At 69.3% G+C, this 54,577-nt stretch carries 54 protein-coding genes and 13 pseudogenes (1 of these 67 cut by a window edge); 37 read left to right on the top strand and 30 right to left on the bottom strand.

What is annotated here, in order from left to right; all coding sequences use genetic code 11:
* Positions 1-136: 136 nt before the first annotated feature.
* The gene (locus ACZ3X1_RS31640) at positions 137-319 is read right to left on the bottom strand and encodes a hypothetical protein (protein ID WP_467282204.1); all 183 of its coding nucleotides are present in this window, start codon (positions 317-319) and stop codon (positions 137-139) included.
* 202 nt (positions 320-521) lie between these two features.
* Positions 522-1,288, bottom strand: a pseudogene (locus ACZ3X1_RS31635) (transposase).
* A 168-nt stretch (positions 1,289-1,456) separates the two neighbouring features.
* Between ACZ3X1_RS31635 and ACZ3X1_RS31630 the strand changes: the two are divergent.
* From ACZ3X1_RS31630 to ACZ3X1_RS31620, 3 genes are read left to right on the top strand one after another with little or no spacing between them, the layout of a single operon-like run.
* Positions 1,457-1,636: a DUF1622 domain-containing protein gene (locus tag ACZ3X1_RS31630; protein WP_467282203.1), complete on the top strand. Its 180-nt coding sequence runs from the start codon at positions 1,457-1,459 to the stop codon at positions 1,634-1,636.
* On the top strand, positions 1,626-1,835 hold the full coding sequence (locus ACZ3X1_RS31625; RefSeq protein WP_467282250.1) for a DUF1622 domain-containing protein: 210 nt from the start codon (positions 1,626-1,628) through the stop codon (positions 1,833-1,835). Before ACZ3X1_RS31630 ends, ACZ3X1_RS31625 begins: the two co-directional genes overlap by 11 nt.
* Positions 1,836-1,876: 41 nt before the next feature.
* Positions 1,877-3,028: an FUSC family protein gene (locus tag ACZ3X1_RS31620; protein WP_467282201.1), complete on the top strand. Its 1,152-nt coding sequence runs from the start codon at positions 1,877-1,879 to the stop codon at positions 3,026-3,028.
* A gap of 830 nt (positions 3,029-3,858) precedes the next feature.
* Here the strand turns inward: ACZ3X1_RS31620 and ACZ3X1_RS31615 are convergent.
* Complete coding sequence (locus tag ACZ3X1_RS31615) at positions 3,859-4,041, bottom strand: hypothetical protein (protein ID WP_467282199.1); 183 nt, start codon at positions 4,039-4,041, stop codon at positions 3,859-3,861.
* A gap of 451 nt (positions 4,042-4,492) precedes the next feature.
* On the opposite strand from ACZ3X1_RS31615, the gene ACZ3X1_RS31610 reads away from it, so the two are divergent.
* From ACZ3X1_RS31610 to ACZ3X1_RS31585, 6 genes and pseudogenes are all read left to right on the top strand, one after another.
* Complete coding sequence (locus tag ACZ3X1_RS31610; RefSeq protein WP_057233722.1) at positions 4,493-4,696, top strand: cold-shock protein; 204 nt, start codon at positions 4,493-4,495, stop codon at positions 4,694-4,696.
* 188 nt (positions 4,697-4,884) lie between these two features.
* Positions 4,885-5,166, top strand: coding sequence for a hypothetical protein (locus ACZ3X1_RS31605; protein ID WP_467282197.1), 282 nt, complete (start codon positions 4,885-4,887; stop codon positions 5,164-5,166).
* Positions 5,167-5,497: 331 nt separating this feature from the next.
* Complete coding sequence (locus ACZ3X1_RS31600; protein WP_467282248.1) at positions 5,498-6,226, top strand: MerR family transcriptional regulator; 729 nt, start codon at positions 5,498-5,500, stop codon at positions 6,224-6,226.
* Positions 6,223-7,062: a hypothetical protein gene (locus ACZ3X1_RS31595; protein ID WP_467282195.1), complete on the top strand. Its 840-nt coding sequence runs from the start codon at positions 6,223-6,225 to the stop codon at positions 7,060-7,062. Before ACZ3X1_RS31600 ends, ACZ3X1_RS31595 begins: the two co-directional genes overlap by 4 nt.
* Before the next feature lie 69 nt (positions 7,063-7,131).
* Positions 7,132-7,428, top strand: a pseudogene (locus tag ACZ3X1_RS31590) (zinc finger domain-containing protein); the annotation flags it as partial.
* Between the two features lie 147 nt (positions 7,429-7,575).
* On the top strand, positions 7,576-8,022 hold the full coding sequence (locus ACZ3X1_RS31585) for a ferredoxin (protein WP_467282246.1): 447 nt from the start codon (positions 7,576-7,578) through the stop codon (positions 8,020-8,022).
* Positions 8,023-8,089: 67 nt separating this feature from the next.
* Here ACZ3X1_RS31585 and ACZ3X1_RS31580 read toward each other — a convergent pair whose 3' ends face one another.
* Positions 8,090-8,977, bottom strand: a complete 888-nt coding sequence (locus ACZ3X1_RS31580) for a LysR family transcriptional regulator (protein WP_467282193.1) — start codon at positions 8,975-8,977, stop codon at positions 8,090-8,092.
* Positions 8,978-9,056: 79 nt separating this feature from the next.
* Between ACZ3X1_RS31580 and ACZ3X1_RS31575 the strand changes: the two genes are divergently transcribed.
* Positions 9,057-9,977, top strand: a complete 921-nt coding sequence (locus ACZ3X1_RS31575; RefSeq protein ID WP_467282191.1) for an EamA family transporter — start codon at positions 9,057-9,059, stop codon at positions 9,975-9,977.
* Between the two features lie 22 nt (positions 9,978-9,999).
* Positions 10,000-10,182: pseudogene (locus ACZ3X1_RS31570) on the top strand (NmrA family NAD(P)-binding protein); the annotation flags it as partial.
* Between the two features lie 76 nt (positions 10,183-10,258).
* On the opposite strand, the gene ACZ3X1_RS31565 reads toward ACZ3X1_RS31570, so the two are convergent.
* Positions 10,259-10,591, bottom strand: coding sequence for a resolvase (locus ACZ3X1_RS31565; RefSeq protein WP_467282260.1), 333 nt, complete (start codon positions 10,589-10,591; stop codon positions 10,259-10,261).
* A gap of 215 nt (positions 10,592-10,806) precedes the next feature.
* Positions 10,807-11,190 (bottom strand): annotated as a pseudogene (locus ACZ3X1_RS31560) (recombinase family protein); the annotation flags it as partial.
* A 120-nt stretch (positions 11,191-11,310) separates the two neighbouring features.
* Here ACZ3X1_RS31560 and ACZ3X1_RS31555 point away from each other — a divergent pair.
* Positions 11,311-12,042 carry a serine hydrolase domain-containing protein gene (locus tag ACZ3X1_RS31555; protein WP_467282189.1) on the top strand — a complete coding sequence of 244 codons (732 nt, stop codon included), beginning with the start codon at positions 11,311-11,313 and terminating at the stop codon, positions 12,040-12,042.
* Positions 12,043-12,397: 355 nt separating this feature from the next.
* Here the strand turns inward: ACZ3X1_RS31555 and ACZ3X1_RS31550 are convergent, their stop codons facing one another.
* On the bottom strand, positions 12,398-12,676 hold the full coding sequence (locus ACZ3X1_RS31550) for a hypothetical protein (RefSeq protein ID WP_467282188.1): 279 nt from the start codon (positions 12,674-12,676) through the stop codon (positions 12,398-12,400).
* Positions 12,677-12,809: 133 nt separating this feature from the next.
* Here ACZ3X1_RS31550 and ACZ3X1_RS31545 point away from each other — a divergent pair, with 133 nt between their 5' ends.
* Positions 12,810-13,847, top strand: coding sequence for a winged helix-turn-helix domain-containing protein (locus ACZ3X1_RS31545; protein WP_362633897.1), 1,038 nt, complete (start codon positions 12,810-12,812; stop codon positions 13,845-13,847).
* Positions 13,848-13,935: 88 nt separating this feature from the next.
* Here ACZ3X1_RS31545 and ACZ3X1_RS31540 read toward each other — a convergent pair whose 3' ends face one another.
* Together ACZ3X1_RS31540 and ACZ3X1_RS31535 are read right to left on the bottom strand one after the other, a co-directional pair.
* Positions 13,936-14,370, bottom strand: coding sequence for a hypothetical protein (locus tag ACZ3X1_RS31540; RefSeq protein ID WP_467282185.1), 435 nt, complete (start codon positions 14,368-14,370; stop codon positions 13,936-13,938).
* A gap of 163 nt (positions 14,371-14,533) precedes the next feature.
* On the bottom strand, positions 14,534-15,154 hold the full coding sequence (locus ACZ3X1_RS31535) for a TetR/AcrR family transcriptional regulator (protein ID WP_356812204.1): 621 nt from the start codon (positions 15,152-15,154) through the stop codon (positions 14,534-14,536).
* A gap of 119 nt (positions 15,155-15,273) precedes the next feature.
* On the opposite strand from ACZ3X1_RS31535, the gene ACZ3X1_RS31530 reads away from it, so the two are divergent.
* Positions 15,274-16,224 (top strand): alpha/beta fold hydrolase, encoded by a 951-nt coding sequence (locus ACZ3X1_RS31530; RefSeq protein ID WP_467282178.1) that lies wholly within the window; start codon positions 15,274-15,276, stop codon positions 16,222-16,224.
* Between the two features lie 440 nt (positions 16,225-16,664).
* Here ACZ3X1_RS31530 and ACZ3X1_RS31525 read toward each other — a convergent pair whose 3' ends face one another.
* Positions 16,665-17,135 (bottom strand): hypothetical protein, encoded by a 471-nt coding sequence (locus ACZ3X1_RS31525; protein ID WP_467282174.1) that lies wholly within the window; start codon positions 17,133-17,135, stop codon positions 16,665-16,667.
* An 814-nt stretch (positions 17,136-17,949) separates the two neighbouring features.
* Positions 17,950-19,521: an alpha/beta hydrolase gene (locus ACZ3X1_RS31520; RefSeq protein ID WP_467282170.1), complete on the bottom strand. Its 1,572-nt coding sequence runs from the start codon at positions 19,519-19,521 to the stop codon at positions 17,950-17,952.
* Between the two features lie 792 nt (positions 19,522-20,313).
* Here ACZ3X1_RS31520 and ACZ3X1_RS31515 point away from each other — a divergent pair.
* Complete coding sequence (locus tag ACZ3X1_RS31515) at positions 20,314-20,439, top strand: hypothetical protein (protein ID WP_467282166.1); 126 nt, start codon at positions 20,314-20,316, stop codon at positions 20,437-20,439.
* A gap of 199 nt (positions 20,440-20,638) precedes the next feature.
* Here ACZ3X1_RS31515 and ACZ3X1_RS31510 read toward each other — a convergent pair whose 3' ends face one another.
* Positions 20,639-21,088 carry an NUDIX hydrolase gene (locus tag ACZ3X1_RS31510; RefSeq protein ID WP_467282161.1) on the bottom strand — a complete coding sequence of 150 codons (450 nt, stop codon included), beginning with the start codon at positions 21,086-21,088 and terminating at the stop codon, positions 20,639-20,641.
* Between the two features lie 81 nt (positions 21,089-21,169).
* Between ACZ3X1_RS31510 and ACZ3X1_RS31505 the strand changes: the two are divergent.
* Positions 21,170-21,361, top strand: a pseudogene (locus ACZ3X1_RS31505) (IS630 family transposase); the annotation flags it as partial.
* A 4-nt stretch (positions 21,362-21,365) separates the two neighbouring features.
* Here the strand turns inward: ACZ3X1_RS31505 and ACZ3X1_RS31500 are convergent.
* Entirely contained in the window at positions 21,366-21,833 is a 468-nt protein-coding gene (locus ACZ3X1_RS31500) for a hypothetical protein (RefSeq protein WP_467282159.1), read from the bottom strand.
* A 69-nt stretch (positions 21,834-21,902) separates the two neighbouring features.
* Positions 21,903-22,550 carry a hypothetical protein gene (locus tag ACZ3X1_RS31495; protein ID WP_467282155.1) on the bottom strand — a complete coding sequence of 216 codons (648 nt, stop codon included), beginning with the start codon at positions 22,548-22,550 and terminating at the stop codon, positions 21,903-21,905.
* A 107-nt stretch (positions 22,551-22,657) separates the two neighbouring features.
* Between ACZ3X1_RS31495 and ACZ3X1_RS31490 the strand changes: the two genes are divergently transcribed.
* The 3 genes and pseudogenes from ACZ3X1_RS31490 to ACZ3X1_RS31480 all read left to right on the top strand — a co-directional run.
* Positions 22,658-23,008 (top strand): DNA cytosine methyltransferase, encoded by a 351-nt coding sequence (locus ACZ3X1_RS31490; protein WP_467282151.1) that lies wholly within the window; start codon positions 22,658-22,660, stop codon positions 23,006-23,008.
* 146 nt (positions 23,009-23,154) lie between these two features.
* Positions 23,155-23,952 carry an inositol monophosphatase family protein gene (locus tag ACZ3X1_RS31485; protein ID WP_467282147.1) on the top strand — a complete coding sequence of 266 codons (798 nt, stop codon included), beginning with the start codon at positions 23,155-23,157 and terminating at the stop codon, positions 23,950-23,952.
* Between the two features lie 446 nt (positions 23,953-24,398).
* Positions 24,399-24,618 (top strand): annotated as a pseudogene (locus tag ACZ3X1_RS31480) (IS21-like element helper ATPase IstB); the annotation flags it as partial.
* Positions 24,619-24,636: 18 nt separating this feature from the next.
* Here the strand turns inward: ACZ3X1_RS31480 and ACZ3X1_RS31475 are convergent.
* On the bottom strand, positions 24,637-25,008 hold the full coding sequence (locus tag ACZ3X1_RS31475) for a hypothetical protein (RefSeq protein WP_467282143.1): 372 nt from the start codon (positions 25,006-25,008) through the stop codon (positions 24,637-24,639).
* Positions 25,009-25,467: 459 nt separating this feature from the next.
* On the opposite strand from ACZ3X1_RS31475, the pseudogene ACZ3X1_RS31470 reads away from it, so the two are divergent.
* Positions 25,468-25,764 (top strand): annotated as a pseudogene (locus ACZ3X1_RS31470) (IS110 family transposase); the annotation flags it as partial.
* A gap of 313 nt (positions 25,765-26,077) precedes the next feature.
* Here ACZ3X1_RS31470 and ACZ3X1_RS31465 read toward each other — a convergent pair.
* Entirely contained in the window at positions 26,078-26,623 is a 546-nt protein-coding gene (locus tag ACZ3X1_RS31465; protein ID WP_467282139.1) for a hypothetical protein, read from the bottom strand.
* 79 nt (positions 26,624-26,702) lie between these two features.
* Between ACZ3X1_RS31465 and ACZ3X1_RS31460 the strand changes: the two are divergent.
* The 5 genes and pseudogenes from ACZ3X1_RS31460 to ACZ3X1_RS31440 all read left to right on the top strand — a co-directional run.
* Positions 26,703-26,845: pseudogene (locus ACZ3X1_RS31460) on the top strand (NAD(P)-dependent dehydrogenase); the annotation flags it as partial.
* 785 nt (positions 26,846-27,630) lie between these two features.
* Positions 27,631-27,996, top strand: a pseudogene (locus ACZ3X1_RS31455) (transposase); the annotation flags it as partial.
* A 221-nt stretch (positions 27,997-28,217) separates the two neighbouring features.
* A complete protein-coding gene (locus ACZ3X1_RS31450) occupies positions 28,218-28,625 on the top strand; it encodes a DUF3224 domain-containing protein (protein WP_362633838.1) in 408 nt (135 codons plus the stop codon).
* A gap of 482 nt (positions 28,626-29,107) precedes the next feature.
* Complete coding sequence (locus ACZ3X1_RS31445) at positions 29,108-29,506, top strand: DUF5958 family protein (protein WP_467282136.1); 399 nt, start codon at positions 29,108-29,110, stop codon at positions 29,504-29,506.
* Positions 29,507-29,626: 120 nt separating this feature from the next.
* A pseudogene (locus ACZ3X1_RS31440) lies at positions 29,627-29,832 on the top strand (IS5/IS1182 family transposase); the annotation flags it as partial.
* Here ACZ3X1_RS31440 and ACZ3X1_RS31435 read toward each other — a convergent pair.
* From ACZ3X1_RS31435 to ACZ3X1_RS31420, 4 genes and pseudogenes are all read right to left on the bottom strand, one after another.
* The gene (locus ACZ3X1_RS31435) at positions 29,833-30,576 is read right to left on the bottom strand and encodes a 3-keto-5-aminohexanoate cleavage protein (protein WP_467282134.1); all 744 of its coding nucleotides are present in this window, start codon (positions 30,574-30,576) and stop codon (positions 29,833-29,835) included.
* A 945-nt stretch (positions 30,577-31,521) separates the two neighbouring features.
* Positions 31,522-33,444, bottom strand: a complete 1,923-nt coding sequence (gene htpG, locus ACZ3X1_RS31430) for a molecular chaperone HtpG (protein WP_467282133.1) — start codon at positions 33,442-33,444, stop codon at positions 31,522-31,524.
* 129 nt (positions 33,445-33,573) lie between these two features.
* Positions 33,574-34,222 (bottom strand): annotated as a pseudogene (locus ACZ3X1_RS31425) (type III effector protein).
* 199 nt (positions 34,223-34,421) lie between these two features.
* Positions 34,422-34,940: a Ku protein gene (locus ACZ3X1_RS31420; RefSeq protein WP_467282244.1), complete on the bottom strand. Its 519-nt coding sequence runs from the start codon at positions 34,938-34,940 to the stop codon at positions 34,422-34,424.
* Between ACZ3X1_RS31420 and ACZ3X1_RS31415 the strand changes: the two genes are divergently transcribed.
* The 3 genes from ACZ3X1_RS31415 (at position 34,861) to ACZ3X1_RS31405 (ending at position 36,917) form a co-directional block, all read left to right on the top strand.
* Positions 34,861-35,064, top strand: a complete 204-nt coding sequence (locus tag ACZ3X1_RS31415) for a hypothetical protein (RefSeq protein ID WP_467282256.1) — start codon at positions 34,861-34,863, stop codon at positions 35,062-35,064. The genes ACZ3X1_RS31420 and ACZ3X1_RS31415 overlap by 80 nt on opposite strands.
* A gap of 337 nt (positions 35,065-35,401) precedes the next feature.
* Positions 35,402-35,611 (top strand): DUF397 domain-containing protein, encoded by a 210-nt coding sequence (locus ACZ3X1_RS31410; RefSeq protein WP_467282131.1) that lies wholly within the window; start codon positions 35,402-35,404, stop codon positions 35,609-35,611.
* Positions 35,612-36,227: 616 nt separating this feature from the next.
* On the top strand, positions 36,228-36,917 hold the full coding sequence (locus ACZ3X1_RS31405) for a hypothetical protein (protein ID WP_467282130.1): 690 nt from the start codon (positions 36,228-36,230) through the stop codon (positions 36,915-36,917).
* Between the two features lie 435 nt (positions 36,918-37,352).
* On the opposite strand, the gene ACZ3X1_RS31400 is transcribed toward ACZ3X1_RS31405, so the two are convergent.
* Both ACZ3X1_RS31400 and ACZ3X1_RS31395 read right to left on the bottom strand, forming a co-directional pair.
* A complete protein-coding gene (locus ACZ3X1_RS31400) occupies positions 37,353-37,883 on the bottom strand; it encodes a hypothetical protein (protein WP_467282129.1) in 531 nt (176 codons plus the stop codon).
* Between the two features lie 336 nt (positions 37,884-38,219).
* Positions 38,220-39,172, bottom strand: a pseudogene (locus tag ACZ3X1_RS31395) (IS481 family transposase).
* Positions 39,173-39,378: 206 nt separating this feature from the next.
* Between ACZ3X1_RS31395 and ACZ3X1_RS31390 the strand changes: the two are divergent.
* Positions 39,379-40,269: a MerR family transcriptional regulator gene (locus ACZ3X1_RS31390; RefSeq protein WP_467282127.1), complete on the top strand. Its 891-nt coding sequence runs from the start codon at positions 39,379-39,381 to the stop codon at positions 40,267-40,269.
* A 257-nt stretch (positions 40,270-40,526) separates the two neighbouring features.
* Positions 40,527-40,649 (top strand): hypothetical protein, encoded by a 123-nt coding sequence (locus tag ACZ3X1_RS31385; protein ID WP_467282125.1) that lies wholly within the window; start codon positions 40,527-40,529, stop codon positions 40,647-40,649.
* Here the strand turns inward: ACZ3X1_RS31385 and ACZ3X1_RS31380 are convergent.
* The gene (locus ACZ3X1_RS31380; RefSeq protein WP_467282123.1) at positions 40,646-41,029 is read right to left on the bottom strand and encodes a transposase family protein; all 384 of its coding nucleotides are present in this window, start codon (positions 41,027-41,029) and stop codon (positions 40,646-40,648) included. The two genes, ACZ3X1_RS31385 and ACZ3X1_RS31380, sit on opposite strands and share 4 nt — an antisense overlap.
* Positions 41,030-41,148: 119 nt before the next feature.
* On the opposite strand from ACZ3X1_RS31380, the gene ACZ3X1_RS31375 reads away from it, so the two are divergent.
* From ACZ3X1_RS31375 to ACZ3X1_RS31360, 4 genes and pseudogenes are all read left to right on the top strand, one after another.
* Positions 41,149-41,763 (top strand): HAD family hydrolase, encoded by a 615-nt coding sequence (locus ACZ3X1_RS31375; RefSeq protein ID WP_467282121.1) that lies wholly within the window; start codon positions 41,149-41,151, stop codon positions 41,761-41,763.
* An 835-nt stretch (positions 41,764-42,598) separates the two neighbouring features.
* A complete protein-coding gene (locus tag ACZ3X1_RS31370; protein ID WP_467282119.1) occupies positions 42,599-42,991 on the top strand; it encodes a hypothetical protein in 393 nt (130 codons plus the stop codon).
* 211 nt (positions 42,992-43,202) lie between these two features.
* Entirely contained in the window at positions 43,203-43,472 is a 270-nt protein-coding gene (locus ACZ3X1_RS31365; protein ID WP_467282117.1) for a hypothetical protein, read from the top strand.
* Positions 43,451-44,362: pseudogene (locus ACZ3X1_RS31360) on the top strand (IS5 family transposase). Before ACZ3X1_RS31365 ends, ACZ3X1_RS31360 begins: the two are co-directional and overlap by 22 nt.
* On the opposite strand, the gene ACZ3X1_RS31355 reads toward ACZ3X1_RS31360, so the two are convergent.
* Genes ACZ3X1_RS31355 through ACZ3X1_RS31345 form a run of 3 tightly spaced genes read right to left on the bottom strand, consistent with a single transcriptional unit; the run spans position 44,359 to position 47,772 of the window.
* Positions 44,359-45,327 carry a hypothetical protein gene (locus tag ACZ3X1_RS31355; RefSeq protein ID WP_467282115.1) on the bottom strand — a complete coding sequence of 323 codons (969 nt, stop codon included), beginning with the start codon at positions 45,325-45,327 and terminating at the stop codon, positions 44,359-44,361. The pseudogene ACZ3X1_RS31360 and the gene ACZ3X1_RS31355 overlap by 4 nt on opposite strands.
* The gene (locus ACZ3X1_RS31350) at positions 45,327-46,289 is read right to left on the bottom strand and encodes a hypothetical protein (protein ID WP_467282113.1); all 963 of its coding nucleotides are present in this window, start codon (positions 46,287-46,289) and stop codon (positions 45,327-45,329) included. The genes ACZ3X1_RS31355 and ACZ3X1_RS31350 overlap by 1 nt, the downstream gene beginning before the upstream one ends.
* Positions 46,267-47,772 (bottom strand): hypothetical protein, encoded by a 1,506-nt coding sequence (locus ACZ3X1_RS31345; RefSeq protein ID WP_467282111.1) that lies wholly within the window; start codon positions 47,770-47,772, stop codon positions 46,267-46,269. The genes ACZ3X1_RS31350 and ACZ3X1_RS31345 overlap by 23 nt, the downstream gene beginning before the upstream one ends.
* Before the next feature lie 443 nt (positions 47,773-48,215).
* Between ACZ3X1_RS31345 and ACZ3X1_RS31340 the strand changes: the two genes are divergently transcribed.
* A complete protein-coding gene (locus ACZ3X1_RS31340) occupies positions 48,216-48,530 on the top strand; it encodes a hypothetical protein (protein ID WP_467282109.1) in 315 nt (104 codons plus the stop codon).
* Positions 48,531-48,583: 53 nt separating this feature from the next.
* Here the strand turns inward: ACZ3X1_RS31340 and ACZ3X1_RS31335 are convergent, their stop codons facing one another.
* The 4 genes from ACZ3X1_RS31335 to ACZ3X1_RS31320 all read right to left on the bottom strand — a co-directional run bounded on the left by ACZ3X1_RS31335 (position 48,584) and on the right by ACZ3X1_RS31320 (position 52,178).
* Positions 48,584-49,081, bottom strand: coding sequence for a transposase (locus ACZ3X1_RS31335; RefSeq protein WP_467282107.1), 498 nt, complete (start codon positions 49,079-49,081; stop codon positions 48,584-48,586).
* Between the two features lie 397 nt (positions 49,082-49,478).
* Positions 49,479-49,874, bottom strand: a complete 396-nt coding sequence (locus ACZ3X1_RS31330) for a RidA family protein (protein WP_467282105.1) — start codon at positions 49,872-49,874, stop codon at positions 49,479-49,481.
* 107 nt (positions 49,875-49,981) lie between these two features.
* A complete protein-coding gene (locus tag ACZ3X1_RS31325) occupies positions 49,982-50,869 on the bottom strand; it encodes a ketopantoate reductase family protein (RefSeq protein ID WP_467282104.1) in 888 nt (295 codons plus the stop codon).
* A 133-nt stretch (positions 50,870-51,002) separates the two neighbouring features.
* Positions 51,003-52,178, bottom strand: a complete 1,176-nt coding sequence (locus ACZ3X1_RS31320; RefSeq protein WP_467282242.1) for an MFS transporter — start codon at positions 52,176-52,178, stop codon at positions 51,003-51,005.
* A 55-nt stretch (positions 52,179-52,233) separates the two neighbouring features.
* On the opposite strand from ACZ3X1_RS31320, the gene pdxR reads away from it, so the two are divergent.
* Positions 52,234-53,712, top strand: coding sequence for a MocR-like pyridoxine biosynthesis transcription factor PdxR (pdxR, locus tag ACZ3X1_RS31315; RefSeq protein ID WP_467282101.1), 1,479 nt, complete (start codon positions 52,234-52,236; stop codon positions 53,710-53,712).
* On the top strand, positions 53,700-54,577 hold the 5' portion of the coding sequence (locus ACZ3X1_RS31310; protein ID WP_467282099.1) for a maleylpyruvate isomerase family mycothiol-dependent enzyme. It continues 316 nt past the right edge of the window; the window shows 878 of its 1,194 coding nt (coding positions 1-878); it begins with the start codon at positions 53,700-53,702; the stop codon falls past the right edge of the window. The genes pdxR and ACZ3X1_RS31310 overlap by 13 nt, the downstream gene beginning before the upstream one ends.

Here is a 54,577-nt window from a genome sequence, read left to right as displayed (position 1 = left end):
CCGCCTCCCGCTGGACCCTGGACATGTTGTTTCCCGTCGACGGCCATCAGCGGGCGCTCGTCGAGTTCGACGGCTCCCACTGGCATAGCGACACCTTCGACCGAGACCCGCGAAAGACGCCCGACATCGAGCGGCATCATCCTCGGTGCACGGTGGTCCGGGTGCGCGAGGAGCCGCTCGAACTCACCCGGCCCACCGACGTGGCCGTCCCGTACCTGGCCGATGCCTTCACCACCGCGAGCACGGTCATCCACCCCCTCATGGCGCTCATGGCGAAGTCGATCCGGGCGCCCGGGTTCGGGTGGGCCAGGATCACCACGACGGCTGGCTCAGGGAGTCCGGCCCGCTGGAGGGCGTCACGGGGCGGACGGTCACCGTCCCCCCGTAATCGAGCAGGCGCAGTAGCAGCGGTGTCGGTAGCGCCGGATTGCGGGCTACTCCGTCCAGCGCGGATGCGTGGAACGCCACCGGTGCTCTCTGAGTCGCCTGGGCCATCGTTGGCCGCTGTGGGGCTCAGTGGCCTACCCGGCGAGGGCGAGGTTGTGCATGCGGGCGATGCCAAGCACGGCGTGGTGGACGTCGCCTTGGAGGCGACAGTCGCGGAGGATCTTCCAGGTCTGCAAGCGGGCGAAGACGTGCTCGACGCGGGCGCGGACCCGCTTGTGGGACTTGTTGTGCTCCTCTTTCCAAGGCGGGAGTTTGGCTGGCCGCGCTCGCGGCGGTGGGGGATGACGACTCCGGTGCCCGGGTAGCCGCCGTCGGCGATGGTTAGCGTCTCGCCGACGGCGGGGCCTTGGCGCCGGATTCCTCCCATGCCTTGCAGCCGTTGCGGTTCCCGGCGAGCGGCTGGCCGACCACGACGATCAGGCGGGGGTCGGCGTCGATGACGACCTGGTGGTTGGGGGAGTACCCGTAGTTCTTGGACCGCGCGGCGATGGTGTGGTCGCTGATGGGAACCAGGGTGCCGTCCACGATGAGGATGGCGCCCTTGGTGAACCGCTTGGCGGGGCTGGAGCGCGAGCATCGGCCCGAGGTGGTCGATGATGCGGTCTGCCGCCGACTTGGTCACCCCCAACAGCGGGGCCAGTTGCCGCATGGTCAGATTCGTGCGCCAGTAGGCAGCGACCAGTGCCCGGTCCTCCAGCGGAAGGCTCCACGGCCGGCCCTTGCGGATGGTGTCTGCACCCTGGCGCCGCAGAACGGTCACCAGTTTCCCGAACTGCCTCGGGCCCAGCCCGCTGAACGGGGTCATCCAGGACGGCTCCGACGCCGTGACCACTCCAGCCACGGCGAGATCGTCTCAGCTTGATCATGCTGCGGGGCCGCCAGCGCTGGCGGGACATATCTCGGTCGCCCGGGCGGATTCGGTATGAGAGCGTCACGCCCGTGGCTACTGAGACCGAAGTGGGAGAGCTGTTGCACCGGCGCGGCTGGCGGACGGCATTCGTGGCGGTCTATGCCGACGAAGACCGGGGTGGCCGCCTCCTTGGACCTGGAGGCGGGTGCCGTCTGGGCCTTCACCCGGTTCGCCACGACCGGCCTCCGCCGACGTTCCCTCATCGGCGAGTTCAACAAGCTCCGTCTCAGCCTGGGCCGCTTCCTCGTCCTGGGCCTGAAATTTCCAACTGGCGGGTGACGTCCTGCGTACGGCGGTCGCGCCCAGCTTCACTGAGATCGGCCGGCTGGCGGCCATCGCAGCCATCCGCACCATCCTCAACTTCCTCCTCACCCGGGAGGTCGAGCAGGAACGCGCCGAGATCGAACGCGATCAGAAGGAGCTGTGCAGCGGACCGCAGCCTGCTGACTTCCGGCCGCCGCGCGTCGCCGGTGTTTGATGCCGGCCAACGGGGAACACGGGCCTGGGAGGTGATCGACTATGCCCGGACGGGGCAAGGCACGCGATCGGCTGTGGGCGGCCGTTACGGGAAGAATCGAATACGTGCGGCGTGCGGCTCGGGGCCCTGGAAGTGAGCGGGACGATCTGACCCTGGTTGCCAAGTCTGTGGTCGCGGCGATGGCCGCGTGGGTAATCGCCCGCTATCTGCTGCCGCCGACCGTTTCCACGTTCGCACCGTTCACCGCGCTGGTCGCCCTGCAGGCCACGGTGTACCGCTCGGTGCGCGACTGCGTCCAGTACCTGGTGGCGATGGCCGCCGGAGCCGCACTCGCAGCCTGCCTGGCCGCCGCGGCGGGGATCCACGGGTGGACATTCGGGCTCCTCACCCTGATCGCGCTCTGCCTGGGAAGGATTGAACGGTTCGGCCAGCAGGGCACCCAGGTCGCCATCATCGGCTTCTTCGCGTTCTCCTCCGGGCAGGGGCGCATCGACTACATCGGCCACCTGGCCGCCTCGGTAACCGTCGGTGCGCTGTGCGGCCTCAGCGCCCACCTTGTCCTCGCCCCGGCCCGTCACGTTCACCACCGGCAACAGGCCGTCGCGGACCTGTACGCGGCGATGAGCCGACGCCTCGACGACCTGGCCGAGATCTTCGAAGGGAACGACCCTGACACTGGATGCATCCGACACTGGCGTCGCGACTGGCGCAAGCTCGCCGCCGAATGCGAACGCATCCAAAACGCCATCGATACGGAGATCGAAAACAGCCGCCTCCACCCCCGCCCCGGCATCACCAGCGCTGACACCGCTCTGTCCCGCGCCCGCGGCGCCGTCACAGTCGCCGAACGCGCCATGGACCACCTCCGGTCCCTGACACGCACCCTGGACTATGCCCTGGACAGCGGAGAGATTCAGAACCTTCCCGCGTCCTTCCGGACTGCCTCCAGCTCGCTGCTGCGAAGGGCGGCCACCACGATGCAGGAGATCGGCCAGCCTTCCCCCACCGATTCGGGACACCTGGACGGCCTGATCGACGACGCCACGGCAGAGCTCAACCGCGTCGAGCAGCAGGAGCGAGCGGACGCCGAAGCCACGCCGACTGCGCACACCCTCCAGGGAACCCTCCTCACAGATATCGGCCGCCTTCTTGCCGAACTCCGTTCGGGCAAAGCCCTCACCCCGACAGCCTGACCAAAGGCGCTACACCCGAGGGCGCAGTTTCGCGCACCCGCTTGCAGACGCGCGAAGCAGACGGGGACGTTTACGTCGCCGCCAGCGAGCCGCCCGCCGACATCCTGGTAGCGAGCCGCATGCAGCTGGATCGAAGGAGGCACGTCCGGCCCAAGCCCCTCCGAGCCATCAGCCTGCGCGCACGGCCTCCGACCCTCGAGTGAAGCCACCCAGCAACTCACCCTCGCCCCCCCCGGCGACGACCGCGCCCGGGCGGGCCATCGCAGCGGTCACCGACCGGGCCCGTGCCCGCTACGGCCCCTGCACCATCCGACCCGCCACCCTCGCCAAAGAGAACCAGGGGGGATTACCCCGTTGCACGACTCGAAGCGGATGTGGCTGAGGAGGGCCTATCCGATGAGGCCGAGCCAGTAGCGGTACGGCTCTTCGGCACCACCGCTGCCCTGGCCGCCACCGAGCTCCTGCGCGCCGGACACCCCTGGGCGCTGCCCGTGCCATTCAGGCCGTGCGCCCCTCGGGGGACTCCCCGCCGGCCGCTACCTGCTCACCTTGGATCCCGAGGTGTACGACGGTACCGGCGTCCAGGCCGTACATCCGAGTCATTGAGAAGCTCTTGGGGGACGATCTCCGGTGTGGATGGGGGGCCGGACTGGGCGCGCATCCCGTGGCGGTTCGAACTTGCCTAGAGGGCGTCAGTTACCTGCGGTCTAAGGCATCCGCGACCGTTCGGACCGGTGGCCCTTGGGCCCCTTCCGGGGACGGGGCCCCTACCTTGGCCGATGTCCGCCAGCGCATGAGGACCGGCCGCATCGAGCTCAGCGAGCTCCGTGTCAGTTGTTGATGACCTGGTAGAGCGTGGTCCAGAAGTCGTGGATAAGGCGGGCGGAGTCCGGGGTGGACATCCCGACCGGGGTGAGCAGGATTCCGGTGAGCCGGTTGTCCGGGTCGGCGTAGGCGGTGGTGCCGGTACCGCCGTCCCAGCCGAACTGACCGATGGGCGCGTGGTCGCCCATTGCATGCCGTGGTTCAGCGGCATCTGGAAGTAGGCGTGGTAGTCGTCGGCAGTGGAGACCAGCCCGCCGCCAGCGCCTTGGAATGCCGGAGGCTGACTCGTCCTTCCGCCTTCGGCCTCGTCCCACACGAGGAGACGGGTTGTCATCGAAGCTGGATTGACCGTTGACGACGGGTGACGGCTGTCGGATCCGGTGATCGGGACGTGTTGGGCCGACCGCTGTGCTGCCCTGTACTTCCGAACGGGTGGAAGGCCCGTGTCCTCTGCCTGGCAGGACTCTTGGGGCGATAGCGTGGTCGCCAGGAGCAGTTGTGGTTCCGTGCCGCTGCCCAACCGTGTTCGCGGTTACGGGCTTCTCGCTGTTGGGGGACTGCGCCCGAGTGAGGCCAGCGGCCGGACGCGGCGGTCGCGCAGTGCGGGCGCCAGCGACTGCGCACGTCGAGGAGAACAGCATGGCTACTGGCATCGTGAAGTGGTTCAACGCCGAGAAGGGCTTCGGTTTCATCGAGCAGGACGGTGGCGGCGCCGACGTCTTCGCCCACTACTCGAACATCGCCGCCCAGGGCTTCCGCGAGCTGCAGGAAGGCCAGAAGGTCGAGTTCGACGTCACGCAGGGCCAGAAGGGCCCGCAGGCGGAGAACATCCGCCCGATCTGAGCCGCCCGATTCCCACGCCCCGTAGGCAGCCGGTCTCAGCTGCCCGCGGGGCGTCGGCGTGATCGTCTGTGCCTGCCACAGCTGCCACGGACAACTACACAGGACACCCGGGCGGCCGACTCACACGTCAGCCTGTGAGGTCTGTGAGGCTCATAGGCCATTTCCCCAGGTCGGGGAGGTATGACGTCATGGGCGGGACGGTCGACGAGCCTGATCCGGAGACGATGAGGCGAGTGCTCGACGGTCTGGCGCAGGCCGACGACGAGCACCCTGATGTCTCGCTCACCCACGAGAGGGGGGTGGTGCCTCAGCGCTGTCGGCGGTGGTCTGCTGGTCTGGGAGGACCCGGACGAAGACTCGGTGGCCCGGGTGAGATGCGCGACGTCGCCCGCGAGGAGATTCCCCGGCTCTTCGAACTGCTGGCGGCGGGTGACATCTCATCGGTTGAGGCCCTCTCCTGGCAGAGGTGACAGAGGTGACCGGCCATAGTCAGGTTCGCGCCCAGAGGAAGATCGCCGCGATCTCCCACCCTCGTGGCGCGCCTCAGCAGCGGATCAAGGGCGGGTAGGACGGTCGGAGTGCGGCGGTGCGCTTCTCTTCCGCGGTCCGCTGGCGGTCACGGATAGACACAGCTGAAATCGACGAGGACGACGAGGGGTAGCGGGAGACTCTGGCCAGATACGTGCGCTGACGAAGACGTATCACTCCGGTGTGTAGACGCGCTTGAATCGGTTTGCGCCCGACGATGCTTTCAGCGCTTGACCTTGACGCAACGGCAGGGTTTCTACTGGCGGCATGTGAATCGGAGAGATTGCCACGCTCGTGGGGCTCACCACCCGGGCGATCCGGCACTACCACCATGTCGGGCTGCTTCCGGAACCGGAGCGGCGCCCCAATGGCTACCGGGCCTACAGCGTCCGTGATGCCGTCCTGCTCGCCCGGGTGCGCAGGCTCACCGAACTCGGCCTCAGCCTCCATGAAGTGCGCGACGCCCTCGCCGAGGATGCCGGGCGCGAACTGGCCGAGGTGTTGGAGGAACTCGACGCCGACCTGGCCCGCCAGGAAGCCGACATCCGGGAGCGCCGCTGCCGGCTCAGCGTCCTGCTCGCCGAGCCGCCCGGCGCGACCGGGCCCCTCTCACCTCCCCTCGCCGCGCTGCTGGCACAGGCCCCCAGGACAGACTCGCCGAGCGCGGCCAAGGACCGCGAGTACCTCACGCTGATGGACGCCACCGGCTCCGATAGCCAACAGATTTTCGCGCTGCTCGGACCCCTGGTCGCCGATCCCGCGGTCGTCGAACTGTATGAGCGCCTCGACGCGCTCGCCGAAGCCCCCGCCGACGATCCGCGGATCGCACCTCTGGCAGCTGACCTGATGGCAGCCGTCCCCGAGGAGCTGTTCGCCGCGATCCCCGAGGACGGGGCGGTCGTGACCGGGTTCAAGGCGGCGCTGCTCGCCGAGTACGCCCCCGCGCAAGCGGAAGTCGTGGGCCGCCTTATGGACGCGTTCATGGAGAGGGGTAGGGCATGAACGGCCGGCCAAGGGGCGTACGGGCGGCGCGGGTCGCGGTCGCCGCCGTACTGCCGGGGGAACTGGCCCTGGCGGCCTGCCCGTTGGCCGGGGTCCGGCCGCCCGAGTGGGCGCTGGCGGGCGCCGAGGCGCTGGTGCTCGCGGTGCTGCTGCTGGAAGCCTGGGTGCTGCGCTCGCTCTATGTCGCCGCGCGCGCCCGTGGCGCAGACCGCCGGGCGGCGCGGCGAGCTGCCGTACAGGAGGCGGTTCCGGTGACGGTCCGCCGCCTGGTCCTCCACGAGCTGCGCGCCCTCGCCTTCCTGGGGCGGTGGGTGCGGCGCGGCACGCACGGGGTGCGCCCCGGGGACCTCGCTGCCGCGTACACCGGGCCCCAGACCGCGATGATGTACGGGCTGCTCTTCGTGATGGTCATCGAGACGGTGGCCTTGGCCTTCCTCATCCCGTGGCCGGCGGTCCACCGGGTGATCCTGGTATTCGACCTGTACGGCGTCGTCCTCGTGCTGGCCCTGCACGCCGCCTGCGTCACCCGACCGCACGTCGTGCGTCCCGACGGCTCTCTGCGGATCCGCTACGGAGCCCTCTTCGATCTCGCCGTACCGCCGGACGCGGTCGCCTCGGTCCGCGTCGACCGGCGCTACCCCGAAGGCGGCCTGATCACCCTTTCCGAGGACGGGGTCCTCGACCTCATAGTGGGCAGCCAGACCTCGGTGACCCTGGAGTTGAACCGGCCACTCCCCTTCACCCGCCCGCTCGGCGCAACGGAAAAGGCCCACATCATCCGCTTCCACGCCGACGACCCGCGCGCCCTGGTCAGCGCCCTCCGTCAACCCGCCTGAGCACACAGGTTGGTCCTCGCCGCGGCGTGGCGCCCGGCAAGGTGCTCCGATCGGGCGCCGCACGGATGCATGTTCGACTTCTCGGCAATCTCGCACATGACATCTGTGAGAGTTCTGCGAGAGGCCCGGAGTGATCACGTCTCCGCAGGTCACCGTTCGCAAAAGTCCTCTCGAACCGGCATGTTGTGCGAGGCGCTTTTAGAGGCTGCCGCCAAGGATCTCACGCCCGATCAGGCCGCATTGGCGGTAGAACGTCATGACTGTCCGAACTGTGAAGCGCCTGCCGGAAGCGCCTGCCGCACCCGGGGCGGGAAGACCGCCGCGAAGTACAACACCCCGCGCTTCGTCCTCGTCCGCGCGCTCCGCGAGGAACTGCAGATCCCCGTCGGCGGAGCGCCGTCCCTCCAACGACCGAATGACCGGGATGCAGGGGTGGGACCCGGTGGCGGAGCTGCCGGACGTGAGCCGGAGCGGAGTTTCCACGGGCAGTGGCAGTACCGTTCGGGGCTGAACGTGCCCGGGCCGTTCTACACGGCCGGCGCGGACGGCGGCTGGACCGGGCGCGAGTACGCACCCCGGCACGTGCTCTACGGCGACCGGTTCGAGGGATACGGCGAGTTCGTGTACCGGCAGCCGAAGACCCCCGATGAGGTACGTGCTCTCGCGCTGGCCGCGGCCGAGGACCTGCCGGCCGCGTGGGCCTGTGACGGCGACCTGCACTGGACGCCCGCTGCCGTGCGTCAGTGGTGGCGCGAAAGACGAACGGTCGAGGAGTACATCGCGACGATGCTCGTGGAGTGGGAGGCGAGCGAGCAGGAGAACGAGCGCGAGGCGGCCGAGGGCTTGCGGGACTACGAGGCATACCTGGCAGGTGAGGTGGCGGACGATCTGCGGGCGTACATCTTCCGTCTGGAGCACGGCCGCTATCCGGGTGGCGGAGACGTACTGCCGGAGCTGTGAGAGCACGGAGAAGGGTGGCCGGATGGCTCTGACAACCGGCGACCACCTATGACGCAGCAGCAGGGTTTCATTTCGAGCCGAGCATGGCGGGGATATCAAGAAGGGCGAGGAAGGCGGTCGCCGCGGGCGTGCGGCTGACGCGGCCGCAGATGACATACTCGACGCGGGCCGGCGCGTCAGTGACCTTGATGGTGGTAACGCCGGTGAGCTGAGACGCGTACGCGGAGGGGAGCATAGCGATGCCCAGCCCCTGCCCGACCAGGCGGGCCAGGAAGTCCGCGTTGGTCACTTCGAAAGCGACGTCACGGCTGAGACCGGCGGCCGAGAAGGCCTGGTCGGACTGGACACGTCCGGCTGTATGGGCCGGCAGGTCCACGAACACCTCTGAAGAAAGCCTGCGAAGGTCGACGGCCGGTTCCTCGGCGAGGGGGTGGTCCGGCGCGACCACGGCGACGAGTCGGTCACGGGCGAGTTCGCGGGCGTCGACACCTTCGGGTCGCGCGGTGGTGGGCAGTCCTAGGAAGGCCACTTCGAGCGCTCCCTCCTTGACCTGCTCGACGAGTTCCTCGCTCGCGCCCACGCGCAGGCTGATACGCACGTCCGGGTACTGCCGGTGGAAGTCGCGCAGGACGCTCGGGATGTCGACCGCGGCGACGCTGGGGATGAGGCCCACGGCGAGCCGTCCGCGTACCTCACCGACGGCCGCAGCGACCTCGGCGGCCGCGCGGTCGGCGGCGTCCAGACACTGACGGGCGGCGGGAAGGAACGCCGCACCGGCCGGTGTCAGCCGCACCCGGCGGCTGGTGCGCTCGAAGAGTTTCGCACCCAGTTCCTTTTCCAGGCGTGCGATCTGGTGGCTGAGGGCGGACTGGACGACCAGGCATCGCTCGGCAGCCCGGGTGAAGCTGTTCGTTTGGGCGACGGCGACGACGTAGCGCATCTGCTGGAGCTCCATGGATCCATCTTCTTTCGCGATCAATGAGATGACAAACATGTGTTGGACTCATTGATCGCCGCGGGATGAAACTGCGGGCATGACCAGTCCAGCAACACAGAGAGCCCCCGCCGGGACCGTCAGTGGTGTTCCCCGTGGACATCTGCCGCGTGCCGTCCTGACAGCGCTCACTCCCATTGCGTGGGGCACGACCTACATCGTCACGACTGAGCTTCTCCCCCCAGGACACCCCCTGTTTGCGGGACTGCTGCGTGCGCTGCCCGGCGGCCTGATCGCGCTGGCACTCACCCGGACGCTGCCGCGCAGAGGGTGGTGGGGGAGAGCCGCGGTGCTCGGCGTGCTGAACATCGGCCTCCCCTTCCCGCTGCTGTTCCTCGCGGCCGAACGCCTGCCGGGAGGTGTGGCTGCCACCCTGGCGGCGGCCCAGCCGCTCATCATCGCCCTCCTGGCCGTGGCAGTCCTGCGCGAGGCGCTATCCGCCTGGCGCCTCGTCTGGGGGCTGATCGGCATGGCCGGCGTCGGCCTGGTGGTGATCGGGCCGAGTGCGGCATTCGACGACGTGGGGATCGTGGCGGCGCTCGGCAGCGCGGCGTCGATGGCGCTCGGAACCACCCTCACCAAACGCTGGGGACGCCCTCCCGAGGCCGGTCCTACCGCTTTCGCCGGCTGGCAGCTCACCGCAGGAGGGCTGTTCCTGCTGCCCATCACGTTTCTGGCCGAGGGGGCACCTCCCGCCATCGACCTGACCGCCGCCCTTGGCTACCTCTGGATGGGCCTGGTCGGCGGACTGATCTCGTACGTCCTGTGGTTCCGCGGCATCACCACGCTCCCCGTCACCTCGGTCGCCGTTCTCGTCCTGCTCTCACCGCTGGTCGCCGCGGTGCTCGGCGCCGTCGTGCTCGGGCAGACCTTCGGTCCGGTCCAACTCCTGGGCTTCGGGCTCGCGCTCGCCGCGATCGTCGCTGGACAGCTGCCTACCCTCACCCGCTCACGCGGCTGATCTTCAACGGAAGGATTTCATCATGCCGAACAACAAGACCGTTCTGGTCACGGGCGCGACCGGCGGCCAGGGCGGCGCCGTTGCCCGCAGACTGCTCGACAACGGCTGGGGGGTACGCGCCCTCGTTCGTGACCCGGACAAGCCGGGGGCCAAGGACCTCAAGGCGCTCGGCGCGGAACTGGTCACCGGCGACCTCGACGACGCGTAGTCGCTGCGCACGGCGGCGCAGGGTGTACATCGGCCCCGGGGATCAATCGAACCGTGGTTGGCGCTGAGATTGATCACGGTCCGGCTGTTGCAGCCTGAAGGGCGTTGACGCGGTTCTCGTACTCGCGGCGGGCCTTGTGCTGAGCCGGGACGGTCGGGGCGCCTTGGCCGCCGTCGACGGGCCGGCGGCGGGCGAGGAGCTGGCGGTGGATCGCCTGGGTGGTGCTGACGCGCAGGGCGTGGCCCGGGCCGCGCCGTACGGTGACGCCGTGGTCGAGCGCGGCCTGCTCGGCGGGCTCCAGGTCGGACGCGCGAAGGAAGTCCGTGACCTTGCCCGGTATGACGAGGGTGACCGGCAGCTCCGGGGCCGGGACGCCCTCGTGCTCGATGGCGGTGTGGTCGGGCATGAGGTCGGCGACGGCCGTGCGGATCGCGCCGCGGCGGACGCCGTGCTCGCGGGCGAGGGCGGCGATCGAGCGGCCCTCCAGGTAGGCGGTGCGGACGGTGTCGGTCTTCGCGGCCGGGACGGCCGGGCGGCGCCCGCCTTTGGTGCCCTTGGCTCGGCGGCGCGCAGTCCGTCGTAGGTCAGCTCGCGCTGGAGGTCGCGTCGGAGTTCGCCGGCGGCGAGGGTCTGCACCGTGAACTCCACGGTGGACAGCAGCTCGCCGGTGCGTGGGTGGCGGGCGGTGAGGTCCATCGCGGAGAACGCGCCGCCGTGGGTGCGCAGCGCCACCTGCTCGCGGTGCAGGACGTCGAGCACGTCGAGGATGCGCCCGGTGCCGCGCACGAGGCGGAACATCTCGGAGATGTGGACGGTGCCGCCCGACCGCGCGTACGTCAGCAGCCCGCGGAATTGCGGGCGTTGGAGGGGACGTAGGCGGCTGGAGGTGCCCGGGTCTTCCTCGAAGACGACCGGGGCCTCGATGCCGGCGTCGTCCAGGACGAGGTTCTGCCGGGCGGTGGACTGCTGGTCGGTCGAGACTCGCTTGTAGACCAGGTTCGCCACCGGAGGGCCCCTACTCCGGCGGGTCCTCAACGACGACTCCCTGCCCCTACGGGCCCGGCTCGCCGCCGCACTCGTTCTCCTCTACGCGCAACCTGTCACCCGCATCGTCCGCCGAGCCGGATGAGTGGATGCCGCCTGGGCACGCTGCCGCTGATGTACCAGCCCGGAGAGCGGTGGCTGTACAACGTCAGCGACGACGTGCTCGGGGTGCTGGTGGCCAGGGTCACCGGCCAATCGTTCGAGGCGTTCCTGCGCGAGCGCATCTTCGATCCGCTGGGGATGAAGGACACCGGGTTTCACGTGTCCGCCGACAAGATTCACCGGCTGCCGCCCCTGTACGCCCCGATCCGCAGACCGGAAAGTTCACTGTGGAGGACCAGGCCGAAGGAGGGCATCACAGCAACCCCCGGCGTTCGAGTCCAGCGGCGGCGGCGGCGGACTCGACTCGACCGTCGACGACTACCACGCCTACTTCGGGATGCTGCTCAACCACGGGATGCACGGCACCGAGCGGATCCTGTCCCGGCCGGCCGTCGAGCTGATGACCACCAACCGTCTCACGCCCGAGCAGACAGTCGCCTTTCAGGCCTGGGCGCGCAGCGTCGTCCATCTTCCCACGGTCAGGGGCAGACCGGCGGCTGGGGCTTCGGGATGACGGTGCGCACCCACCGGGGTGACTACGCGCCCATCGGCCAGTTCGGCTGGGACGGCGGAGCCGGCACCACGACCTACGCCGACCCGGACAACCAGCTCGTCGGTATCCTGCTCACCCAGACCGGGATGTCCACTCCGGACTCGGCGGGGGCCATGCAGGATTTCTGGACCACCCTCTACCAGGCCATCGACGACTGACCTGCTTACCTGGTCGAGGTCGGTCCTGCAGAAGACCTCGGCCAGGCTCCTCCCTTCTACGCCTCCACGTTCCTTCTGCGCCTCCACGTTCGTGGTCAGCTGCACGACCGGCGCAAGGCAGCCGCTGCCGCCCCCTCGAGGGCACCCGGCGCCGCAGAGCGCCAGACCCCATCGCAGCAGCACGGGAAGCCGGTCTCGGGGATCACTCGAACCGTCGCCGCCGCTGCAAAGGATCTTGACCCTGGCCTCTCACAAACGACCGTTTACGAGAGCTTGACCCATCGGAGCGCGGCGCAACCCGCCGCCGGCCCCTGCGGGGCCGGCGCGTCGCCCCGGCCCCGCTGTCGGTCACCGACTACACGAAGATCCACAAGCCGTAGCGAGTGCCGTAGCGGATGCACGTGTGGTTGTCGCCGGCCATCGCGGTCCCCGCGATGTGGCACGCCGTGCTACTGGGGTAGTAGCCGATGAACACCTTGTCGGCCGCAGCGGCCGGGACGGATGCCGCCTCGCTCGACGGGGTAGTCGTCGGTGCGGCCTGAGCGGTGCCCGCCGCCATTCCGAGTCCGAGTACGGCGCCGAGCGCCAGGCTTCCCACTGCATTGCGCATGCGCATGACTGTCTCCTCTGTCATGTCGACTTTCTTGGGACTTTGCGGTCGAGGAGAATCTTTGCCTCGTTCGATGCGGAGTTCGACTCGATTCGGCCTGGGCCGAAGCGAGCGCGGCGGGAAGGATCGTCGGCTGAGAGACGGGGAAGGGGACGTCGTGCTACGACTGCACTTCGCCGCCGAGGACCTGGCGCAGTTGCGCGTCACGCCGTTGGGGCCGCTCGCGGAGACGGCGATGAGCTTGCGGACCGTGCAATGGCGGGACCGCGCGGTGCTGTTCGGAGGGTGGCGTGCGCGAACCGGTCCACGGATCAGCGCTGACGGGAGGGAAACGGCCCGGTTCCTCAGTCCGACCGCCGGGGGGCTGGTGGATCTGTTCACCCTGACAGGCGCGGCGGTCACGGTGGACGAGGGGCTGGAGCGGTTGATCAGTGCATCGGACGAGCGGCTGCGATCGGAGTTCTCCGTACGTCCGGCACCGCGAGAGGCGTCGTGGACGACCGAGGTGATGGATGCCGATCCGCGGGCGGTGCGGAGGCTGGCTGTCGCACTCAAGAGCTGCCACCAGGTCGCCATCTCCCCGTACTGGGGTCCCATGGAGCAGCACTTGCGGGCAGAGACGACGCGGCGTGGCCGGCTCATGGTGCAGAGCGGAGTGGAGGCCCTCCTGCGCAGCCTCCACCCCATGGCCGTGTGGAACGCCCCCGTGCTGGAGATCCCGGGCTACCGACCCGTGCTCCAGCCGGAGACGGACTTCCGCCTGTCGGGTCGTCCGCTCGTACTGGCCCCGTCGGTGTTCTGCGGGCCGGTCCCGCAGTTGTTTGCCGGACCTGAGAACGACACGGTCGTCATGGTGTATCCGGCTCTGCACGACCCGGTCGACGCAGCTGCCTTGTGGGCTCCTTCGGCTCCGGCAAGGCACATCGGCGCCTCGGTACCACCGGCCCTGTCCGCTCTTCTCGGTCATACCCGGGCTGTGGTCCTGTGCGTGATAGCCGACCATCCGGCGTGCACGACCACACAGCTCGCCCGGCGGGCGGGCGTGTCACCGGCCAGTGCCAGCGAGCACGCCACCACCCTCCGCAAGGCGGGGCTGACTGCTCTCGCCCGGGAGCGGAAGGCAGTCCTCCATACGCTGACCCACCTCGGTCTCACCCTGCTGAACAGCAACGGCTCAGCTCAGCCCGGCTCCTGAAGACAGAGGGACCCGCGCCCACCATGCCTGGGATGAGCCGGTCTGACCGTACGAGCCAGGGGACTTCCGTCACGCCGTTCCCCTCAGCTCAGTGACCGGAGGGCGTGAGGGCTCGACCGAGTGCTGCGGGGTGGCCGACCAGCAGCCGCGAGAGAGCGTGTCTCACCGTCGGGGCACCGTACACGGGCAGCTCGCCGACGGGTTGAGGACCGAAGGGCTGGACGCCGCGGCCCACAAGGGCAACCACGGCGGCCGGCCCCCGGTGATCACCGACGACACGCTGCACGCCGTGCTCCGCCGCCGAGGCAACGGCGAGACCGTCCAAGACATCCAGCCCGACCTGCTCATCCCCACCGGCCGCCGCAAGGGACAGAGCCCCAGCCCCTCCAGCATCTACCGGGCGCCGGCCGAGCACGCCGAAGACCCAGGCGTACCCGGAGGCCGTCGCCGCCAACGTCGCCGGGGTGAGCATCACGTCCTCGACGTGCGTGTCCTGGCCGGCTTCGGCGGCCGCGAGTTCCACCTGCAGCTCCGCGACCAGACCTACTGCCCCTCGCAACCTCCTCCGCCCCCGGCGTGCCCGGCCGCGCGCGGACCGCCCCGGGTCAGAGTCCGAGCCCCGGGGCAGTCCTGTCCTCTCCGGGGTTCAGTTCGTTGGGTGGAGTGCCGGTGTGATGCCGTCGGGATCATGCGGGTGGGGTCTGGCCGGTGTTGAAGATCCGGTCGAGGTGGTGGTGGAGCACCGCGATGGCCGATTCCGGCGTTCGTTGGCCGACGAGGATGCTGGTGCCCATGGTTGCCGTCATGGCGAGCAGGCTGATCGCTTCTGTGCGCGCGTCGATACCGGTGTCGGCCAGGCCGGTCTTCTGTGCCTGTTGGAGCAGTCCGGTCAGCGCGTTCTCGGCGGCGTCGGGGTTGTCGATGAAGGGCTGGGCGGCGAGGGCCTCGTCGGTGACGGAGAGGATCGAGTAGGAGCTGTAGAGGAGGTGGAAGGTACGGCTCTCCTCGTCGGTGGGGAGGGAGGCCAGGAGCAGTGCCTCGATGGTCGCCCGTGGACCCGGGTCCGGTCCGGCTGCGGCGAGGCGGGCGCCCACGCGCGCGGTGAAGCGGGCGGTCAGGTGCTGGAGGCCGTAGAAGAGCAGTTTCTCCTTGGTTTGGAAGTAGTACTGCACGAGTCGCAGGGATACTCCTGCCTCGGCTGCGACGTCGCGCATGCCGACGGCGTGCAGTCCGCGTCGCCCGGCGACCTGAATGAGTGCTTCGGCGATCTGGGTGCGCCGTTCCTCGTGGTCCACGCGCTTCGGCATGTGCCGTGCCTCCGCCTGTCAGTTGGTCATCCGGCCGTTCCGGATCCCTTTATGGTACCGCCGTATTACCAATATGGTACGGTCGTATCACGACGAACGGATCTTCCCGGAGGTGCCCTGTGCCCAAGAACACGACCCGAGTGCGACGCGACGTCGGCCACTACGTGAACGACGAGCTGCGCGACCGCTACTTCGCCACCTGCGACGCGCTCTTCGCGAAAGGCGCACCGATCCGCTCCGAGACGGACGTCGAAACGAGCTTCGGCACCACCCACGTCTACCGGTACGGCCCGACCGACCCCGCCGCCGAGGCCCGCACCCCGGTGGTCCTGATCCACGGCTCGGGCGGCTGCTCGGCGATGTGGTACCCCAACACCCCTGCCCTCAGCGCCGAACGCCCCGTCTACGCCCTCGACACCCCCGGCGACCCCGGCCGGAGCATCCACCGCGAACCGATGTGGCAGCCCGAGCGCGCCGCCCAGTGGATGGACGAGGCCCTCGACGCGCTGGGCCTCGACAAGGTCCATCTCGTCGGCTCCTCCTACGGGGGCTGGCTCGTCATCAACCAGGCGCACCTGAGGCCCGGCCGCCTCGCCTCGGTCACCGCCCTCGACCCCGGCGGCCTGGAGAAGGTAGGCCTGCGCTTCTTCGTATGGATCTTCGCCAGCCTCTTCGCCACCTACGCCCCCAAGGCGCTGCGCCCGCGGCTCGCCAAGTGGCTGGAGCAGCCGGTCATCGCTGTTCCCGAGCTGCGCAAGTGGATCCAGGCGGGCGTCCGCGCCTTCCGGATCCGCCGGCCCGCGCCGCTGCCGCTGTCGGACGCGGAACTGGGCTCCATCCGGACGCCGTTCTACCTGGTCATGGGCAAGCGCAGCCTGCTCGTACACCCGAAGCGGCAGCTGGAACGCGTACCGCGCCTGATCTCCGGCGCCCGCGCCGAGATCGTCGCCGCGACCGGCCACGGACCGCAGATCGACCACCCCGACCTGGTCAACGCCCGGATGCTGAGCTTCATGGAGGACATCGACTCCCTCGACCCGGCGGCGGCCCGGGGCACCAGGGGTGCGTAGCCGCCAGGGCCGCAGACGCGGACTGTCCCACCGCGCACAACAGAAGCGGGACGTGCACAGGGCACTCGTTTGCACCGCGACCGGACCGAGTTGTCGGGTGCTGAGACCCGCCGCGGGGTTGCTGGTCCAGGACCGTTCCCCGACCTGATCACAGCCGCGGAGCAACAGCAGCCGCATGGCCTGGCCCTCGATGGCGAACTGGTCGTCTGGGACGCCGAAGCGGGGCGCTTGTCGTTCGAGGCGTTGGCGGCGCCAGGCCGCCGCCCGCAGTCGCGGCGCCGCCGGCCTCGCCGCCAGGTGGCCTGGCCTACCTCGTCGCGTTCGACCTGTTGCACCTGGACGGCCAGGAGCGCCTGAGTGGACCGCCGACGAGCGGTCGCCCACCGCCACGCCGCGACCGGCACGGCAGCCGGCCCGCAATCTGGCCCTCGTCGAACACCTCACGCACCGGACGCCGCAGGCAGGCCGCCACCATCCGGTGGCGGCAGTCCTGCCGAGGGAGCCACCGGCCCCCGGGCGATCAGCACATCGGCTTCGTGGCGCCAGCCGAGGCAGGAGTAGAGGCGCCGGCCTTCCTCACTGGCGATGAGGAGACCGGTACGGGCGCCCTGGGCGAGTCGTGAACCGTGCGTAAGGGCGGCCAACCGCGAGAACGGCTCGGCGAACGTCCGACGCGGACAGTCCGCCGCCCCACAGATGAACCGCCGGACCACCAACCGGATCACGAAGCCCTGCTCAGCGAGCGGAAGATCCTTCGACCTGTGGTGATAGTGGTCGTGCACCCGGTCCGAGAAGCGACCATCCACTACGCACTTCAGACCGTGGGTCTGTCCTCGCCCGTTGCGCCAGGTAAGCCTTGTAAGCAGTTCACCGGAGATGGGTACATCGAAGCGTACGGGCGTCGCGTCCACGTGGACTGCCTGGGCCCCGCAGCCGCCGGCGCCTAGCATCGACCAGTCGTCGTACCCGGGATACGCAGGGTCGTCCCAGGCGGCAGGGGCTATGCCCGCAGCAGTCGCGCCGCTCCGCGTCGATCACTCGCATCTGACTCACCGCGAACACTTCGCGTTGGTTGACGTGCAGCGCGTATACCTCGTCCCCTGCACGGGCACCGGTTCACGCTGGCAGGAAGGAGTGAATGCCGTTGAAGGCGACTGGCGGTCGCTCGCCCATACGTCCTGCCTTGCGCAGCGCACGGCACGTGTCACGGGTCCACAAGACGGTGAAGGCATCAGACATGCCGTGATCCTTTGAATAGGGATTGACAGCCCCCTGTGGCAGACACGACGCGAGGTCTCTGCAGAGTTGGCATGGCTCCGGACTGGAAACTCATGCGCCGTTCGAATCCATTGAGGGGCCCCGTTGCCTCCCGCAGTGGCGCCGACTCGTTCATGAGCGCGGTCCGCGCCCTGTACGGCTGGTACGTCGACCGCGTCGACTACAGCCGGCCCATCGAGACAGACGTTCCCTGGCCGACACCGAGGTGACGAGGCGCGCTCCCTCGCGGGCCGGACCCGGACCCACCGCCTCTCCGATTCAGCGCGCCCTCCTCAGACCGGACGGGCTTGTCACACCGCGACTGTCCTGGAAGTGGGCGACCTCCGCCTTCAGCGTCCGCCCCCCGGCGCGCTGCCGCTGCTGGGCCTCGCCCCCGATCCACCATCTTCCTCAGAGCCGGCAGAGGATGCCTGAGGGGCGCACACCCGGAACGTGAACCGCAGGTCGCTATCCCGCCTGCTTGACGCAGGTCCGGTCCCTCGCCGGCAGCTTGCCGGTGGCCAGGTACCGGTTGACCTGGTCGTCCACGCAGGCGTTGCCGTAACGCCCGTAGAGGGCGTGCCGGTTGGCGCCCTCGAGGGTGACCAGCCTGGAGCTCGACAGCTGTTTGTGCAGCTCGACGCTTCCCTTGTACGTGGTACGCGGGTCACCGGTGGCGGCGACGATCAGTGCAGGCGCATCGCGCCGCACCCGGGTGGGCTCTTCGCGCGGCCGGTCCCAGAAGGCGCACGGGTTGATGTTGTTGGTCAGAGAGCCGAACAGCGGGTGCGCGGTGCGGTTGCGCTCGATGTCCCGCCAGTAGAGCTCGGGATCGCGCTCGGCGGCCACGTCAGCGCAGATGACGGCGGACTGCGCGCCGGTGGGCTCGCCCTCACCGCGCAGCACGTACCGGAGCTCCGGGACGAGCATCGGCGGCACCGTCGTTGGCCGGCCCTCCGCGGCTGCGGCCAGTACGGAAAGCAGCTCGCCGAACGACGCCCGCGCCGGGGCGGTGTCGTCCGCGATGCCCGAGAAGAGCAGGAGCGGCACCTGGCTGTCGTCGATCCGGAAGGCATCGGCGCCGGCGCCGATGGTCAGCGGACCGCGCGCGGCCGCCGCGACGATGCGGTCGACGGCGGCGAGCACCTCGGCGCGGCTGCGGCCGAGGCCGTGGGTGTTGTGGTGCTCCGCGGCCCAGGCGGCCCAGTCGGACAGTGCCTTCTCGTTCTCGCGCTCGGTGCCCTTCAGCAGCCGGGGGCGGTAGTCGCTCGGGTTGATCGCCCCGTCCAGCACCATCCGGTCGTGGCGGCCGGGGAACATCTGCGTGTAGACCGTGCCCAGGTAGGTGCCGTACGAGTAGCCCAGGAAGGAGATCTTCCGCTCGCCGAGCGCGCCGCGGATGACGTCCATGTCGCGGGCCGTGTTGCGGGTGGTGATGTGCGGGAGCACCGCGGCGTCGGTTGCCCGGCACTTGTCGGCCAGGCTCTTCTGCAGGGCGACCTGGCGGTCGAAGCCCGCCCGGCCGGTGCCGGCGGACAGCCAGGTCATGCCGACGGGCCAGCCGCAGTCCAGCGGGGTGCTGCGCCCGATGAAGCGCGGGTCGAAGCCGACGATGTCGTAGCGCGCGCCGACCTCCTTCATCGACGCACGGGCCTGCGGCGGGGACTGGAGCGCGGGACCGCCCGGACCGCCGTTGTTGAGGAGGATCGCGCCGATGCGGTGGCGGGTGTCGGTGGCCTTGAGCCGGGAGATCGCCACGGTGATCGTGCGCCCCCGGGGGTCGGCGTAGTCCAGGGGCACGGTCACGTCCGCGCACTGCACGCCTGCCTGGTCCAGATCGCGGCCCGTGGTGTCGTCGGGGCCCTTGATGCAGCTGCCCCAGCCGAGATGCTGGCGGTAGTACCGGTCCAGTCCGGCCCCGGAGCTGCCTTGGGCGGGGGTCTCGGCGGCCGTGGCCAGGGCGGGGGAGGACGTGAGGCAGGCGGCGAGGGTGAGGCCCACGGCCAAGGCGCGGCGTGCGGCGGGGCTGACAGTGGTCACGGGGTCTCCTTGAGCATCGTCCGCTTCGTGTGATCGCATGCCCCGAGGCTAGGAACCCGCCCTGGTACGGCACATCGCCCAAGGGCACGAGGACCCCGGTCCCGTCCACCCCTGGCCCGGGACCTGCGGCCCGGTCCGGCCTCCTCCTCCGGGAGGAGACCGAGTCGCTGTGGCACACGAGCAAGCGCCCCGGCAAACCACCCCCGCCTCGGCGGGGAGCACGGCCAGCGGGCCTCGCCCCGGAGGACGGGACCGGCGCTGCGCTGATGTGGTGAGGCGGATGGTCCCGTTCGGCTCGATCATGTCGTTCCTCTCGGAGGTGTTCGGGCAGGAGGGCGCGGGTCACCAGTAGGCGGGAACGGGCGGGCGGGGGACCGCGGGAGGTTCCAGTTGACCCACCGGCCGTGCTCGACCGAGCCGACCATGACGGTGCCGGGGCGGTCCCGCTCGTGCAGCAGCTTCGCGAGCCGGGGGCACAAGACTCGATGACGATGCGCGGATCGGTGAAGGCCTCGAAGGCAGCCACCCTCAACTCCGCGTCGCGTGCCCAGGAGGCGAGCAGTCCCTCGTAGTCCGCCGGGGCGACCGCCCAGAAAAGGGCGTGCGCGCCGTCAAGGGAGGTGACGCAGGCGAAACGGACGTCCGGCAGATCCCAGGTGGGCACGAGGGCGCTGGTGAAGCCCTCGCCAGGAGCACGTCCATCGTGGCGTCCTGCGCCAGGGAGTGCTGCCGGCGCAGCACCTCGTCCGGGACTCGCCGGTCCGCCGGGCGCTGGGCGTTGCGCTCCAATACGTGCTGAAGGAGATCCCGCTGACCGTGGCGGGGCTCGACGACATCGACCTCAAGCCCGAGGAGATCGCCCACGTCCTCCGGGGCACCATCGGCGCCGGCACCTTTCGGACCGAGGCTGCGAAGTAGTTGTCTGTCTTTGTGGACTTGCCGTCGGAGCCAACGCCAAGGGTGCGGCGGCCCCCACGACAGCCCTTACGGTGTGCTGCGGCTGCTGGTTGCTGTGAGTTGCTCGGGTTGAGACGGGCGCAGTTTGTTGGCACGGGCCGAACGGCGGGCGTTGGCCAAGGGATCTCAAGAGCGCTGCGACTGTACCTCCGCGCCCCCCTTAGTCGAACAGACGCCCCAGCAGGGCGCCTTGGCCGGACTGAAGGATGTGCGCGGCCTCCAGCGGGATCCAGAAGCACTCGAAGTGCGTTGGCTCCTGCTCGCCGTCGTGGTCCTCCTGGCTCATCCACCGCTCCGGCGTCGGTTCGGTCAGCTCAAGGTGGAAGACGTGCCGGTGCTGGATCTCGAACCGGTACGGGCTGATGTCGTACTCGGTCTCGCCGAGCTTGCGGACGATCTTGAAGTCCGACAGACCGGTCTCTTCGCGGGCCTCGCGCAGAGCGGCGGCTTCCGGAGTCTCACCGAGGCGGATACTGCCTGCGGGCACTTGGATGCCGACCTCCTCGTAGGAGTAGTCGGTGTGGCGGAGCACCAGCAGGTGTCCGTCACGGACGACGTAGACGAGGGCCTTCTCTTTCATGACCTTCTCGGTCAGAGCGACAACCTCCACTTAGCTCGTTCCTCTTCTTCCGGCCTCGACGCCGAAGGTTGGGCAGGCAGCCGCGTGACCGTTGGTCTGTGACGCGCCACGCAGTTCACCCTGGCCAACTCGAACCATCCCAACCACACGGTCCAAACCCGGGCCCTCCAGGCCTACCTGCGCTGGCGCAACCAGAACGCCCGCCACCCCGACGTCCTCGCAGCCCCACGACGTGAACGAGCCCGCATCCGCAGTGAGAAGGGTGTCCGCTGGGGAGGTCGTCCCACCACGATGGCGGCCTGAACGACTACACCTGCTCCTGATACACCCTGATCTCGGTCGGCTTGAGTCTGTGGATCGTTGCCCAAGCTGCCCGCTCGGTCAGTCCTTGAGCCCACTCTTCGAGATCGTCTCCAGCATCGTGGAAGAACCACGACTCGAAGCTTCCGAGGGCCGCCAGGGCGGGCGCGAGTCCGTATCTGAGCTCGCAATGGACCTGCACGTAATGGGCGTGATCACTGTTGCTGTCCGAGATCTCGAACTGCCGGGTGAGGCCCAGCGTGAATGCCGGAGGACCGTCGAACGCGTGGGTCCCGTACTGGAACAGAAGACCGTCAGCGTCGGGTGTGTCCGAGACGTCGAACAGCCGTCGACCGAATCGGAGGAAGACAAACCAGAGGTCTTCCGTGACCAGATCGTCAAGCGCTCGCTGACCTGACCCCAGTTCGCCCTCAAGCATTCCCACGGCCTCGTCCACCGACAGTCTCCGCGTCATGCCCGACCTCCTCGTCCACCGCAGCCGGGCTCAGGGTACTGACCCCGGTGAACCTTCCAGGTCACAGCACTAGCCGGCCTTCTGCAGCTGCTCGTGCTGCCGCTTCATGAGAGCGGCCGGGAACGGATCCCCCTCTGTGCCGGTGAGGTAGACGGCGCGTGACCCGCCCGTGCGCACGATCGTCACGGTCTGCCCCTTGCTGGGGTCTTGGGGGCTGACGACGGAGAAGGAGATGGATTCGTCACCGATTCCGACCGGCGGCAGCGCCTCGAGGGTGTTCCGCTCCGACCAGCCGCGCCGAGAGGAGAGCGTGAAGCCCTTGCACGTGGCGACGGCCGCCTTCAGCTCGTTCATTGACGCTTTCGCCTCGCCCTCCGGGTAGCTGGTCAGTACCACGCTCGCCCCCGCGGACGTGTCGCCGACCTGCAGGGCCGCCCAGGCGGTACCGGTGGCAGCGCGCTTGGGCGTGACGCTCCGCAGGTCCGCCACCGGCTGACAGGCGGGCTCGGACGCCGTGACCACGTCCACGTCTTCGAGCAGGGGCTCGCTCTGCGGGCTCGCCTCGTACCCCGAGTGCTTCCCGCTCAGCACGGCATCCGCGAGCTCCGCGGAGGTGAGCGGCGCGCCCCTTCTCCCGCCCGTCTCCCCACCGGAACAGCCGACCGCCGCGGAAGACAGGGCGAGGAGCACCACCGCTCCCCGTATGAAGCCACGCATGCCGCTTCTCCCACCCCTTGAACCATGAAGATCACATTCTGCCAGCCGGCCGGCCGGGATCGCGACTGGTGGATGGGGCGGCGAGACCATGCTCACCCTCGCCACCCGTGACTCAGCCGGAGGTCCTCACCCCGGCCGACACAGCCCCGGAGCAAGCCCTCAGCGTCGAGGACTGCCACTTCCGGATGCTCCAGCCGCGCGAGCAGCTCGCCGCCCAGCGCTTCCCCGGCGACTACATCATGCGCGGCAACAAGACGGAGCACACACAGCAGGCGGGCAACGCCGTGAGCTGCAACGTCGCCAGTGGCTCGGCGCCCGAGTCGCCACCGCCCCCTGACCTGTCAGCTATCGCTGTAAATCAACTTCCGTCGGGTGGGGCAGCCGGACTGCCTCACCCACCCCCCCCGACCGCACGGAGGAACACCATGACGACCACCACCGACACCCGGACACGGTAGCGGGGCCGTCACACGGCCGTCCTGGTCGCCGGCCTGGCTGCGTCAGTGACAACTGGCGCCAGCCGTAGGTCAGTTCTGACTCCACTTAGGGGCGCTAGGAGCAAGATCTGAATGTTGGAAGTGACTCCGCAGGTAATCTGCACGACATGATCAACTCATACGTTGGCCTTGATGATGCCGGGGTTGCGATAGCTGCGGCACGTGCTGGCGCGGACGTGGTGCACAACATGTACGGTCAGCGGCTCGCCCGCATCGATAAGGGCGCCGGGGACTTCGCCACCGCTGCCGACGTCGAGGCCGAGAAGGCGATCCTCGGTGTCATCCGTTCCGCTCGACCCGATGATGCGGTGCTCGGCGAGGAAGGCGGGCGGCAGGGTGCCGCCGAGGCTATGCGCCAATGGTTGGTGGATCCCTTGTGCGGCACGCTGAACTACGCCGCCGGCAACATGCTGGTGGCCGTCAACGTGGCGTTGCGGGAAGGGGCGGCGGCAGTGGCCGACCCGTTTGGTGGCGAGGTCTTCTTCACTGACGGTGAGACCGCCTGGGTGCGGTACGACGGGGCTGATGTGCAGCTTTCGCCTACGTCCGCCACCCGGCTGGTGGACGTCAACCTGGATCCGCCGTTCCCGAGCGCGCCCGGCTTCCGGGCCGTGGACCTGCTGGCCAACTCCGGGTTCGTCGAGCGGTTCCGGCCACGAGTCGTGTCCACGACGCTGGCGTTGGCCTGGGTCGCAGCTGGCAAGCGCGCCGCGTACGTCACCGATGGCGGCGACCTCTCCGCGAGCGTGCATTTCGCCGCCGGCATCGCTCTGTGCCGAGCTGCTGGCTGTGTGGTCACCGGGATCGACGGCGCCCCGATCGGGCAGGCGGGCCACGGGCTTGTCGTAGCCGCCGACGCCGAAACCCATGGGCTGCTGATGTCGATGATCGGCAGCCGAAACTAGAGCTGGGCCGGGAAGACCGAGGTCGTGCGCATCGCATACCTCGAAGGCCGCTCCATCGCGGGCCCTCGCCCGCGACCACGACGTCAGCCGCGGCGCCATCCGTACCGCCGTCGCAGATCGCCTGCCCGAGTACACGGCCGCCGACCCGGACACACCGGCCACTGAGCTGCCGATCGTCCTCGACATGCCGGGCAAGGTGGCCGACTTCCTCCGCGCGGCCGACCCGGAGCCCGACGAGCGCGCCGCGCTCGACCAGGGCGTCACCGTACGGCGCGGCCAGGGCTACGCCCTGGGCCTCAGTGCCGTTCTCGCCATGCACCACCGTCTCCTCGACCACTGCCAACCGCTCGACGGAGCCCAGGGGCGTCCCGGCGGTCCCGGCGCAGCGCAAGGCCCGCCGCGAGTACGAGAACCGGGCCAGGACCCTCGTGCCGCCCGGACCATGATCAATCTCACCGATAGCCACGGTTCCATTGATCCCCGACGCCGAACTCGGCTACATGGAACTCGACCGCCGTGGTGCCGAACTCCTCTTCCAGGTCCTGACCGCCTCTGCGCAGCCATCGTCGGCCGCCTCACCTCGGGGGCGACATCATCGAGACCGGCACCGACTCCTACCGCCTCGCCACTACCCGGGCCCGGGCCGAATACCAGCCTGCCGGCTGAACCGAGACGGACCAACACTCACTGACCACCGCTGCAGACTCCGAAGACATGAGCGACCCACTGGTTCATCCGGGTTTCGAAGTCCGTTGGTGAGGCGATGCCCGAGGCCGGGAGGGAACCCGCGTGGGCGAGGCTGGCGATGAAGTCCACGTCGGCCCAGCCACCCCGGAACAGCACAACCGACAGCTCGGCCTCTCCCGGACCCGAGATGACCACGCCAAGCGAGTCAGGGTCCTGGACCCGAGCCCTGTCGGCCTCCAGAGGCTGCGGCCACGACGCCTCGGCATCCCTCCAGGTCACCTGGCCCACTTCGAGGCCGGCCGACCTCCAGCCCACCGTCTGGGCAGCCAGAACTGCAGCCACCTCATCAAGATCTACAGCCCTGTCCATGAGGTGATCATCTCTCATGGCCGAGCCCGGCGGTCCGGGAAACCGGCACCGAGACTGCCAGACAACGGCGCCAACCTGTTCCTACTTCTCACCGAGATTTTCACGGCTGCCGGCCCGCTCACCCGCCCCTTGCCGAGGCAGGGTGGGAGGCACGCAGCCGCCTCCTACCGACCCGCCGTAGCCGGGACTGCCCACGGGCGATCAAGAAGCCGAACCGATGTCCGGTACTGAGGACCGGCGCCAGACGCAAAACGGTCCAGCCAGGTCGATGGGCCCCCCAACCCGACCAGCAAGCCAAAGAGCACCCGCCGGGCCGGAAGACCGGCGCTCAAGGAAGCCCAAGACCTGACGTGACGGCTTGACGTTCACCGTCCGAGCCGCCGAGGCTCGCGGTCCTGGCGTCAGGACCCGCATCACGGCGCTTCCGGACCGGCTTCAGATCGTGGACGGCAAAGTGCAGTGCTGCCAGACGGACGCCGGCAAGCCGCGCATTACTGCACGGTGATCGACACGGACGGAACGAAGGTGCTCTCGCGCCGGGTTCCCAACCACGAGCCCTAGCTCCTGGAGCTGATAGGCGATGTTCTCGGGCCGGCTGATGACAGCCCGGTGACCAGGACCGTCGACCTGAACGCCGGAGGGGGCGCCTTGCTGATCGCCCTACTCGTCGGACGTGGCCAGCGGCTGCTCTGCATCCCCGGCCGCACCCTTCACCATGCCCCCCGTGGCTACCGCGGCGACGGCAAGACCGGAGCGTGCATCCCGATGGCGGGCCGTGCAGGTTCGGGCCCCTTCCCGTCGTGCGGGGGAGGGGCCGCTACCGGAAGCGGCTGTACGTGACGTAGACGTCAACGGCACCCACTGTCCGGTGGTGGTGCGGGGACAGCAGGGGGTCCGGCGCTGTCCATAGCAGCCGCGAGTGGCCGCCAGTCTCCGCTCGAACGGGGCGCAGAAGGCACTGCGCCGTTCGGCGATTCACCCGCTGAGGAGATGGGTGCTTCCGGTGGTCGTAGGGGGACGGAGGAGCACCCACATCGACGCCCCCCACGCCATGCCCGACGTGCCGATGTCAGCCTCGCGGCCCCCTGGTCTCCTCCGCGCGGCGGAAGGCCTCGTCGCAGGACCTCGTAGAGCGCCTGGCGACCAGGGTGGCGCGGTCCAGGAGGCCGCCGTTGTGCACCTCCAGCCGCCAGGAGCCACTGCTCAGAGCCACCTCCGGCACGGGCCCCCCACGCCGGGCCATGACCTGCCAGCCGCGTTCCTCCAAGGCGGTCTCCAGGGCGGCCAGCCGTGCCGCGTCGGCGGGGCCGTCGCCGGTCCAGTCCGCGACGCAGTCCGCCGTCCCGCCCTCCTGTGCGGGGTGGACCTGGCCCGCGGCTAGCCCGGCCGTCGCTGCTGCGGCGGCGAGTTCCTCCGAGACCACGGCCCGCGAGGGGTCGCCCGCGGCACGGGGTGCAGCCTTCGACGCCGTCGGCTCCCGGACCCAGCCTTCGACGGCGGGGTACTCCTCCACCGGGGCCGTCATCAGCGCGATCCCGCCGACGACGGCAACGGCCACGAATGCCGCGCCCCCGGCCCACTTTGCTCTGCGGCCGTCGCCCGCAGTCCTGCCCATGTGTCCCCCGGTACTGGTGCGACATGCCGGAGCGGTATGTTCCGGCGCAGCCACAGGTTAGGTGGGATCATCTCACCCGGGGCCGGCGCAGATGCTCGCCGGCCGGGGCATCGCCAACGCCTTCACACCCGTCCTGTGTGGACCCCTCTGGTCCCGGCGACGATGCCCGATTCGACGAAGTTCGGCGAGCAGGCGCCCTTGGGCCGCCCGCCCAGCCCGAGCCGGTGCTCAAGCCCCTCATCGGCTGTCCGTTGATGCCTTCGGACTCGGTGACACCCCCGGATCCCCGGATCATTAATAGCAAGGGGCGAAGCCATGCCGATCTGGCTAGCGGCCGTGCTGGGAACGGCGAAGACGGCCAAGGCGGCATCAGCCACCTACTCGGCTAGGCAAGGCACTTCGGGATCTTGCCTGACCCGCGTCGTCCGGCACCACACCTCGCCGCATTGACGAGGCACCGAGTACGTCAGTACGTGGACGCGCCGCCGACGCGCCGATGCACCGCACCGGACGACGCGGGCTTGACCGGCAAGATCCGAACGAGACGACCTACCGGCCGACGGTTGGGCCGAGCAGCGGCTTGCCCTCGCGCGAGACATCCTGGGCCGGCATCCGGCCGTCGACGAGGAGGCCCTCGACGTACGCGTCCACGCAGGGGTTGCGCGACTGGTAGGCGCCGCCGACGGTGAGCAGCCGGGATCCGGGCGTCCCCCGGTGGGGCCCGCAGCGCGCCCTCGTAGTAGGTGGCCGGGCCCGGCCTGCGTTTGCTGTTGCGCCGCAGCCTCTGGGGATAGGGGCGTCACGAGGAGGCCTTGGCCGAGTTCCTGAGGCACTGTCCCGACTCGTTTCCTGCCCACATCGGAGCGCACGAGCTCGCCACTGCCGTATCCCTGCACGGCCTGGGCCGCCACGACGAGGCGAGGGAAGAAGCCCAGCGGGCGCTGACCACATCCGAAGGCCACCTCCCCCCAGCCCCCCGGGTAGTCGAAACCCAGGCAAGCAGACACGACGGCCGCAAGAGCTTCTCCTGGCGCGACTACCGTGACCTGCTGATCGCCGCCCACCAACAGCTTGGCGGCCCCATCGTGCTCGTCTGGGACAACCTCCACGTCCAGAAAGCCGCTGACCTGGGTGAGTTCGCAGCATCCCGGGAATGGCTGACCATCTACTACCTGCCGGCCCACGCATCCGACCTCAACCCCGTCGAAGGCATCTGGTCCCTCCTGCGACGCGGCCGGCTCTCCAGCGTCGCCTTCAGCACCCCCGAACGCCTCGTCCAGCGCATCCGACGCGGATCACGGCACACCCAGTACCGCAGCGACCTCATAGACGGCTGCCTCGCCGAGACCGGGCTGACCATCAGACCCAGATGAGCAACGAGACGATTGTCCTCTCTCACGGGACGTTGACCAAGTTTGGCCACTGCCCGACCGGCTGATCAGCACAGGCGCGATAGTTGCGGCAGCAGCACGCGGTTGTCCACCAGCCGCACCCCGCCCGGTCGAACAACGCCCGCGGCCCCCCAACGACCCTCTGCAGGCCGGACGGCTCTCTTCCAGCCGCGGTTGTCAGACCGCCCCGGTACGGTCGGTACATGAGAGCTGCTGGAACATTCACCGTCAAAGCGTTCGTCCCGACTGAGTTGAAGCCCGAGCCGGATGTGTCCACTGGGCTGCCGGTGGGTGTCGCGACGATGGAGAAGCACTTCGAGGGAGAGGCCGCCGGGCGCTCGGCGACCCTCTTCACTGCCGCGTTCGACCAGATGACCGGTGTCGGCACCTATGTGGCCATGGAGTCGTTCGAGGGTTCGCTGCACGGCCGGGAGGGTTCCTTCAACTTCGTGCACTCGGCAACAACGTTCGGCAGCGACCGCACCGCGGAGTTCTTCACCATCGTCCCCTCAAGCGGCACCGGTGAACTGGCTGGAATCTCCGGAGCCGGCGGGATGGCCGTCGACGCTGATGGCACGCATCGCATCTGGTTCGACTACCAGCTCGTCTGAACGGCTGGCCTAAGGGCTGTCCCGTAATCCCCGGTGGATCAGCGCACGGCGTCAGATGCGGTGCATCGCAAGGCGGAGGAGCGTCCTGATACTGGGCGAATCCGGGCGTTCCGACAACGCGGCGAGGTGCCGTGGCTGTCGTCGTGCGCCCGCCGGGGATTACGGGACAGCCCTTAGGGTTGCCTGAGATCCCTTGACATTCGAGTAATTGAACGCCGTGGCAGGTGGGCTGAAATGCGAGTTCAGCCCCCGCCTCGGCGTGGCCCTTCTGGCCGACCTCGAACGATGTCCCGAACGTGACAGACAGCTCGGGCACGCGGAGCCGAGAATCGGTTGCAGGAGACGAAACCCACTGGGGACCAGTTGCAAGCGTGATGCGAACACTCAGCGAAGTGCACGGAGCGGACGATGTGCGACGTGTTGCCTGGTTCCCATGACCTCGATTCCGCGACGAAGCGACGCTTGTCCGAAGGGAGGCAGCCGTGACCGAACGCGACGTCATGCTCAACGAACTCGCGCAGGGGCTGCGCCCGATGTCACAGGGCCTCGAATGGTTCGATGCGCTTGGCCCGGGGGACCAGTCCGAGGCATTGCTGTGCCTACGCCATCACTGTGTCCAGGCGCGCGCCACCCATGAGGATGGACCGGAGAGCGTCCGCCGTGCCGGGCTGCGCCCGACGCGCGCACCCGCGGTGTTGGTTACCCGCGCCCGGTTTGAGCACCAATTGGGAAGGATCGCCGCTCTCAGGCCCCTCGACGAACGCCGCAAGGCGTTGCGACTGCTGGTCGCGGTCCTCGCGATCGCCCACGGACGACGGCGCGAGCGCTTCTGCGCTGACGGGTGCGGTCACTGGTGGCACAGGCTGTCCGCCACTGGCTGATCCCTTCGCCGGCGCTGAGCGCGAAGCTGCTCCTGATACCGACGCGCGCCTGGCCGGGCACCCGACGGCAGCAACTCGTCACTGCTGCGGCAGCTCGGTGGGATGCCCATTCACATGTGGAAGAGGAAAGGCTCCAGAGGCGGCCGCCCGGTCAGTCACGACGCCGACCTCTACAAAGAGAGGAACACCGTCGAGCGGCTGATCAACGAGCTGAAAGCTGGTGCGGCATCGCCACACGCTATGACGAAACCCCGGAGAGCTACCTCGCCGGACTCCACCTCGGCGCCTCCATGATCTGGATCAAGGACCTCACGCGGAGCACGTGATCATGTCTTACTACGGCGTGCCCGGCGGTGTGTGTCCTGGACGATCTGGCGTGCTGCGCGGATGAGGGCGGCGTTGCCTGCGGCGGGCGTCCCGTCGGGGAGGTGGAGCACGTCTTCCAAGCCGATACGGGCATCCAGACGGCGGGAGGCCGCAAGTTGCAGGATGGGCCACGCGGCGGTGTCCTCACCGTGCATGAGAATCGGCGCGGCAACCGATTCAAGTTCATCCAGCAGGCCGACTGCGGCATGGAGCGCGTCATGCGGGGTGGCCTCGGTGATCTCCGCCAAGACGCGCAGGACTCGGCGGGATCCGGGCCAGTCCAGAAACCGTTGTGCTGCAGGGGTGCCAGAGTAGATGCCGGCTTCGATGCCGATCCCCCGGTCCAGCAAGGCCGCAGCAACATCGGTGGCACCGTCCTCGTGCCAGTTTACGGAGGCGTGGTCAGGTAGCACGGTCCAGGCCCGAACCTGCGCGGCACGGGCGTAAGGGTCGGCCGTGGCCCATGCACCGGTGGTGACCCCAATCGGGATGCCTGGGACAGCAGCCCGCACCGCGCTCACAGCGGCGGCGACGGCGGTGGCTTCCAGCGTGTCGTGACCGGCGCGGTCCTTGGGGTGCAGATGGACATCCTCGGCGCCGGCCGCGACAGCCTCACGGGCCGCCACCGCCAGCTCTTCGGCGGTCACCGGTAATTGGGAACATTCGGCACGGCTTCGAGCACCGTTGAGACAAACCTGCAGCATGGCGCCATCTTCGCAGGTCGCACCCTGGGTCTTCCTGGCAGGCGACCGGACTCGGGGCGGCATCGACTCCCGCCGATTGATCACGACCCGATACAGGCCCTAGCTGGCGACCGTGGCGGCCCTGCTGTACCTGCGTGAGTGACTGTACGCGCAGGATTGAAGTGGCCGGCGCCTTATGCGCGGTGAAAGAGGTCGTCGGCGGCGGCCGGGGGCAGGCCGCCCCGCGGCAGACCCTGACGGCGGGGCACTTCCCGGCCCGGGGCGAGCCATTGCCGCTCGACGGCGTCGTAGATCGGCGTTTGGGACACCGGCCACGATGGGGATCGGCTGCGGACGGTTCGGGGCGTGGCAGTGTGCGCCCATCCTGAGCACCGCGCCGGCACGCCGCATCCCGACACATCCGCACCGGGCGGAGCCACCACCCGCCCGCCACGGCCGGTGACCGACGGAGTGCGAGTAGTGACGTTCTGTGTGAGCGTGTATTGGAGGAAGAACACCCCACGCATCAAGGAGTTACCGTCGTGGGCGGTCAAGCAGGACAAGCGCCGACAGCCGGGCAAGGGCCGCGAGGAAGATCCGCTTCGAGGCGGACGCGACGACGACTTCTGAACACAAGCGGTACTCCACGCACGCAGAGCCCGGCCAGGCGCCCGTAGCCACCCCGGCCAGGCTCTGTCATCTTCACCGCCGACAGCCAGGTGGGCCTCCGGGCAGCACTCCCCGGGCCCACTCCCAGCCGGCCCGCGCCTCGGGGTGCTGGAAGAAGCGACGCCAGGATGCCACCTGTCCCACCTCGGCCACGCGCGGCTCACCGCGCAGCCCAAGCCCGGTCGAACCCCGGCAGCGGGACGACAGGTCGTACTTCATTGTGAGGGTGAAGCCGAGCCGCCCTGCCCCGGCGCCCCCGGGGCAGGTGGGTTCGTCTGTGCCGGGGGGCACCGGTGGCTACAGGGTGCGGGTCAGGCGGTCGGTGAGCAGCCGGGTGAAGCGGGCCGGGTCGGGCAGGTCACCCCCCTCGGCGAGCAGCGCGCTGCCGTAGATCAGCTCGGCGTTCTCCGCGAGTGCGGGGTCGTCGGCGCTTTGGGCGTGTGCTGTGCGCAGGGCGTTGATCAGGGGGTGTGTGGGGTTGAGTTCCAGGATCCGCTTGACCGGGGGGATCTGCTGGCCCATCGCCCGGTACATCTTCTCCAGGGTCGGTGTCACGTCGTGGGCGTCGCCGACGATGCACGCCGCCGAGGTCGTCAGGCGTGAGGACAGACGGACCTGCTTGACGTGGTCGGCCAGGGTAGTGGTCAGCCAGGGCAACAGGGTGGCGAAATCCTGCTCGCGCTGGGCCTTGTCGGCGTCCGTTTCCTTCTCGCCGTCGGCGGACTCGTCGAGGTCGACCTGACCCTTCGCGATGGACTGCAGACGGTGGCCGTCGAAGGCGGGGACCTGGTCGACCCACACTTCGTCGATGGGGTCGGTGAGGATGAGGACCTCATAGCCCTTGGCAGCGAAGGCTTCCATGTGGGGCGAGTTCTCCACCAGGGCGCGGCTTTCGCCGGTCAGATAGTAGATGGTGTCCTGGCCGTCCTTCATGCGCTCGACGTACTCGCGCAGCGTGGTGGGCTTCTCCGGGTCGTGGGTGGAGGCGGCTGACACCAGCTCAAGCAGGGCCTCGGTGTTGTCCGTGTCCTCGACCAGGCCTTCCTTCAGCGGCCGACCGAACTGCTCCCATACCTTCGCGTAGCGTTCGGCGTCCTTGGACTGCATGTCCTTGATGGCACCAAGGACCTTCTTGACCAGGCGCCGGCGTACGCCGCGGATCTGGCGGTCGTGCTGGAGGATCTCGCGGGAGACGTTCAGCGACAGGTCGTGAGCGTCCACGACACCCTTGACGAAGCGCAGGTAGTTAGGCATGAGCGCTTCGCAGTCGTCCATGATGAACACCCGCTTGACATACAGCTGTACGCCGCGCTTGGTCTCGCGGGAGAACAGGTCGAAGGGTGCCTGCGAGGGGATGAACAGCAGCGCCTCGTACTCGAAGGTTCCTTCGGCGCGCATGTGGATCGTCTCGGCCGGGGGCTGCCAGTCGAGGCTGATCTGCTGGTAGAACTCGTTGTACTCGTCCTCGGTCACTTCGGTGCGCGGCCGGGCCCACAGAGCCTTCATCGAGTTGAGCGTGTCGAGGTCGGAGGTGGTTTCGCCCTCGGCGTCGGTGCGCTCGGTGGCCATCCGGATGGGCCAGCGAATGAAGTCCGAGTACTGCTTGACGATCTGGCGGATCTTCGGCTCGGAGAGGTAGTCGGCGAGGCCGTCCTCACTGTCGGCGGGCTTGAGGTGCAGGATGACCGAGGTGCCCACGGGCAGGCCGTCGACGGCCTGGATGTCGTAGGTGCCCTCGCCGTCGGACTCCCACTGGGTGCCGGAGTCGGTGCCGGCCCGGCGGGTGCGCAGGGTGACCTTGTCGGCGACCATGAACGCCGAGTAGAAGCCGACCCCGAACTGCCCGATCAGGCTCTGCGCGGTGGCGGCGTCCTTGGCCTCCTTTATCTTCTTCAGCAGGGTGGCGGTGCCGGACTTGGCGATCGTGCCGATCAGTTCGACGAGATCGTCCCGGGTCATACCGATCCCGTTGTCCCGGACGGTCAGCGTGCGGGCGTCTTTGTCGACTTCCAGCGAGATGTGCAGATTGGTGGTGTCGGCGGTCTCGGTGAGGCTGGAGTCGGTCAGCGATTCCAGCCGCAGCTTGTCCAGGGCGTCGGAGGCGTTCGAGATCAGCTCGCGCAGGAAGATGTCCTTGTTCGAGTAGATCGAGTGAATCACCAGCCGCAGCAACTGGCGGGTCTCGGCCTGGAATTCCAGCGTCTCGACACTGCTGCCCATGTGGGTCTCTTTCTGTGGGAACGTCATAAACGGATTGGTACTCGGGCTGGGACGGATCGTTGCCCGTTGTCGGCGTGGTTCGGGGCGGGCCGGACCGTACCCGCATGGTGTGACTCTGCGTGAGGGGAGTCAGTCATGTGAAGCGCCTGCAGTTGTCGTGCGCCGGTCTTCGACGGTGTCCAGGTTCGATGAGGTCGGTGTGGCGGGCATCGAGGTAGGAGCGCATGTCGGCCGGGGCGATGAACTCGGCGGCGTCGGTGGCGCCGAGAGCGGCATGGTGGGCGGCCTGGGCTGAGCGCGCTGCGGGTGCGAGGTGGCTGAGCGCGGTGATCTGCCCGGCGATGCTGCGCAGGTCGGCGGCGTTGCCCGGGCCCAGGTGGCGGTGGCCCGTTCGGCGCCCCGGGCCTGGCGGGTGGCCATTACGCGCCGCTGGCCGGTGGTGCCGACGGCGCCAGGGGCGGCCGCGCAGGTAGCGGCGTTCGGCGGCCTGGCGGCTGGCGACGCCGAGAGGGCCGGCGAGGTCGGCCCAGCTGGCGCCCACGTTGCGGGCGGTTTCGATCAGGCCGGTCTCCCAGCCGGCGAGCTGCTCGCGTACCTGCCGCAGCAGCACCAGGGAGGCCGGCGCCTGCGCAGGGTCGGGCGCGGAGGCATCGGGGGTCTCGTGCTGGGCGCCCCGCAGCGCGTCATCCGTGGCGGCAAGGGCTGCCGCGGCGGCGAGAAAGGACGCCGGGGTGGGGGCGTCGGTGCGAGGCGTGGATGGCTGGACGGCTGCGGTCACGGGCACCTCCCTAAGGCTGTCAGCAGATCGACGACATCATGTTTGTCATCGGTCGGATGACATATTACAACCCTGTCAGCGCAGCGCATTGGCAGCAATGGCTCAAATCTGCTGGAGGTCTTTCACAAGGTTGCTGCGCAATCAAGGCGAAGTGGGCGGCGCTGGCCCACTCGGCCCACTGAGCAGGTCGGTGCGCCGTTCACGGACGTACGCCTCGGCCTCGGCCTGCCAGTCCTCGGCATCCGCCCTCACCAGCTCGTCGGCCGTTCTCGAGGTGTCGTTGACCAGCTGGAAGTGGTCCGGGTGGTGGCCACGCAGTACCACATCGGGGTCCACCACGCCGGTGCGCGACCCGCATTGACCGGCGCAGCATCCGGCGCGCCTCGATACCTGAGTGTCCGCCTTCGCGGCGGACGAGCGGCGCGGCGAGGCGTGGAGCGCGGCGCTCCATCTCGATCGCCTTCGCGGTGGGCAGCGGCAGATTGTCGAGGTCCTGGTCGGTGACGGGGATCAGGGTGCCAGTCGAGGTCTCGTAGCCGCGGGCGATCTCGTCCTGGCGCAGGACCTGGCCGTCGAGCTCGCAGATCTTGCGGTAGCGGATCCGGCCGCCGTTGGCGGTGTGGATCTGCCGGAAGCTGATGTCGTGCGATCGTGCTGCCGCGGGGTGGAGCGGGCTCCTACCGCGCGCGGACCGTGGTCGGGCGCTCGCCGAGTACACCAAGCACGAGGCGTACCCCGAAGTCATCGAGGCCGCGCACGCCGACTTCACCGCCCTCCAGGAGGCTGCCGACGTCCCGCGCCCCCGTGCAGCACGCATCCTCACGCCGGACGCCGAGTCGTGACGACAGGGAAGGACACCGGGGCCAGGTCCGGGGGGCGAGAACACCGCCCTGTACCGAACCCTGGACGAGGCCGTCCCCGAGGACCTGCGATGCACGACCTGTTGAAGGTCCCCGACGGCAAACGGGTCTTCCGCGCCCGGGTCAGGCGGCGCGGGATGGGCTTGTGGGCGGCCGAGCGGCTCTTCGTAGCGAGGCGACGTCCCACCAGCCGGCGCGGGGTAAAGCTTCGTTGGTGGCGCACGCCGTTGCCGTGCCGGTCGATCCTGACATGGCCGGTATGTGCCGCCCTCGATGGGTATCCCTCCTCCTGGAAAACGCCCATCCGGAGGAGGAACCCGTGCAGAAGAGTGAGCTCTACGCACTCGACATCTCCCACGTGACGTGGGAAAAGTCGTCCTACAGCCTCGCCAACGGCGACTGCGTCGAGGTGGCCCACCTGCCCGGCGGTGCCGTCGCGCTCCGCGACTCCAAGAACTCCCATCTTCTGCCCCTGCGATTCAGCGCCACCGAGTGGGCTGCCTTCCGTGAAGGCATCAAAAGCTGGTGAAGTCCAGGTCTGAACCATGCAGTACGAGCCGAGGTGCCTGGGCTCTACGTACCTGCCAGACCCCAGCCTCTTGAGCTGGAGTACTGCCCGCCCAGGCCGTGGTTGCCGCTGCCGTTCCGGAGCTGAGCGGCTGCGACCCGGCGCCCGCGTACCGCCCGATCAGGCTTATGGGTCACTCTCGAACGGAGTGCGGCCCGTAGGCTTTTTGCGTTTCCACGCAACCAACGCCCCCAGATGCCGGTACGGGGGGGTAGTCGATACTCGCCGGTCCGATCCTCCCCAGGGCCTTGCCGAACTCGTCCGCCGCTCGACGGCCTGGCCGTCGAGGAGCCGCTGGTCGCTTTGAAGGCGCTCGCGGACCTGCGGACGTCATCGCCCGGACCGGCCAGGACGCCGCGTACGAGCTCGGCGGCCGCAACTGCCGCTCACGGTGGTCGCGGCCGCTCTCGGTACGAGCGAGTCCGCGGCCCGCACCTACCTCAACGACTACCTCCACCCCTGCCTCCCACGCCCCCGGAATCCCTCAGTACCTGATCCATATCCTTGCTGCGCGCCCCGCATTGCTTCAGGCACCCCAGCTGTCACTCGTTAGGCAGCTGGGGACATGATGGCCCTCGTGACGAGCAGCCCACAGACACCTTCGGCCCGGATCCCGGGCTATGACGGAGGCCCCTTCCGCCACCAGCCCGAACTCCTGGACGACCACCTGTTTTGGCTGGTCCACCTGCATCTGGGCCATACGCGCGATCTGGAAGCGGGAGCCTTGCTGTCCCAGCTGCTGGGAGGCGACACCTGGCCCGTGTTCACGGTGCCGCTGGCAGGGGATCACCGCCTATATGTGGTGTATCGCGCCTTGGAGGGGGAGGCCGGAATCGACTACCTGGTGCACCACCCTGACTGGGACGCGGCCGAGACCCTGGCGCAGGACGATGGGCACTTCATGGGCCCCGGCTTGTCCTGGTCCGAGCTGACCGCCGCAGCGGACAACGGCCTGCCCGGCGGCAGCACCACCGACCCCCACGCCCGACTCCTGCTCCTGCTTCCGGCATTCGGCGACGACGCCGTGCCGAATGAGGCCTTCGAGCGCCTGACCGCGGCGCTGCGCGCCCGCACCCGCGTTGAGGGGTCGGAGAGGCTCGCCGCGGCGCGCCTCGCGTATCAGGGGGAGTGGGGCCCCACGCACTGGACCACTGCCGAGGGCGGCTACCTGGTCAACGATGGTGGCTACTCCTTCCGTAACCCCGCCAACCGCTTCGCCTGGCCGACCGCTCGCCTCGCCCAGGTCGCTACCGCACTGACCCCCTGACGGCGCGTCCGGGGAACGAGGAGTCGAGCAGTATGCAGCGATCTCCGGTCACGCGAGATGACCTGCAAATGATCACGCTGTGGGTGGTGTGATTCCGGCCTCGGCCGGTCCGGGGGCAGCATGCTCGGCCGGCCGCGACGGCGGGCCTTGCATCGTGTGCTCATGACGGCGGACCGTACGGACCGGGGCGGCTACCGTCGCGGGCTCTTTCGAGCAATAGGTGACACTCGTACGCGCGCGTGCCACGAGGTCTCATCGAAGGCCCGCAGGCGTTCGGGCTGGTCAACCCGCCCCCGGACCCAGCCTGTTGCACCTAACAGGGTTGACCCGTAATCCCCCGCCCCACCGGCCACGGTGACCCCCTACGGGGAGCTGCCGGTGCCCTAGCCGGCCGCTTTCTCACCTCTTATTCGCGGCCGCTTCGGTGACGGGTGCTCAGCCTTCCTGGCAGGCCTTGCTGTTGAGCGCGGCCGCCGCGCCCGCGTTGTAGCCCTTCTCGTAGTTCGGGTCCAGTTGCGCGAGGTTCTGGTTCTGGGGCTTCTTCTTGCAGTCTTCCCGCGTCTCGGCGAGGCCCTTCCTGAAGCCCTTGGAGTACTGGGCCTGGGCGTCCTGCTGTTCGGCCTCCTTGACGGTGCCGCAGCTGGCCTTGTCGTCCTGGTTGGAGGCCGTCACTTTGCCGACCGGGATGAATCCGCTGGTGGTGGCCGTCCCGTCGTCGTTGGCGGAGACTTGGGCGCCGAACTGGTTGGTCGCGGTACCGCCGCGGAAGGTCACGGTCGTTCCCGGCTGCGCTCCTGTGGCCGTGACGTCGTACTTCCCGGCGGCGTTGGGGGTCTGCTTCACGCTGCACGTCAGGGAAGGCACCGCTGCCGCCTGCGCGGAAGCCGCCAGGAGCGGTGCCGACCCGAGTGCCAGCGAGGACACGACCACAGGCGCCAGCACGGCCAGTCGAATACGGGGGTTCATCGTTCGTCCTTCCCTCGGATGGAACATGGAAGAACCGGGCCCGGGGAGGTGTGAACACGTCCATCGTCCTGCCGCCGACCGGCCGTGTCCACCGGAGCTACGGAAGGGCAGGTCCGAGGGCCGCCGGCAACGCGGCGGCGTGCAGGACGTGCAGACCCGAGACGGCACGGGTGAGGCACACGTAGAGGCGGCGCAGGCCGGTGAAGTGAGAAAGCCTCGCCGACGGCAGCAACCACCCCTGCCGCGCGAGACGAAATGCCCGCGGGTTATCTGGCCAGATTGACCACACATGAGCCCCGACACCGTGGCGGTGTCGGGGCCGTTCTGGCCTGGTGGCTAGCTGTAGTGACCCGCAGGGTTGTTGACGCGGCTGATGGGTGGGTGCCCGCCGAGTGCGGTGTGGCAGCGGTGGTGGTTGTAGCTGTGGAGGAAGTCTGCCAGGGCTTCGGTCCGCTCCTGGTTGGAGGTGTAGGGCTTCAGGTAGGCCCACTCCTCCAGGATGGTGTGGTTGAAGCGTTCAACCTTGCCGTTGGTCTGGGGCCGATAGGCGCGGGTGAGTTTCCCGGTGGCGCCGAGCTCGTGCAAGACGTTCTTCCAGGCCAGGCCCTTGCGGTAGGCCCAGGCGTTGTCCGTCAGGACCCGCTCGATGCAGGTGATGCCCTGGCTGTGGAAGAAGGCGGCGGCGCGGGTGAGGAAGCCCGCGCAGGTCGCGACCTTCTCGTCGGGGTGGATCTCGCTGTAGGCGAGGCGGGAGTGGTCGTCGACCGCGGAGTGGACATAGTCGAAGCCCATGCCGCGGACGGGCCGGCCTGCTTCGCGGTTCAGGACGCGGTGGCCGCCGCCGTCGGGGCTCCGGCCGAGTTTCTTCACGTCCACGTGAACGAGCTCGCCCGCACGCTCGCGTGCGTAGCGTCGGATCACGGTGCCGGTTAGACGGTCGAGCCAGGACAGCCGGCTGAGACCGTGCCGGGTCAGGATCCGGTGGACGGTCGAGGCGGGCAGCCCCAGGACCGGGCCGATCCGGGCGGGGCCCAGCTTCCGCGCCCGACGCAGGTCACCACCCTGGCCTCGATATCGGCCGGAGTCCGGTGCGGCGTCCTGCTAGGCCGGCTGAACCGGTCGCGCAGCCCGGCTTCGCCTTCGGCCCGCCACCGGCGGATCCACTTATGAGCGGTGGCCCTCGATACGCCCATCTCGGCGGCCACGTGGGCGACCGGACGGCCCGAGCAGACCCGTTCGACCAGCAGGTGCCTACCGAAGACGGTCAGCCGGGCATTACGGTGGGACACGAAGACCTCCGTGCGGTGAGTTCCTAGACAGCTCCCACCACACCGGAGGTCTCCGCCATGTTCAAGACCTACCGAGTGTCAACAACGCTCGTGATCAATACAGCTAGGGCCCGGCTCCGGTGGCACCTGGATGGGGTGGTTGTTGCACATGCCGTAGCGGCATGTGGTGGGGTCGGGGCACCACAGCACGAAAGGCTCTGTCTGCGATGTACCCCTCCCTCACGCCTCCCCGGCAGGTCAAGATCGGTGATGCCGCTGCGTTCGCCGGGATCACCCCACGCGCCATCCGCCACTACCACGAGATCGGTCTGCTGCCGGAGCCCGAGCGCGGCGGGGACGGCCGCCGCCGCTACGGCTATGACGACATGACCCGCCTGCTGTGGATTCGCAAGATGGCTGATGCCGGTATCAGCCTGGACGACATGCGGGCCGCCTTCGGCGAAGCCCGGGACGAAGCTGGAGACGAAGCCCTGGCCCAAGCCCAGGATATCGAGTCGGTCCTGAGCAGGCTGGAGGAAACCTTGGCGGCGCAGGAGGCCGCCATCAAACGTCGGCGCGCGGCTGTCCAGCGCCTGCAGGCGGTGGGCAGCCCGCTGGGGCTGCTCTCCGAACTGGTCACGGACCGGCTCAGCCACCTGCCCCCGGGCGCGTTGCGCCCCTCCGATCTGGACGCCCTGCTAGTAGCAGAACGGATCTTCGGGCCGCTCGGCGCCGCCATCCAGGCCGGCACGTTCATCGTGCTGGCCACCCACCCCGACCTGCGGGCCGAGGAGGACCGTCTTGAGGCGGCCGAGGCCGCCCTCGACGACGGCGTCGAACCCGACGACCCGCGCGTCGAAGAGCTCGCCGTACAGCGATGCGCTCACCAAATGGCCCTGAATCAGGCCATCGATGCAGCTGGTCTCGACGCGGCCGAGGAGAAGATCTTCGAAATCTACGACGCCGACCTGAAAGGCGAGGAGGGCACAGGGATGAGTGCCGCCACAGCGATCACCAAGATGCCTTACGGCTTCTCTCCTGCCCGGATGCGCTGCGTGGAACTCGCCGGACGGCTCTTCGGCGAGGCCCTTGCCGACGCCCACTCCGCGGACAGCTGATCGCCTGTGCCTGGCACTGACGTGGCCCGACAACCGGTCGCGTTCATCCGCATGTGACCGATCGGGTCAGACGTCGAGCCCGGGCCGTAACCAAGAGTGACAACACAACTGGCCGTACGTGGGGATTCCGAACGGGCCGCTGACAGCGTTGGTCGCGATCCCCAAGTTGAGCGACTGGGGAAGTAATGCTCAACCTTCCTGAGCAGCCTCTTCTGTGACGTCTCGAAAGCAGACGCGAACGAATCGAGGAGGCAACCTTGCCAAGCGCGCGTATCGCTTCCGGAGCAACGGCTCACGGGGTGGACTGGCAGCAGCACGGGAAGGGCGTCGTCATCGCGGTGGAGACCACCGCCGGAGATTTCTCCAGGACGCCGAACTAGGCCGCGAGCCAGGCGCTGATCGCCGTGTCCAGTGCGTCGCCGTCGATGCGCTGCAGGATGCGCCGCACGGTGACCTCGGCCGGGGCGGCGGGTCCGGTGTCCGGTTCCCGGCAGGTGCCGCCGAGGCGGGTCAGCAGTTCGGGCGGGGCGTCTGCGGCCCACTCCGCGATGGCCACCAGGGACGTGGCCCCGGCCAGGACCGCGCAGGCAGCCAGGGCCAGGACGAAGACGAGCGGGCGGCGCCGGCCCCGGGCACGGCGTGGATCGGGAACGGTCGCCAGACGGACCAGGAGCCCTGGGTGGTCGGCGGGCGACGCCGGGGCGACACAGGCGAGTTGGCCCAAGCCGACGGAGATGAGCGAGGAAGAGCTGGCAGGCACGGTCTTCCATCGTGGGGATCAGGGATTCGACACTTCTTGATCACCCGCGGCCCTGCCTGCCTTTACCCAGAGGAGCCCGCGTCGCGGAGCGCATCGCACGAACTGGCAGGATCGGGGCCATGAGCGACTCACCTTTCGACGCTGTCCTGTGCGACTTCGACGGCGTCCTGCGTCTGTGGGATCCGGACGGGATGACCGCGCTCGATCGTGAGCTGGGGGTGCCCGGGGGGACACTGGCGTCCGCGGCGTTCCGTCCGGGCCTTCTGAATGAGGCTGTCACCGGACAGATCAGCGACGACCAGTGGCGGGAGCGGGTCACGGAAGACCTCGCTGCGACCTGCGGGCAGGTTCGGGCTCAGGGCCTCGTCCACGCATGGTCCGCGCTGACGGGCCGGGTCGACATGGACGTCCTGGAGCTCCTGGCCGATGTCCGCCGCCGCGTGCCGGTGGTCCTGGTCTCCAACGCCACCACACGGCTGGAAGACGATCTCGCCGCTCTGGGCCTGGCAGACGCCTTCGACGCGGTAATCAACACCGCCCGTATCGGGGTGGCCAAACCCGACCGCCGTGTCTTCGAGGCCGCTGCCCGCAGCGTGGCGGCCGACCTGCACAGATGCCTGTTCATCGACGACACACCCGGTCACGTGACAGCGGCCCGAGAGACCGGCCTGACTGGGCTCCACTACCAGCACGTCGACCAGCTGCGCAGTACCCTCACACCACTGCTGGCGTGACCGGCCGACCCGCCGCCACTCCGGCCGCACCAAAATTGCCACTAAGGGCTGTCCCGTAATCCCCGGTGGATCAGCGCACGGCGTCAGACGCGGTGCATCGCAAGGCGGAGGAGCGTCCTGATACTGGGCGTATCCGGGCGTTCCGACAACGCGGCGAGGTGCCGTGGCTGTCGTCGTGCGCCCGCCGGGGATTACGGGACAGCCCTTAGCCTCCGCCACCGCGCCCGCGACACCACCGCCCTGGGCATCACGTGATCAAACCGGGCACTCCGCGAGAATGACGCCGCCCTGCCGAGAGCCTACGAGGAAACACTGACAGCCAGCACGGTGGAGCCAGACGTTTCTGGCTGGGGCCAACACTTTCCCAACAGGCCCTAGCACCGCTGATAGCGGCCTGGCCCTACCCGCAGGGCCGGACCTGGGAGACTAGGGATCATGACCGACCGTCGACCGCTCTCGCTGCCCGCCTTCTCCGAGCCCGCTTCCGACGCGACCGTACCCGCCAGGCGGGTAGGCGCCGGCTGATGCCGGTCGAGCAGGGCGCCGGCCTCCGCCAGCCGCCCGGCGAGACCGAGCCCGAGCCGGAACCCGCCCCGGCCCGACGTCCGCTCGCCCCCGGCGGCCTCACCTTCTCAGACCCGGACCGCCATATCTGAGCGCTACCACCACGGGTTGCGCCACGTCCAGGAGCAGCTCACCACCTAGCCCCACCGCCCGGTGTGCCACGCCTGCACCTGGACAGTGGTCGTAGCCGGCCCGGCTCCCGCCTCGGATACCGTGTTCCTCTACGGGGTGCCATAACGGATGTGCCGCCCCCACCGGAGGTAGTCAGCGTATGAGTTCAAAGCGCAGCAAGAATCCAGCCCTGCCCGTACTTGACGACGCATTCCGACTCGCGTCGGTCAAGGACGCCGAAGAGTCCACCCGTGACTTGGCCGCGCGGCTGGCCACCACCGAGCTGCGCCGCGTTTCCCACCCGGGCCGGGTCACCTGGGAGCCCACCGATCAGGCCGAGCCCGTACCGGTCCCGCCGACTGTGGTCGACGGTGACGGGGACCTGTGGCTGCGGGACCGGGGCACTGGCACCTGGACCATGCCCGAGTTCAACCCGAAGGAGTTCCCGGCCCGCTGTGGCGAGGTTCTGACGTGGAACCAGCTTGCCCGCGAGTTCGGCCCGCTTACCGCACTGGCCGACGACCGCCGCCTCGGCGGCGGCCGACGTCGCTGACCGCGCAGCCTTCTGGGATGACCGCGCCCCCGAAGCGCCCGTTACGGGTAGCTCCAGCTCACCGCCGAGCTCGACGATGGCGGCGAGCAGGTGAGCGTGGTGGTCGGTCACGGTGTCTCCATGTTGCAGCCGGATACGTCGTCGCTGTCCGCCGGAAGAAGCGGGTGTAGCGGAGTCCGGTCTCCGGAGTGATGTTGAACACCACGCATAGGTGCTGCAGGTCAGCGCCGGTGACGGCGGCCTCTTCGAGGATTCGGTCCTCGCGAAGTTGCTGGGCGGTGACCGGGAGACCGCGCAACAGAGGCTGCATCCAGCCGGTTGTGACCGGGGCCCGGGTGTGCGCGGTCTGCGAGCTGATGAACACGTGAGGGTTGCGGGTATGGGGCCAGCGCTGGTGCCGGAGGTTGATGCAGTCGACGGCGGCCTGCTCGAGCCTAAGGCCTGTCTGATAATTGATCTGTGGCGCGACGAGGTGAGTTGACGGAGGCGGCGCGGGAGTGGATAGAGCCCTTGTTGCCGCAGGTGGATGGGCGTGGTCGGCCCTGGCGTGATCACCGGCAGCTGGTCAATGGTGTGCTGTGGCGGTGGCGGACCGGGGCTCCGTGGCGTGACCTGCCCGAGCGGTATGGGCCGTGGCAGACCGTTTATGAGCGGTTTGCCCGTTGAGAGGCGGACGGCACGTGGGCAAGGCTGTTGGAGCATGTGCAGGTCCGCGACGACACGGAGGGCCGGGTGGAGTGGACCCGTCGCCGTCGACTCCACGATCAACCGTGCTCACCAGCACGCCGCCCGCGCACGTAAAAGGGGGCTGCGGACGGGGACGAACTGGAAGATCCGGTCGGCTCGCAGACGCGCCAGGCCCTCGGCCGGTCTCGAGGCGGGCTGACCACCAAGGTCCACCTCGCCGTCGACGGCCGGGGACTGCCGCTGTCCATCGTGCTCGCGCCCGGCAACGTCAACGACTCCACCGCCTTCGGTCAGGTCCTCGACGGGATCCGCGTTCCGCGAGCCGACACCGGCCGCCCACGCACGAAACCGACCCGAGTCCCGGGCGACAAGGCCTACTCCAGCCGAGCGATCCGGCATCTGCTGCGGCGTCGGGGCATCGCCGTCACGATCCCCGAGCGCCGTGACCAAACAGCCAACCGCCGACGCCGAGGGCGCCTCGGCGGCCGGCCGCCCGCCTTCGACAAGGAGCTCTACCGCGACCGCAACGTGGTCGAACGATGCTTCGCACGCCTCAAGCAGTTCCGCGCGATCGCGACGAGATTCGACAAGCTTGCCGACCGCTACCGTGTCGGCGTCGTCCTGGCCTCGCTGATCCTCTGGCTCCGCGAACCAGCCCGTGATCATTTGTCAGACACTGCCTAGGGCCCTTCCTCCGGCCCTTCTCGCTTCGGCCCGGCTCGCATCGCGCGCAGTCGGGCCAAGGAGTCCCGGGCCACCGAAGCCGTGAACGCCGGGCACAGCAGCGGCTCCAGCGCCGGTGGGTTCTTCAGGCACGGCCCGATCCGCTCGTAGACCCCGCGTCCGCCGGCGCTGCTCAGGTGAATCCCCAAGCAGACGGCGTGGGTCGCCCAACGGGGCAGGGCAGGGTGTTCGTCGTGGGTGCACACGGGGTCCGTGGGCCCGGCGAGCACCGCCTCGAATCCCCGCACCAAGGCGTCGTACGCCTCGTCGGAGCTGTGGGCGGTCCCGGCCCACCAGGTCAGCGCCGCGGCCGTGATCACATGGCCCGCCCGGTCCTCCCCCTTGGCGTGGCCCAAGGCCCTCCCTACACCGGCAACCTCCTCGCCCACGTCCGTACCGGGCTGCGGGTAGCCCTCCAGGACGGCCGTGAGCGAGTCGAGGGCACGCTGCGCGGCGAACGGCAGCAGGGGCGGGGCGTCGGGGGCCGATCCGGGTTCGAGCGCCTCCAGGACCATGGCCGCGAACCCGTCGACGGTACGCGGGCAGAGCCACTGCTCCCGCGAGTGGTTCTCCCACCACTCCGTACTGTCGTCGGCCAGCATCAGCAGCACGTCCGGGAGCGTGTCGACGAGGTCTTCCCACTGCTTGTCGAACGGGTGCCCCTCATGACCGCAGCCCTGCCCCGCGCGTTCGCGGCGCACGGCCCGCGCCGCATCGGCCACCACGAGCGGCACGTCCCCGCCGGCCAGTTCGGTGTACGGCAGCATCAGGACAAGCCCGAACACCCGCTGATACGCGAGCTCCCCGCCGGGATCGTCCGCCAGCGCCCGTGCGCACTCCAGGACGACGTGGTCCTGGACATCGTAGGGACCGTAACGGTCCTCTCCGGTCTCGCTCCAGGAGCGGACCAGTTGTTCGTACGTCATCAGTCGTTCCTCAGCCGTGTCAGGGAGTCTCGGGCCGTGGCCGCGACGAACGCCGGACACAGGGCGGTGTCGAGGGGTGGGGCCCAGGGCTCGGGCCACTTCTCGTACGCCGCGCGGCCGCGGGCGCTCGCCAGGTGCATGCCCACCCACAGGGTCTCGGTGGTGTCGCTCGGCAGGTCCGGGTGCGCGCCATGGGGGCAAGGCCCGTCGTCGAGGAGGTCGATCGCGCGCTCGAAGGCGTCCGCCAGCTCGTCGACGAGCTCCTGCGCGTCGGCGTCGTCCGCCTCGGCCTCGACGTACCACGCGACGGCGGTGGCCACGAAGACCCGGCCGGCCAGCTCGCCGTCCGCCGCCTCCTGCAGCGTGGAGGCCGCGAATGAGAGGTCCCAGGCCACGTCGAAAGTCCTGGCGAGCGGGTAGCCCTCCATGATCGCGGTGAGCCCCTCCAGTTCGTACCGGTCCTCGAACGGCAGGAACGGCGGTACGTCGCCGGCCGAGCCGGGCCGCAGCGACTCCATCACCACGCGCGCGTGCCCGGCGACGTTGCGCGGGCACAGCCATGCGTCGCGCGGCCTGAGGTCCGTCCAGGGCCGCTCGTCGTCGGCGAGCTCCCGCAGGACGTCCGCCATGTTCCCGAGCTCCGCCTCCAAGTTGCCCTGAAAGGGGTGGTCCTGGTGCGCGCAGGGCGCGTCCCGCAGCGCCCGGTCGACGGCCTGAGCCGCGCCGAACACCGCCTCGACGTCACCGTCCTCCGGTTTCTTTGTAGCCAGGTACGGAAGCGCGAGCACCAGACCCAGCGTCCAGCTGTAGGCGAGCGGCCCGCGCGGATCGGCGGCCAGTTCACGGGCGCACTCGACGACGAGCCGCTCGTACGTCTGCGGTTCGTGGTCGACGTACTCCCTCATCTCGTCCCAGGCGTCGACCAGTTCGTCCGCTCGCTCAGCGGAGGATCGATCCGTCATCGTCATCCTCCTTGTCCATCTCCTCGTACCGCTTGTCCATCGCGACGATCGGGTCCCGCGCCCAGTCGGCGAGCAGGCTCGCACAGGCCCATACGTCGACGGGGTACGCGCCGTCCGGCGCTCCGAACTCCGCCGGGGCGTAGAGGTGATCGAGGTGCGCCTTGAACTCCTTGCGCCGGTGCCCGGACTCCCGCAGATGCGCGTCCGGATGGCCGTCGCCGTGGGGGCAGTCATGGTCGAGCGGCTCGGGGTCGACACTCCGCAGCAGGGCCCGCACCTCGCGCCCCACGCCGTACGGCAGGTCGAAGACCGAGGCGGCCCACAGGGCGAGGTGAAGCAGAACGAGCCGCTCGTGCGGGTCGGTGGCCTCTGCGTGCCGGCGTGCCGCCCACAGGCCGGCGTTCTGGCCCGCGACACCGGAGTCGTCGAGGTCGTCGGCGTCGACGATCGTCTGCGTCAGCGCGCCGATGACGAGGCGCCCGTGGGGTCGTACGAACGCGGCGTCCAGGCCGCGGGTGTCGCGTACGCCGAACAATTCCTCGTGCGCGGAGCGCAGTTCACCGAGCGACTCCTCGGCGAGGCCCCGCAGATAGTCAGGGCACACCCAGACGTCGGCCGGCTCGTCCAGCCATCCGGCGAGCTCCGCCCGCCCGCCGGGGCTGCGCACATGGAAGGCGATCTCGGCCAGCGACTCGTAGTACAGGTCGTCCTCGCCGGGGTGCTCACCGTCCGCGTGCTCACAGCCGCCCGCATCGCCGAGCAGCCCGAGCGCCCGCTCCAGACCCTGGATCATCGCGTCGAAGACCGGACGCAGGGTGATCCGGTGGACGGCGTACGGAACCGTCACATGCTGCGTGAGGACGTACCCCGCGAGGGCGCCGCGGGTGGGACGGTCGGGCAGGTAGTCCGCGTTGGACTCGATCTCGGGAGCGGGATCGATGACGGGGTGGTCGTTGAGGATCTCCTTCAGATCCCGCACCGATTGCGCGTGGTCCTCCGGCACCACCTCGGGAATCCCGGATGCCGAGAACGGCGCGATCACATCGGCCGTCACGCGTGCGATGCCCGCTACATTGCCCGGGCACGACTCGCCGTCGACCCGAGGGTTTTCGGGGTGCTCCCCAATCAGGTAGTCGGCGGCGGCCCCCACCGATCCCCAGGAGTCCTCGGAGAGGTGCTCCAGCTCCTCCTCGTACGGATGCGTCTCGTGCCCGCAGCCCGTCGCATCCAGCGCGGACGCGGCGGCCACGAGCGCGGCGACTGCGGCCCGCGCCGTCTCGGGCCGCGGCCGCCAGGCGAGATAGCGGAGCATCTTCGCAAGTCCGGCCACCCACACATGCGCCGACTCACCGCCGGGATCGGCGGCAAGTCGGAGCACGCAGTCGAGCGCGAGTGGCTCGGCCTCCGCCGGATCGGTGCGTGCGTCGGTCCGGGACCACTGCGCGTACAGCTCGGCCGTGCGGGCATCAGGTATGACGATCATGCCCGGTACGACGTGTGGCGAGGCTCCTGGGGTTCCTAGGAGCCGTGACTTAAGTACCAGCGCTCAGAAGCGGACGATTGCTGAGACTGTGAGTGGGGGCTGTACCGGGGTCCCGGAGTCGAGGCCGGGCGGGTGCGGCCGGGGACGCATGAGCCGTGAGATGGAGCGCCGTCCGATGAACACCAACGACCGCAGCCGGTTGAGTCGCGACGAAATCACCGAGAACCCACCCGCGGTCCGGGCCCGCTACCTGGAAACCCGCCTACTCGCCCAGGTCTTCACCGGCTACTGGCAGGCCGGCGCACGCTGGACCACCATGCCGCGCCCCACCTCACCGACGCCGGCTTCGACCTCTCCTACGCCCGCGACGCCACCACCACCTCGGCGGGCCCACCGAGCCGATCGACGACCCGCAGCCCAGCCCCTACGACGTCGGCTACGAGATGATGCTCGACGGCGCCCAGGTCCTGCGCCTCGGCCCCGACCTGGTCGTCAACATCGTCCAGGCCAACCACACCCGCGGCGTCGAATGGCTGGAGCGCCACCTGGCCGGCCGCTACCGCATTCACCGCGTGTACCGCATGGCCGACAACCACATCGACTCCATGCTCCTCGCCCTGCGACCGGGGGTGTTCCTCGCCCGGCACGACGGCATCCGCGACCTGCTCCCGAACCGCTGCAGAGCTGGAAGTTCATCGTCCCGCCCCAGCCGGACACCGGCGCCTTCCCCGCCTACGGCGACGCCGACCTCGTCCTGACCAGGCGTCGGTACCTTCCCTGGCATGTCCGCTGACACCCCGAGCGCGGCCGATCAGCTGGTGCTCGACCACGCCCACCGCCACGGGTTCACAGTGACCGCGAAGATGCTGGAGGTCTGGAGAAGCCGCGGCAGGAGCAGGCCTAGGCAGTCGGTGACGATGTGTCGCTTGCGGCCCGGTACTTTCTTGCCGCCGTCGTGTCCGCGTGAGGCGGCCGGCACCGACGCGGCAGCCCGTACCGACTGAGCGTCCATGATCCCCGCCGTCGGTTCCGTCTCGCGTCCTTCGCGTTCGCGGACCATCCCGCGCAGACGGTCGTGGAACTCCGCGATCAGTCCTGCCTGCCGCCAGCGGCGGAAGAAGGCGTAGACCCGGTCCCAAACGGGGAAGTCCGCGGGCATCGCCCGCCAGGAGATACCTCCCGCGACCAGGTAGCGGATCGCGTCCAGCATCTGACGGTGGCAGTAGCCCTCGGGCTGCCCGCCCCGGCCCTCCAGCCAGGCCGGCACCGGCAAGAGGGGCTTCACCTGCGCCCACTCCGCGTCCGTCATGTCCGACGGATACAGGAGTACCCGGTCCGGATGATCGGCCGCGTTCCCGTACGCGTGCGCAAGCCAATCACATGACACACCGGTCGAGTTGAAGTCAACGTGCGCGGGCGCGTACAACAACAAAGGGGCCTCCCGACCATCGCTTGGTTCGATTTACATCCCCGAGCTACCGAGAGGCCCTGTCTTCGTGCGCGTACAACCGGAAGATCACCCGACCAGGAACTCTTGACCCGCAGCTTCCAAGATCGGCTGAGATGCGGCTTCTCATGCCAGCTCCGGAGGCCGGGCGCCCCGTTGCGCGGCCACAAACACGCAATGGGGGAGGGGCTCCGAGCCGGGCTCGGGCAGGAGATGCCGGACAACGGCGTCCGGTGATCGACTCGTGTCTTCCCTGAGTTCACGCCCCAGCGGGTAGCACTGCGAGTGCGTCGATCTCGACCCGGAAGGCGGGATGGACCAGCCCGGCGACCGTGACGAGTGAGCAGGCTGGCGGGCGGGCCGTGTCCAGGTACTCGTCGCGCACCTGGCGGAAGGTGTCCAGATCGGCCAGGTTGGTCAGAAATACCGTCAGTTTGACCACGTAATCCATGGCGGCACCCGCCGCCTCCAACGCGGTGACCAGGTTCGCGAAGACCTGACGTACCTGGGCCGCGGTATCCTCCGCGCCCACCACCCGCCCGTGGGCGTCCACCGGGACCTGTCCGGAGACGGCGACCATCGGCCCCGTGAACGCCACGGCATGGCTGTAGCCGTTGACCGGAGGGGTGCCGTCGGGTCGGACGAAGTGCTGCATCATGGCTCCTGAAAGCGGCGGTGAGCACGCCGGGGTGTTGTGTATGGCTTTGGACTGTCGGCACTTGACGAGGTGCCCGCCGCCGCCGTCGGTACGGGCCGGTGTTGCTACTGACTTGCTGTGGGAACCAGCTCCGCGACGAGACGTGCGGTAATCGGGGTCTCGATCCTGTGAGTGGCCGCGGCCCGTAGGACAGCCCCGCCGATGGCGTCGAGCTCGATCGGGTGGCCGTTCTCCGCGTCGCGCTGCATCGAGGACTTCATCATCTCGGGGGCCCGGTCGAAGAAGGAGAGCACGGCCTCGGCGGTCACCGGTGTGCCCGCGGCGCGGGCCACGGCAGTGATTTCGTCGAGTACGGCAAGCAGTTCGGACCGCCGCTCGTCGCGGATGGCGCCCACAGCGGACTGGTAGCGCGTGGTCAGCAGGGCGAACGGGGCGAGGAAGGAGAGTTTGTCCCAGAGCATCGTGCTCTCGTCGGTGCGCAGGGTCACGTCGAGGCCGGCGTGCCGAAGGTGGGATGCGAGGTCGGCGAGCGGGGCGGCCAGTTCGAGGGCGGTGAAGGGGCTGGTGTGCGCGATGCGTCCGGGCGAGGTGCGGGTGGCCTCGACCCTGATGGTTCCGGCCACGACCTGGCCGGCCGGATAGTGTCGGCGCAGTGCTGCGAGGTGGTCGAGTCCGTTGAGCAGCGGTACGACGATACCGTCGCCGAGGACCTGCGGCGGAACACGGTCGAGGGCGGCGGGCAGGGCGGTCTGCTTGACGGTCACGAAGGTGACGTCGACCGGTTCGCGCAGCAAGGTGTCAGCTTCGACCGGAGTGGTGAAGTCGCCGTATTGCGTGCTCTGCACTCGCAGGCCCTCTCGGCGCAGCACGGCGGTGGTCTCCTCGCCGGCCAAACAGACGACGCGGTGTCCGTCGCGGGCGAGCAGCGCGCCGATCAGGCCACCGACACCGCCCGGCCCGAGGATGGCCACCGTCACGGTGTTCATGGTCATGTGCGCTCCTGTTCTTGGGAGACCAGTGCCCGTTGGGCGGTCTCGTTGCTGAATGCGGTCAGTTCGTCGACGGGATCGCGTCGGCAAGTGCTGGTGGTGGAGCCTTGGCCCCGGCCGTGTGTGGTTGCGCCGGTCATCGACGGGAGCCGTTGGCCAGGCGGTCGCGCCAGGCCGGGGCAAGGGCGGTGAGCATCAGCGCGGCGGTGAGGGTGAAAGCCAATGGGTAGCCGGTCTGGCCTGCGAGCACCCCGAACCCGACGGCGCCGACGCCCATGCCCGCGTCGTAGGCGAAGTTCCACAGGGCGCTGACGGTGCCGTAGCCGGACGCGGGGACACGCGCGTACATCAGCGTCAGCGTGGCGTTCTGGGTGACTCCGAAGCCGACCCCGAACAGGGCCACGCCGACGACAACGGCGACCGGGCTGTGGGTCAGAGAGGTGAGCAGCGTCCCTGCGGCGGAGACAACAAGGCCGGGCAGGACGAGTGAGGCCGGTCCGTGCCGGTCGCCGTGTCGGCCCGCGACCCAGCGGGCCGCGGTTGATGCCGCGGACTGGACGAACAGGGCCATGGCGACGACTCCGGTAGAAGCCGACGGGACGGCAAGGGGGAGGAAGGTGACGGTGATTCCGGCAGCGAGCGCAGTAGCCGAGAAGACGACGGCGGGCCGCAGAAGAGCGGCCGTCCGGAACCCGGCCAGCACCCCGATCGACCGTCCCGAGGTCGGCTCGCGGTCCGGCAGGCCCGGCACCGAGACGATGGCAGCCAGCGCGGCCACTGCGCCAGCAATGCAGACCGGTACGTACCCCACGTGCCCTACCAGCCACACCCCGAGCGGCAGGGCCACCAGCGACGGAACCCCAGACACGATGCCAACCAGTGCCAGCCCCTCACCACGGCGCTCGGGCGGGATCAGCGACGCCGTCAAAGCGCCACCCGCGACGACCGTGAACGCGAAGCCCAGACCCCGCACGACACAGACCGCCGTGATCCAAACCGTGCTCCCGGAAGCGGTCAGCACCAGCGTGGGCGTGCCGAGGAGGACCAGCCCTGCCACCAGCGCCAGGCGGTAACCGAAGCGGGCAACGAACCGGGGAGTGGCCAGCCCGCCTCCGACCGTCGCCAGCATCAGCGCACCCGTGGCCAGTCCCGCGGCATAACCGCCTCCGCACACCTCGGCATAGAGGGGGACGACCGACAACAGCAGGTAGAAGCTCGTCGAGGCACCGATGACCGAGACGAAACGCAGCAGCAGGGGCCGCGTCACCAGCAGCGGCCGCGAGCCGGCGCCCTCAGCTCGAGAGTTGATCATCCTGGTCACACGACGAAGCTAAAGGCCAAGCGGATCGCCAGTAAGATCCAATTCCATGCCTCTGGAGTGGTCCGGTCTGTCACCCGATCTGCTGCTGGTCATCGACCGGGACAGCGGCGAGCCGCTGCGATCCCAGCTGGAACTCCGGCTGCGGGACGCGATCCGGACCGGGCGGGTGCAGATCGGCGAACGGCTGCCGTCCTCCCGTGAACTCGCTCGGATGCTCGGGCTGTCGCGCGGGCTGGTGCAGGACTGCTACGCCCAGCTCCAAGCCGAGGGATACCTCGTGACACGCGTCGGCTCAGCCACCCGGGTCGCCGCCGGCGCGGGCGCACCGCCAGCGCCCACGTCACCGCCCTCGGCACCTCCACGACTGGTGGCCGACTTCAAGTGGGGCGTTCCGGACTTGAGCAGCTTCCCGCTCGCCGACTGGCTGTGGGCCATGCGCGAGGCGGCACGCGCCATGCCGACGGCGGCGCTTGATTACGGAGACCCGCGCGGCAATGTGGCTCTGCGCGAGGTCATGGCCGGATATCTGCGGCGGGTGCGCGCCGCCGCAGCGGATCCGGAACGGATCGTGATCTGCTCCGGCTACGCGCAGGGCCTCGGTCTGGCCTTGCACGCCCTGGCCCGGACAGGTGTCCGTACGGTGGCGTACGAGGACCCCGGCTCACCGGCCACGATCTCCTCTGCCGCGTCCTGGGCGGGCCTGTCGGCGATCCCGGTACCGGTCGACGAGCGCGGCATCGACGTGCAGGCACTCGCCGCGACCGACGCCCGCGCCGTCGTCATGACCCCTGCGCACCAGTGGCCCACCGGTGTCGCTCTGGCACCCGAGCGGCGGCTCGCCCTGATCGAGTGGGCCAGGAGCCGGGACGCCGTCGTCATCGAGGACGACTACGACGCCGAATTCCGCTACGACCGGGAGCCGGTGGGCGCCCTGCAAGGACTCGCCGCCGACCGCGTGATCTCCATAGGTACCGTCAGCAAGTCCCTCGCGCCCGCGCTGCGCATCGGGTGGATGCTCTGCCCGCCCGCGCTCACCGAGCTGATCATCGAGCACAAGCAGCTGAACGACCGCGGGTCGCCCACACTCGATCAGCTCGCCCTCGCGAGAATGATCGAGTCCGGCCGCTTCGACCGGCACCTGCGTCGGATGCGGACAACCTACGCGGCACGGCGCAAGACCCTGGTGGCGGCGCTCGCCGAACATGCCCCCGAGGTCAGGGTGACCGGCCTCGCGGCGGGCTTCCACGCGGTAGCGCACCTCCACGGACCGGCCGACGAGCAAGACCTCATCGCCGCCGCCCACGCCCGATCCGTGGGCCTCTACGGAATGAGCACCTGCCGTTCTTCGCATGCGACAGAGCCAGTGCAGCTGATCCTGGGGTTCGGCAACGTCGGTGAACGCGCCATCACGGCAGGCATCACGGCGGTCGGAGGCCTGCTGAGGGGCCGATATCCCGCGTCGCAGGTCCGTCCGACGCTCGGCGACGACTACCCCGCCACTACGGTACGAACATGCTCGACGTAATCGAGGAAGTCACCCGCTCGGGTGCCGGGATCACCGCCACCCTCGACGCGCTGACCGACCTGGAGACGCGTGCGCCCTGGACGCTGGCCGGCTGGACCCGCGGCCACGTCATCACCCACCTGGCCCACAGCATCGACGCCTATGGGTGGATGCTCGCCGTGGCCCGAACCGGCATCGAACCCGCCCCGAGCACGGACGCCAAGTCGCTCGCCCGTACTGTCCGTGAAGGCGCCGACCGCCCCGCGGCCGAACTCGCCACCGACCTGCGCAGCCGCCTTGCACACCTGGCCGAAGACGCCACATCGATGCCCGTGGAACGTTGGGACACCCTGGTCACGGCACTGGCGGGCTGGCGGCACCCGGCCTGGTACACCCTCCACCGCTGCTGGCGCGAACTCGAAACGCACCACGTCGACCTGAACGCCGGCTACCGCGCCGGCTACCGCGCCACCGACTGGCCCAGCACGTACGTGACCTGGGCACTCGACGACACCATCACGGCGCTCGCCGCACTCGACTTCCCCGTCGCCCGGGTCAAAGCCCTCGACATCGGCCGATCCTGGGCCCTGTCCCCGACCGGCCCCAACATCACCGGCTCCGGCCACGCCCTCCTCGGCTGGCTCAGCGGCCGCGCGCTCGACCCCCCGCTCACGTCCGACCGTCCACTGCCGGTCCCGCCCGACCGGCCCTACCACCAGCCCCCGGCTGGAGCTGATCGCGAAGACCGCCCTACGGGTCGTCGAGTTGTTCGGAAGGCCCCTGCCTTCACGCCCCGACCACGGGAAGATCACCCAACCGGGAACCCTCGTTCGACCGCCAAGGGGACCTCTCGGTGCTACAACGGCTTCTCAGCGTGGCGAGGTGA

Source organism: Streptomyces sp. NPDC023541, from assembly GCF_055559995.1.
Note: the sequence above shows the minus strand (reverse complement) of the source record. Positions and strands in the feature narration are given on the sequence as shown.

Bases quoted from the DNA above. Each gene is read 5' to 3' on its own strand.
- ACZ3X1_RS31630 (WP_467282203.1), top strand. From the start codon at position 1,457: ATGCCGACGAAGACCGGGGTGGCCGCCTCCTTGGACCTGGAGGCGGGT.
- ACZ3X1_RS31620 (WP_467282201.1), top strand. From the start codon at position 1,877: ATGCCCGGACGGGGCAAGGCACGCGATCGGCTGTGGGCGGCCGTTACG.
- ACZ3X1_RS31615 (WP_467282199.1), bottom strand. From the start codon at position 4,041: ATGGGCGACCACGCGCCCATCGGTCAGTTCGGCTGGGACGGCGGTACC.
- ACZ3X1_RS31610 (WP_057233722.1), top strand. From the start codon at position 4,493: ATGGCTACTGGCATCGTGAAGTGGTTCAACGCCGAGAAGGGCTTCGGT.
- ACZ3X1_RS31605 (WP_467282197.1), top strand. From the start codon at position 4,885: ATGGGCGGGACGGTCGACGAGCCTGATCCGGAGACGATGAGGCGAGTG.
- ACZ3X1_RS31595 (WP_467282195.1), top strand. From the start codon at position 6,223: ATGAACGGCCGGCCAAGGGGCGTACGGGCGGCGCGGGTCGCGGTCGCC.
- ACZ3X1_RS31580 (WP_467282193.1), bottom strand. From the start codon at position 8,977: ATGGAGCTCCAGCAGATGCGCTACGTCGTCGCCGTCGCCCAAACGAAC.
- ACZ3X1_RS31575 (WP_467282191.1), top strand. From the start codon at position 9,057: ATGACCAGTCCAGCAACACAGAGAGCCCCCGCCGGGACCGTCAGTGGT.
- ACZ3X1_RS31565 (WP_467282260.1), bottom strand. From the start codon at position 10,591: ATGCCCGACCACACCGCCATCGAGCACGAGGGCGTCCCGGCCCCGGAG.
- ACZ3X1_RS31555 (WP_467282189.1), top strand. From the start codon at position 11,311: ATGAGTGGATGCCGCCTGGGCACGCTGCCGCTGATGTACCAGCCCGGA.
- ACZ3X1_RS31550 (WP_467282188.1), bottom strand. From the start codon at position 12,676: ATGACAGAGGAGACAGTCATGCGCATGCGCAATGCAGTGGGAAGCCTG.
- ACZ3X1_RS31535 (WP_356812204.1), bottom strand. From the start codon at position 15,154: ATGCCGAAGCGCGTGGACCACGAGGAACGGCGCACCCAGATCGCCGAA.
- ACZ3X1_RS31500 (WP_467282159.1), bottom strand. From the start codon at position 21,833: ATGACGCGGAGACTGTCGGTGGACGAGGCCGTGGGAATGCTTGAGGGC.
- ACZ3X1_RS31495 (WP_467282155.1), bottom strand. From the start codon at position 22,550: ATGCGTGGCTTCATACGGGGAGCGGTGGTGCTCCTCGCCCTGTCTTCC.
- ACZ3X1_RS31485 (WP_467282147.1), top strand. From the start codon at position 23,155: ATGATCAACTCATACGTTGGCCTTGATGATGCCGGGGTTGCGATAGCT.
- ACZ3X1_RS31475 (WP_467282143.1), bottom strand. From the start codon at position 25,008: ATGGACAGGGCTGTAGATCTTGATGAGGTGGCTGCAGTTCTGGCTGCC.
- ACZ3X1_RS31465 (WP_467282139.1), bottom strand. From the start codon at position 26,623: ATGGGCAGGACTGCGGGCGACGGCCGCAGAGCAAAGTGGGCCGGGGGC.
- ACZ3X1_RS31450 (WP_362633838.1), top strand. From the start codon at position 28,218: ATGAGAGCTGCTGGAACATTCACCGTCAAAGCGTTCGTCCCGACTGAG.
- ACZ3X1_RS31435 (WP_467282134.1), bottom strand. From the start codon at position 30,576: ATGCTGCAGGTTTGTCTCAACGGTGCTCGAAGCCGTGCCGAATGTTCC.
- htpG (WP_467282133.1), bottom strand. From the start codon at position 33,444: ATGGGCAGCAGTGTCGAGACGCTGGAATTCCAGGCCGAGACCCGCCAG.
- ACZ3X1_RS31415 (WP_467282256.1), top strand. From the start codon at position 34,861: ATGTCGTGCGATCGTGCTGCCGCGGGGTGGAGCGGGCTCCTACCGCGC.
- ACZ3X1_RS31400 (WP_467282129.1), bottom strand. From the start codon at position 37,883: ATGAACCCCCGTATTCGACTGGCCGTGCTGGCGCCTGTGGTCGTGTCC.
- ACZ3X1_RS31390 (WP_467282127.1), top strand. From the start codon at position 39,379: ATGTACCCCTCCCTCACGCCTCCCCGGCAGGTCAAGATCGGTGATGCC.
- ACZ3X1_RS31375 (WP_467282121.1), top strand. From the start codon at position 41,149: ATGAGCGACTCACCTTTCGACGCTGTCCTGTGCGACTTCGACGGCGTC.
- ACZ3X1_RS31370 (WP_467282119.1), top strand. From the start codon at position 42,599: ATGAGTTCAAAGCGCAGCAAGAATCCAGCCCTGCCCGTACTTGACGAC.
- ACZ3X1_RS31355 (WP_467282115.1), bottom strand. From the start codon at position 45,327: ATGACGTACGAACAACTGGTCCGCTCCTGGAGCGAGACCGGAGAGGAC.
- ACZ3X1_RS31350 (WP_467282113.1), bottom strand. From the start codon at position 46,289: ATGACGGATCGATCCTCCGCTGAGCGAGCGGACGAACTGGTCGACGCC.
- ACZ3X1_RS31345 (WP_467282111.1), bottom strand. From the start codon at position 47,772: ATGATCGTCATACCTGATGCCCGCACGGCCGAGCTGTACGCGCAGTGG.
- ACZ3X1_RS31340 (WP_467282109.1), top strand. From the start codon at position 48,216: ATGATGCTCGACGGCGCCCAGGTCCTGCGCCTCGGCCCCGACCTGGTC.
- ACZ3X1_RS31335 (WP_467282107.1), bottom strand. From the start codon at position 49,081: ATGACGGACGCGGAGTGGGCGCAGGTGAAGCCCCTCTTGCCGGTGCCG.
- ACZ3X1_RS31330 (WP_467282105.1), bottom strand. From the start codon at position 49,874: ATGCAGCACTTCGTCCGACCCGACGGCACCCCTCCGGTCAACGGCTAC.
- ACZ3X1_RS31325 (WP_467282104.1), bottom strand. From the start codon at position 50,869: ATGACCATGAACACCGTGACGGTGGCCATCCTCGGGCCGGGCGGTGTC.
- ACZ3X1_RS31320 (WP_467282242.1), bottom strand. From the start codon at position 52,178: ATGATCAACTCTCGAGCTGAGGGCGCCGGCTCGCGGCCGCTGCTGGTG.
- pdxR (WP_467282101.1), top strand. From the start codon at position 52,234: ATGCCTCTGGAGTGGTCCGGTCTGTCACCCGATCTGCTGCTGGTCATC.